Origin of the sequence: Zavarzinia sp. (genome assembly GCF_041650655.1) — a bacterium.
Lineage (GTDB): Bacteria > Pseudomonadota > Alphaproteobacteria > Zavarziniales > Zavarziniaceae > Zavarzinia.
In genome coordinates this window covers 1-57671 of record NZ_JBAZKR010000008.1, presented here as the reverse complement: position 1 = coordinate 57671, position 57671 = coordinate 1, and the positions used below count along the sequence as shown (strand labels likewise).

At 68.0% G+C, this 57671-nt stretch carries 49 protein-coding genes and 1 pseudogene (1 of these 50 running past the window's edge); 17 read left to right on the top strand and 33 right to left on the bottom strand.

The genetic code is table 11. From position 1 onward, the window contains the following. Both WC493_RS03130 and WC493_RS03125 read right to left on the bottom strand, forming a co-directional pair. Nucleotides 1-469 carry the beginning of a DUF3422 family protein gene (locus WC493_RS03130; RefSeq protein ID WP_373062420.1) on the bottom strand. It extends 830 nt beyond the left edge of the window, so only the first 469 of its 1299 coding nucleotides appear in the window; its start codon is at nt 467-469; its stop codon lies beyond the left edge, outside the window. Next, on the bottom strand, nt 466-900 hold the full coding sequence (locus WC493_RS03125; RefSeq protein WP_373062418.1) for an OsmC family protein: 435 nt from the start codon (nt 898-900) through the stop codon (nt 466-468). The genes WC493_RS03130 and WC493_RS03125 overlap by 4 nt, the downstream gene beginning before the upstream one ends. A 122-nt stretch (nt 901-1022) precedes the next feature. On the opposite strand from WC493_RS03125, the gene WC493_RS03120 reads away from it, so the two are divergent. Further along, on the top strand, nt 1023-2114 hold the full coding sequence (locus WC493_RS03120) for an NAD(P)/FAD-dependent oxidoreductase (RefSeq protein WP_373062416.1): 1092 nt from the start codon (nt 1023-1025) through the stop codon (nt 2112-2114). Nucleotides 2115-2117: 3 nt separating this feature from the next. Here WC493_RS03120 and WC493_RS03115 read toward each other — a convergent pair whose 3' ends face one another. From WC493_RS03115 to WC493_RS03100, 4 genes and pseudogenes are all read right to left on the bottom strand, one after another. Continuing rightward, complete coding sequence (locus WC493_RS03115; RefSeq protein WP_373062414.1) at nt 2118-2738, bottom strand: TetR/AcrR family transcriptional regulator; 621 nt, start codon at nt 2736-2738, stop codon at nt 2118-2120. Nucleotides 2739-2813: 75 nt separating this feature from the next. After that, a pseudogene (locus WC493_RS03110) lies at nt 2814-4435 on the bottom strand (fatty acid--CoA ligase). Between the two features lie 129 nt (nt 4436-4564). Beyond that, nucleotides 4565-5761, bottom strand: a complete 1197-nt coding sequence (locus tag WC493_RS03105) for a Fic family protein (protein ID WP_373062412.1) — start codon at nt 5759-5761, stop codon at nt 4565-4567. A 139-nt stretch (nt 5762-5900) separates the two neighbouring features. Beyond that, on the bottom strand, nt 5901-7484 hold the full coding sequence (locus tag WC493_RS03100; RefSeq protein ID WP_373062410.1) for a fatty acid--CoA ligase: 1584 nt from the start codon (nt 7482-7484) through the stop codon (nt 5901-5903). Nucleotides 7485-7633: 149 nt separating this feature from the next. Between WC493_RS03100 and WC493_RS03095 the strand changes: the two genes are divergently transcribed. Further along, nucleotides 7634-9352: a glycosyl hydrolase family 17 protein gene (locus tag WC493_RS03095; RefSeq protein ID WP_373062408.1), complete on the top strand. Its 1719-nt coding sequence runs from the start codon at nt 7634-7636 to the stop codon at nt 9350-9352. 19 nt (nt 9353-9371) lie between these two features. Here WC493_RS03095 and WC493_RS03090 read toward each other — a convergent pair whose 3' ends face one another. After that, entirely contained in the window at nt 9372-10727 is a 1356-nt protein-coding gene (locus WC493_RS03090) for an oxygenase MpaB family protein (RefSeq protein WP_373062406.1), read from the bottom strand. Between the two features lie 70 nt (nt 10728-10797). Here WC493_RS03090 and WC493_RS03085 point away from each other — a divergent pair, with 70 nt between their 5' ends. Then, on the top strand, nt 10798-11430 hold the full coding sequence (locus WC493_RS03085) for a TetR/AcrR family transcriptional regulator (protein ID WP_373062404.1): 633 nt from the start codon (nt 10798-10800) through the stop codon (nt 11428-11430). Here the strand turns inward: WC493_RS03085 and WC493_RS03080 are convergent. Continuing rightward, nucleotides 11427-11762: a DUF1491 family protein gene (locus tag WC493_RS03080; RefSeq protein ID WP_373062402.1), complete on the bottom strand. Its 336-nt coding sequence runs from the start codon at nt 11760-11762 to the stop codon at nt 11427-11429. The genes WC493_RS03085 and WC493_RS03080 overlap by 4 nt on opposite strands. A gap of 149 nt (nt 11763-11911) precedes the next feature. Beyond that, nucleotides 11912-12514 carry an NAD(P)H:quinone oxidoreductase gene (gene wrbA / locus WC493_RS03075; RefSeq protein WP_373062400.1) on the bottom strand — a complete coding sequence of 201 codons (603 nt, stop codon included), beginning with the start codon at nt 12512-12514 and terminating at the stop codon, nt 11912-11914. Nucleotides 12515-12629: 115 nt separating this feature from the next. Here wrbA and WC493_RS03070 point away from each other — a divergent pair, with 115 nt between their 5' ends. Continuing rightward, nucleotides 12630-13547, top strand: coding sequence for a LysR family transcriptional regulator (locus WC493_RS03070; RefSeq protein ID WP_373062398.1), 918 nt, complete (start codon nt 12630-12632; stop codon nt 13545-13547). Between the two features lie 13 nt (nt 13548-13560). On the opposite strand, the gene WC493_RS03065 is transcribed toward WC493_RS03070, so the two are convergent. The 6 genes from WC493_RS03065 to WC493_RS03040 form a co-directional block, all read right to left on the bottom strand. Further along, a complete protein-coding gene (locus WC493_RS03065) occupies nt 13561-14004 on the bottom strand; it encodes a carboxymuconolactone decarboxylase family protein (RefSeq protein WP_373062396.1) in 444 nt (147 codons plus the stop codon). A gap of 56 nt (nt 14005-14060) precedes the next feature. Then, nucleotides 14061-15071 (bottom strand): NADP-dependent oxidoreductase, encoded by a 1011-nt coding sequence (locus WC493_RS03060; RefSeq protein WP_373062394.1) that lies wholly within the window; start codon nt 15069-15071, stop codon nt 14061-14063. Between the two features lie 7 nt (nt 15072-15078). Continuing rightward, complete coding sequence (locus tag WC493_RS03055) at nt 15079-15348, bottom strand: transposase (protein WP_373062392.1); 270 nt, start codon at nt 15346-15348, stop codon at nt 15079-15081. Nucleotides 15349-15355: 7 nt separating this feature from the next. Then, nucleotides 15356-16141, bottom strand: a complete 786-nt coding sequence (locus WC493_RS03050) for an SDR family oxidoreductase (RefSeq protein ID WP_373062390.1) — start codon at nt 16139-16141, stop codon at nt 15356-15358. Nucleotides 16142-16155: 14 nt separating this feature from the next. Then, nucleotides 16156-17361: an acyl-CoA dehydrogenase gene (locus tag WC493_RS03045; protein ID WP_373062388.1), complete on the bottom strand. Its 1206-nt coding sequence runs from the start codon at nt 17359-17361 to the stop codon at nt 16156-16158. A gap of 73 nt (nt 17362-17434) precedes the next feature. Beyond that, nucleotides 17435-18277, bottom strand: a complete 843-nt coding sequence (locus tag WC493_RS03040) for an SDR family NAD(P)-dependent oxidoreductase (protein WP_373062386.1) — start codon at nt 18275-18277, stop codon at nt 17435-17437. Nucleotides 18278-18409: 132 nt separating this feature from the next. On the opposite strand from WC493_RS03040, the gene WC493_RS03035 reads away from it, so the two are divergent. From WC493_RS03035 to WC493_RS03000, 8 genes are all read left to right on the top strand, one after another. Then, on the top strand, nt 18410-19330 hold the full coding sequence (locus tag WC493_RS03035; RefSeq protein ID WP_373062384.1) for a LysR family transcriptional regulator: 921 nt from the start codon (nt 18410-18412) through the stop codon (nt 19328-19330). A gap of 262 nt (nt 19331-19592) precedes the next feature. After that, nucleotides 19593-20312 (top strand): 4'-phosphopantetheinyl transferase superfamily protein, encoded by a 720-nt coding sequence (locus tag WC493_RS03030; protein ID WP_373062382.1) that lies wholly within the window; start codon nt 19593-19595, stop codon nt 20310-20312. Between the two features lie 22 nt (nt 20313-20334). Continuing rightward, nucleotides 20335-24324, top strand: a complete 3990-nt coding sequence (locus WC493_RS03025) for an amino acid adenylation domain-containing protein (RefSeq protein WP_373062380.1) — start codon at nt 20335-20337, stop codon at nt 24322-24324. 4 nt (nt 24325-24328) lie between these two features. Beyond that, nucleotides 24329-25663 (top strand): glycosyltransferase, encoded by a 1335-nt coding sequence (locus WC493_RS03020; protein ID WP_373062378.1) that lies wholly within the window; start codon nt 24329-24331, stop codon nt 25661-25663. Beyond that, a complete protein-coding gene (locus tag WC493_RS03015) occupies nt 25656-26891 on the top strand; it encodes an efflux RND transporter periplasmic adaptor subunit (protein ID WP_373062376.1) in 1236 nt (411 codons plus the stop codon). The genes WC493_RS03020 and WC493_RS03015 overlap by 8 nt, the downstream gene beginning before the upstream one ends. Before the next feature lie 25 nt (nt 26892-26916). Beyond that, nucleotides 26917-30015 (top strand): multidrug efflux RND transporter permease subunit, encoded by a 3099-nt coding sequence (locus tag WC493_RS03010; protein WP_373062374.1) that lies wholly within the window; start codon nt 26917-26919, stop codon nt 30013-30015. Next, a complete protein-coding gene (locus WC493_RS03005; RefSeq protein WP_373062372.1) occupies nt 30015-33104 on the top strand; it encodes an efflux RND transporter permease subunit in 3090 nt (1029 codons plus the stop codon). Before WC493_RS03010 ends, WC493_RS03005 begins: the two co-directional genes overlap by 1 nt. Before the next feature lie 2 nt (nt 33105-33106). After that, on the top strand, nt 33107-34330 hold the full coding sequence (locus tag WC493_RS03000) for an MFS transporter (RefSeq protein WP_373062370.1): 1224 nt from the start codon (nt 33107-33109) through the stop codon (nt 34328-34330). On the opposite strand, the gene WC493_RS02995 is transcribed toward WC493_RS03000, so the two are convergent. Genes WC493_RS02995 through WC493_RS02965 form a run of 7 tightly spaced genes read right to left on the bottom strand, consistent with a single transcriptional unit; the run spans nt 34290 to nt 39929 of the window. Next, nucleotides 34290-35549: an MSMEG_0569 family flavin-dependent oxidoreductase gene (locus WC493_RS02995; protein WP_373062368.1), complete on the bottom strand. Its 1260-nt coding sequence runs from the start codon at nt 35547-35549 to the stop codon at nt 34290-34292. The genes WC493_RS03000 and WC493_RS02995 overlap by 41 nt on opposite strands. Nucleotides 35550-35563: 14 nt before the next feature. After that, nucleotides 35564-35851, bottom strand: coding sequence for an MSMEG_0570 family nitrogen starvation response protein (locus tag WC493_RS02990; RefSeq protein ID WP_373062366.1), 288 nt, complete (start codon nt 35849-35851; stop codon nt 35564-35566). Beyond that, a complete protein-coding gene (locus tag WC493_RS02985) occupies nt 35844-36827 on the bottom strand; it encodes a sll0787 family AIR synthase-like protein (RefSeq protein ID WP_373062364.1) in 984 nt (327 codons plus the stop codon). Before WC493_RS02985 ends, WC493_RS02990 begins: the two co-directional genes overlap by 8 nt. Next, entirely contained in the window at nt 36824-37366 is a 543-nt protein-coding gene (locus WC493_RS02980) for an MSMEG_0567/Sll0786 family nitrogen starvation N-acetyltransferase (protein ID WP_373062362.1), read from the bottom strand. The genes WC493_RS02985 and WC493_RS02980 overlap by 4 nt, the downstream gene beginning before the upstream one ends. A gap of 4 nt (nt 37367-37370) precedes the next feature. Next, complete coding sequence (locus tag WC493_RS02975) at nt 37371-38468, bottom strand: MSMEG_0568 family radical SAM protein (protein WP_373062360.1); 1098 nt, start codon at nt 38466-38468, stop codon at nt 37371-37373. Next, on the bottom strand, nt 38404-39444 hold the full coding sequence (locus WC493_RS02970) for a Nit6803 family nitrilase (protein WP_373062358.1): 1041 nt from the start codon (nt 39442-39444) through the stop codon (nt 38404-38406). The genes WC493_RS02975 and WC493_RS02970 overlap by 65 nt, the downstream gene beginning before the upstream one ends. A gap of 2 nt (nt 39445-39446) precedes the next feature. Beyond that, a complete protein-coding gene (locus WC493_RS02965) occupies nt 39447-39929 on the bottom strand; it encodes an MSMEG_0572/Sll0783 family nitrogen starvation response protein (RefSeq protein WP_373062356.1) in 483 nt (160 codons plus the stop codon). 491 nt (nt 39930-40420) lie between these two features. Here WC493_RS02965 and WC493_RS02960 point away from each other — a divergent pair, with 491 nt between their 5' ends. Continuing rightward, the gene (locus tag WC493_RS02960) at nt 40421-41818 is read left to right on the top strand and encodes a PLP-dependent aminotransferase family protein (RefSeq protein WP_373062354.1); all 1398 of its coding nucleotides are present in this window, start codon (nt 40421-40423) and stop codon (nt 41816-41818) included. Nucleotides 41819-41843: 25 nt separating this feature from the next. Here WC493_RS02960 and WC493_RS02955 read toward each other — a convergent pair whose 3' ends face one another. Continuing rightward, entirely contained in the window at nt 41844-42830 is a 987-nt protein-coding gene (locus tag WC493_RS02955) for a response regulator (RefSeq protein WP_373062352.1), read from the bottom strand. Between the two features lie 513 nt (nt 42831-43343). Between WC493_RS02955 and WC493_RS02950 the strand changes: the two genes are divergently transcribed. Then, complete coding sequence (locus tag WC493_RS02950; RefSeq protein WP_373062350.1) at nt 43344-45023, top strand: sensor histidine kinase; 1680 nt, start codon at nt 43344-43346, stop codon at nt 45021-45023. Next, the gene (locus WC493_RS02945; protein WP_373062348.1) at nt 45020-45418 is read left to right on the top strand and encodes a response regulator; all 399 of its coding nucleotides are present in this window, start codon (nt 45020-45022) and stop codon (nt 45416-45418) included. The genes WC493_RS02950 and WC493_RS02945 overlap by 4 nt, the downstream gene beginning before the upstream one ends. A 69-nt stretch (nt 45419-45487) precedes the next feature. On the opposite strand, the gene WC493_RS02940 is transcribed toward WC493_RS02945, so the two are convergent. The 10 genes from WC493_RS02940 to WC493_RS02895 form a co-directional block, all read right to left on the bottom strand. After that, entirely contained in the window at nt 45488-45799 is a 312-nt protein-coding gene (locus WC493_RS02940; RefSeq protein ID WP_373062346.1) for a hypothetical protein, read from the bottom strand. Beyond that, nucleotides 45796-46470, bottom strand: coding sequence for a tetratricopeptide repeat protein (locus tag WC493_RS02935; RefSeq protein WP_373062344.1), 675 nt, complete (start codon nt 46468-46470; stop codon nt 45796-45798). Before WC493_RS02935 ends, WC493_RS02940 begins: the two co-directional genes overlap by 4 nt. A 2-nt stretch (nt 46471-46472) precedes the next feature. After that, nucleotides 46473-47399 (bottom strand): type II secretion system F family protein, encoded by a 927-nt coding sequence (locus WC493_RS02930; protein ID WP_373062342.1) that lies wholly within the window; start codon nt 47397-47399, stop codon nt 46473-46475. Between the two features lie 19 nt (nt 47400-47418). Beyond that, a complete protein-coding gene (locus WC493_RS02925) occupies nt 47419-48342 on the bottom strand; it encodes a type II secretion system F family protein (RefSeq protein ID WP_373062340.1) in 924 nt (307 codons plus the stop codon). 22 nt (nt 48343-48364) lie between these two features. Then, nucleotides 48365-49741, bottom strand: coding sequence for a CpaF family protein (locus tag WC493_RS02920; RefSeq protein ID WP_373062338.1), 1377 nt, complete (start codon nt 49739-49741; stop codon nt 48365-48367). Between the two features lie 17 nt (nt 49742-49758). Beyond that, nucleotides 49759-51027, bottom strand: coding sequence for a CpaE family protein (locus WC493_RS02915; RefSeq protein WP_373062336.1), 1269 nt, complete (start codon nt 51025-51027; stop codon nt 49759-49761). Then, nucleotides 51024-52457 (bottom strand): type II and III secretion system protein family protein, encoded by a 1434-nt coding sequence (locus WC493_RS02910; protein ID WP_373062334.1) that lies wholly within the window; start codon nt 52455-52457, stop codon nt 51024-51026. Before WC493_RS02910 ends, WC493_RS02915 begins: the two co-directional genes overlap by 4 nt. Then, nucleotides 52454-53287, bottom strand: coding sequence for a Flp pilus assembly protein CpaB (gene cpaB / locus WC493_RS02905; protein ID WP_373062332.1), 834 nt, complete (start codon nt 53285-53287; stop codon nt 52454-52456). Before cpaB ends, WC493_RS02910 begins: the two co-directional genes overlap by 4 nt. Nucleotides 53288-53763: 476 nt before the next feature. Beyond that, entirely contained in the window at nt 53764-53919 is a 156-nt protein-coding gene (locus WC493_RS02900; protein ID WP_373062330.1) for a hypothetical protein, read from the bottom strand. Between the two features lie 85 nt (nt 53920-54004). Then, nucleotides 54005-56056: a hypothetical protein gene (locus WC493_RS02895; protein WP_373062328.1), complete on the bottom strand. Its 2052-nt coding sequence runs from the start codon at nt 56054-56056 to the stop codon at nt 54005-54007. Between the two features lie 388 nt (nt 56057-56444). Between WC493_RS02895 and WC493_RS02890 the strand changes: the two genes are divergently transcribed. Further along, nucleotides 56445-56882 carry a hypothetical protein gene (locus WC493_RS02890; RefSeq protein ID WP_373062326.1) on the top strand — a complete coding sequence of 146 codons (438 nt, stop codon included), beginning with the start codon at nt 56445-56447 and terminating at the stop codon, nt 56880-56882. A gap of 118 nt (nt 56883-57000) precedes the next feature. Then, a partial coding sequence (locus WC493_RS02885) for an ABC transporter ATP-binding protein (RefSeq protein ID WP_373062324.1) occupies nt 57001-57671 on the top strand: 671 nt, incomplete at its 3' end.

Below are 57671 nucleotides of genomic sequence, written 5' to 3'. Positions count from 1 at the left end.
GGTTGGAGGCGACCAGATTGGCCGGGTCGAAATAGGACATGGCCGCCGCCTCGGCCGCCACGGTGCCGAGGTGGAGCTGAAGGTCGACGACCACCAGGTTGAGGCCGGGCGCCTTCTCGATCTGGGCGCGCAGCCCGTCCGGCATCGGCCCCATCTCGGGGCCCGGCACGATCACGGTCCAGGCGCAGAATTCGGTGTAGCGCTCCCATTTCACCGTGGCGCCGTCGAGCGTGAAACGGAACTGGCGGGTGCGCGAGCGCGGCGGCTCGATCCCCAGGGCTTCGCAAAGAACGACCAGATAGCCGAGATCCTCGGCCGGATCGGCGGCGCCGTGGCGGGCGACATGGAAGATCCGCGCCGGTGCGGCGACCGGCAGGGTGGGCCTGGCGTGCAGCTCGTCCGACAGGCGCCGTTGGAGCGGATGCGCTTGGCCCAGGCTGCCCAGTTCGCCGCTCTCGTCCAGGGTCATGGCGCCTCGGGTACTTCGGCCGCCGTGACCTCGGCGCCGGCCTGCAGCATTTTGGAGACCGGGCAGGCGTCGGCGACCTGGATCAGGCGGGCGCGCTGCTCGGCATCGAGAGCGCCTTTCAGCACGATGCGGCGCTCGAACTTGTCGCGCTGGGTCTTGCCGTCGGCCGCCACCACCTTGAGCTGGCGCACGGTGACGTCGATATGCTCGAGCGGCCACTGCTTGCGCGCGGCATACATGCGGAGCGTCATGGCCGTGCAGGCGCCGAGCCCGGCCATCACCAGCTCGAAAGGATCGGGGCCGCTGTCCAACCCGCCCATGGCCTCCGGTTCGTCGGCGCCGAAGACATGGTGGCCGATGGTCACGATCTGGCCATATCGGCCGTTTCCGCTTTCCGCCACCCGTACCGCGTGCCGATTCTCTTCGCTCATCATGTCCTCGTCGATTCACACAGGAATGCAGGCATAATGCGGTTCTTTCCGGCTTTGGCGATAGGCTGCGGCGACAGGCCCGGTTCGATGTCTCTGCAATCCCGATGCCAAGGGGGGCGGCGATGGCGCGGGCATTGATCGCCGGTGCCGGCGTCATCGGCCTCGCCGTCGGCCGGGCGCTGGCGCGCCGCGGCCACGAGGTGATCCTGGCGGAGGCGGTGGGCGCCATCGGCACCGGCGTCTCGGCCCGCAACAGCGAAGTGATCCACGCCGGCCTCTATTACCCGACCGGCAGCCTGAAGCACCGCCTCTGCGTCGCCGGGCGGCACATGCTCTACGATTTCGCCGCGTCGCACGGCATCGCCCACCGACGCCTCGGCAAGCTGGTGGTGGCGACCGATGCGGGGGAAGAGGCGAAGCTCGAGCAGATCCTCACCCTCGGCCGGGCCAATGGCGTCGAGGGACTGGTGGCGCTCGATCGTGCCGCCGTCCGGGCATTGGAGCCGGAACTCGACTGCACCGCCGCCCTGCTGAGCCCGGAGACCGGCATCGTCGATGCCCATGGCCTGATGCTGGCGCTCCGGGGCGAGATCGAGGATGCGGGTGGCGCTGTCGCCCTGAACACGCCGGTCACCGGGGCCGAACGGCGGGACGGACGCTGGCAGATCCGTTTCGGCGGGGCGGAGCCGGGCATGATCGAGGCCGATTTCTTCGTGATTGCTGCCGGGCTCGGCGCCCAGGCGCTGGCCGGCGCGGTCGAGGGATTGGAGACGCCACCGCCCCTGGTGCTGGCGAAGGGCAACTATTTCGCCTTCACCGGGCGGCCGCCGTTTCGCCATCTGGTCTATCCGGCGCCGGTCGACGGCGGCCTCGGCGTCCATGTCACCCTCGACCTCGGCGGACGGATGCGCTTCGGGCCGGATGTCGAATGGATCGGGGCGGAGGATTACACCGTCTCGGCCGGGCGGATCGGGGAATTCGAGGAGCGCATCCGCCGCTTCTGGCCCGGCCTGCCGGCGGACCATCTGGCGCCGGATTATGCCGGGATCCGCCCGAAGCTGAGCGGACCGGGCGAAGCGGCCGCCGATTTCCGCCTGGACGGGCCGGCGCGTCATGGCTTGCCCGGTCTCGCCTGCCTCTATGGCATCGAGAGCCCGGGGCTCACCGCCAGCCTGGCGCTCGGCGAGGCGGTGGCGGATCTGCTGGGGGCTTGAGGATCAGGCCTTGGCGAGGCCGGCGGTGACGAAACCGGCCAGGGATTCGAGCACGGTCTCGTTCGACAGGCGGCTGCGTTCGGCGTGATAGGCGGCCTGTTCGACCATGCCGAGGATGGCATGGGCAATCAGTTCGGCATCGAGATCGGCGCGGATCTCGCCCCGGTCGATGCCGTCTTGCAGGGCCTTGGCGGTGATCCGGGCCAGGCGGTCGCGCGGGCGGACCGTCGGCTCGCCCGAGCCGGGGTCGATGATCGAGAGATCCATCAGCGCGGCGGCGATCACCTTGCGCTCGCTCTCCTCGAAGGCGAGGGAGGCCTTCAGCGCGTTCAGGATGCGCTGGTGCCAGGGCACGTCCTCGTTCAGGGGACCGAGGATGGCGGCTTCGATCTCGGCGCAGGCTTCCTCGGCGAAGGCGAGGAAGATGTCCCGCTTGTCGGCGAAATGGAGATAGAAGGTGCCGTTGCCGACTTCGGCTTCACGCGCGATGTCCTGCGGCCTCGTGGCGTGATAGCCCCGTTCGACGAACAGTTTGCGGGCCGCGGCCAGCAGGCGGCGGCGGCTTTCCTGGCGGCGGCGCGCGCCACGCGCGCCGGGCGCTTGATCTTCGGCAATAGCAACCATGGCGGCATTTGGGGCCAGACGTGACAGCGTGTCAATCTCGCCCCGGCCGCCCCCACGGTTTCTCCGACCTTTTGCTCAATTCACCTGACGGTCGCGCCCGGCCCAATAGGGTTTGCGCAGCTCCCGCTTCAGGAGCTTGCCGGAAGCGTTGCGCGGCAGGCTGTCGGCGAAGTCGATCGTCTTGGGCGCCTTGTAGGCGGCGATCCGCTGCTTGGCGAAGGCGATGATCTCGCTCTCGGTCGCATCCGCACCGGGCTTCAGCACGACGACGGCTTTCACGGCTTCGCCCCATTTGTCGTCCGGCACGCCGATCACCGCGACGTCGGCGATGGCGGGATGGCCGAACAGGGCGCTCTCCACTTCCGCCGGATAGATGTTCTCGGCGCCGGAGACGATCATATCCTTCACCCGGTCGTGGATATAGACGTAGCCGTCCGCATCCAGATAGCCGGCGTCGCCGGTGTGGAGCCAGCCCTCCGCATCGATCGTCTTCGCCGTGTCTTCGGGCCGGCGCCAATAGCCCAGCATGTTGACCCCGGCGCGCACCACGATCTCGCCCACGTCGCCCGTCGGAAGCTTCTGGCCGGCGGCATCGACGATCTGCACTTCGACGTCGGTCAGCGGCTTGCCGCAGCTCCGCATCCGCGGGCTGCCGGCGGGGTCGTGGTCGGCCGGCGGCAGCGAGGTGAGGGCGCCGCAGGTCTCGGTCAGGCCATAGGCCTGGACGAAATCGCAGTGGAAGGTCGCCATCGCGATGCGCAGGAGATCGAGCGGAATGGGTGCCGCGCCGTAGAGAATGGTCTTCAGGCTGGAGAAATCGGTCTCCTTCGCCTTCGGATGCTGGACCAGGATCAGGATCACCGCCGGCACGAAGAGGGCGCGGGTGATCTTCTCGCGCTCGATCACGGCGAGGATACGGGCCGGGTCGACCTCGCGCAGGATGTGGATGGTGGCGCCCACCGTGAGCCCGAACATGCCCCAGTTCGAGCCGGCGACATGGAAATTCGGCATGCACATGACGAGGGATTCGGCGCCCGGCGCCCAATCGCCATAGGTGCCGCGCTCGGCCGCCTTCATGGCTTCGAGGACATTGCCGTTGGTCAGCATGACGCCCTTGGGATGGCCCGTGGTGCCCGAGGTATAGAGCTGGATCGCCACGTCCTCCTTGGCGGTCGGCAGCTTCGGGTCGGTCTCCGGCGCATCGGCCAGCCAGTCCTCGAAGCCCGGCCACTCGCCCCGCGCCTCGCCCAGCACGACGATGCGGCGGACGGCCGGCATTTCCGGCAACAGGCTTTCGATCAGAGGGGCGAATTCCGGCCCGACCAGCAGGACCTCGGCCGCGGAATCATTGACGATATAGGCGACCTCCGGCCCGGCCAGGCGCCAGTTCACGGCGACCAGCACGGCGTTGGTCTTGCAGCGCCGATATAGGCTTCGTAGTACCAGTCCGAATTCTTGGCGAAGAAGACGACACGGGCGCCCGGCCCGGCGCCGTCGCGCCGCAGCGCGTTGGCGACCTTGGAGGCACGCTTGTCGAAACGCGCATAGGTCGAGCGCCGCCCCTCGAAATCGAGGGCGACCGCCTCGGGCCGCAGGGCGGCATTGTAGCGTATGATGTCGGCGACGGTCGTTACGATACCGTCGACCACGGCGGTCGACTTCAGACCGCCGGCCAGAACCCCCTCGGCCGCTTCCATTGCGCGTTTCCCCGTATCATTCGCTTGTCGTGGTTCGAGCCTCGGCGGCGATGATCGCCTCAATGTGGAGACGGTGGGCGGAATTGGCAAGGCGGTGGCGGCAAGTGACCGAGAACACTCTGTTCGCGCTCAGCTCTCGGCGAACAGGCGGGGGAACAGAAGATCCAGGGAATCGGCCGGAAAACGCAGGAAGAGCGGGCCCTTGGGCGTATCGGAGGCGAGCAGGCCGGCGTCGGCCAGCTGCGCCACCACACGCCTTGCGGAGCGTTCCGGCAGGCCGGTGATGCGGGTGGCGGCGCCGCGCTCCACCTCGCCGCGGATCAGTGCCTCCTCCAGCAGGGCCGCCGCCTCGGGCCGAAGCTCGGGCGAGCTCGCGACTAGGCGCCGGAAGCGATGGGCGAGGCCGTCGATCTCGAGTAATCCGGTCATGAACTGCACCTGATCGAGACAGACCCGGAGGAACCACAAGACGAAATCTCGAAGAGCGCGGAGCGAGAGATTGTCGCGGCCGTCGAGGTCGCCCTGCCGCGGCATGTCGGCATGGTCCATCATGCGGCGGTATTCGCCGCCCCCGGCAAGGCCATGCGACAGCCCGCGGGAGATCGACCATAGTCCATGCGCACCGATGCCGGCCGAAAGAGCCATGGCATGGCTCATCAGCCGGCTCACCCTGCCGTTGCCGTCGGGAAAGGGGTGGATGTAGTTGAAACGGTGGTGCGCGGCGGCCAGGGCCATGATCCGTCCGGCGGTGCCCAAGGGAGCCAAGCGGTAGCGTTCGGCGAAATAGGCCATGAAGGCAGGCACCCGTTCGCTGGAAGGCGGCAGGTGGCGGCCGACGGCGACGTCCTGTTCCGGCCCGAGGCGCCATTCGCCCGGGACGAGGACGAATGCGCGTCCACCGGCGCCTTCGAGGCGTAGCATCTCGGGTGTCGCATCGCGGTAGAATTCGCGATGGAGCCAGCACAGGAAATCCGGTGCCGCAGGTTCACCCAGCGCGGCCGCCGCGGCCAGGCGGTCGATCTCGGCCTGCAGGCGGACGTGGGCCGCGGCTTCGATCTGCAGGTTTCGGCGGGCGCCGTCCTCGTGGAACTGCCCGGCCAGGGCCCGCTCGATGTCCTTTGGACGGGTGTTATGACCTTCGATCAGGTTGCTGTAATAGGTGTTCACGATGCGGACGAGGCCGGCCAGATTGGCGGCCGTCCGTGGCGCCAGGGCACGGCCCAGCGCCGCCGCCGCGGCCGAAAGATCGGCGATGACGTCGGCGATCGCCGCATTGGCCTCTTCCAGAAGGGCCGGTTCGATCCGCTGGACGGATTCGAGAAGCATGTCGAGGGCTCCGTCTGGCCGATAATCACGCCGTACAGAGCCTTGAGCTTAATAGAAAAATCGGAAGATCGAGAAAATTCTGGCCGGTCTCTTGGCCGATCTTGCGCCGGGGCGGCCGCGGGCCGCCCCGGCGCCGGGATCAATTCACCCTTCGGCTGCGGCCGGCCCAATAAGGCTCGCGGAGTTCGCGCTTCAGGAGTTTGCCGGTGGCGTTGCGGGGCAGGTGTTCGACGAAATCGACCGAGCGGGGGATCTTGTAGCCGGCGATCCGGCTGCGGGCGAAATCGATGATCTCCTGCTCGCTCGGCCGGGTGTCGGGCTTCAGCACGACGACGGCCTTCACCGCTTCGCCCCATTTGTCGTCCGGCACGCCGATCACGGCGACATCGGCGATGGCGGGATGGCCGAACAGGGCGCTCTCCACTTCGGCCGGATAGATGTTCTCGCCGCCCGAGACGATCATGTCCTTCACCCGGTCGTGGATATAGACATAACCGTCTTCGTCGAGATAGCCGGCGTCGCCGGTGCGCAGCCAGCCGTCCTCGTCGATCGTCTTGGCGGTGTCGGCCGGCCGGCCCCAATAGCCCTTCATGACGCCGCTCGAGCGGGTACAGATCTCGCCCACCTGGCGCGGCGGCAGCGTGTTGCCCTCGGCGTCGATCACCTTGACCTCGATGCCGGGCAGCGGCTTGCCGGCGCTGCGCATGCGCTCGTTGCCGGCGGGATCGTGGTCCTCGGCCGGGAGGTAGGTGCACATGCCGGTCGTCTCGGTCATGCCATAGACCTGCACGAAGTCGCATTTGAAGACTGCGATCGCCTTCCGCAGGAGGTCGAGCGGAATGGGCGAGGCGCCGTAGAGGATATATTTGAACGACGAGAAATCGGTCGTCTGGCTGGCCGGGTGCTGCAGGAGGAAGAGCAGCACGGCGGGCACGTAGAAGACCTTGGAGATCCGGTGCTCCTCGATCTGTTTCAGGACCTGGCCCGGCTCGAAGTCGCGGGTGATGATCATCTTGGCGCCGTTGTAGACGCCCAGCATGGCGGAGCCGGTGCCGCCGATGTGGAACAGGGGCATGGCCACCTGGGCGACGTCTTCGGGCGTCCAGGTCGCCCAGCCTTCACCCGTGCTCTCGCGCATCGGGATATTGGCCAGGAAATTGTCGTGGGTCAGCATGACCCCCTTGGGATTGCCCGTGGTGCCCGAGGTATAGAGCTGCACGACCGATTGTTCGGGCGCCAGCTCGCGCTTCGGGTCGGCGGCATTGTCGTGCGAGGCCAGCCAGTCGTCGAAGGAGGGCCAGTCGCCGTCGGCCGGACCCATGACGACGATCTTCTTCACGGTCTTGAAATCGCCGTGGAAATAGCGGACCGCGGGCACGAAATCCGGCCCGACGAAGAGGATCTCGGCCTGGCAGTCGTCGAGGATATAGGTGATCTCGGGGGCCGCCAGGCGCCAATTGACCGGCACCAGCACGGCGCCCGCCTTGGCGGCACCGAAGAGCAGGGCGAAATAATCGGCCGCATTCTTGTCGAGCACGGCGATGCGCCCGTCCGGCCCGACGCCTTCGGCGATCAGGGCGGCGGCACAGGCGGTGCTGCGGCGGTCCAGCTCGGCATAGGCGAGCTGCTTGTCGCCCTCGACCAGGGCGATTGCCTCGGGACGCACCCGGGCATGGTGGCGCGGCACGTCGGCCAGGGTGCGGATTTCGGGATAATAGGCCATTCGCTTGCTCTCCCCGTCGGGCACTCTCTTTCCGGCGCCCTTGTACGGTCGGCAGTCTAGGGGGACGCCGGGTCGGCCTCAAGTCGCGAAATCGGCGTGCAGCCTGCGTTTCCCGCCCGCCGGCTTTGGTGTAAGCATGGCGGCCGTTCGTGAGTGAGATCCCGATGCGCCCCTCCGCCCTGAAGCCTGTCGCCGCCCTTCTCGTCGCCGTCCTGCTCGCATTTCTCGGCTGGTGGCTGCCCAACCGGCCGGTCCCGCTGAGCAATCCCTTCGAGGGGCCGATCGAGAGCGTGTCCTTCGCCCCCTACCGTGGCGACCAGAGCCCGCTGACCGGCAATTACCCGAGTGACAAGGACATCGCCGCCGCCCTCGACGCGCTCGCCGGCAAGGCCCAGGGCGTGCGTCTCTACACCGCCCGCGAGGGCATGGAGCAGGTGCCGGAAATGGCCAAGGCGCGCGGGCTCAAGGTCTTCGCCGGGGCCTGGCTCGGCACCGTGCCGCGCATCAATCAATCCGAAGTGGCGGGCCTGATCGACCTCGCCAACCGCTATCCCGACACGATCGACCGGGTCATCGTCGGCAATGAGGTCCTGTTGCGGAAGGACCTTTCGGCCGACCAGCTGATCGGCTTCATCCGCCAGGTCAAGGCCGGGGTGAAGCAGCCCGTCACCTATGCCGACGTCTGGGAATTCTGGCTGATGAACCCGCAGGTGGCGCAGGAGGTGGACTTCATCACCGTCCATATCCTGCCCTATTGGGAAGACAACCCGCTGCCGATCGAGCAGGGCAACGCCCATGTCGACGACATCCTGAACCAGGTCCATGCCGCCTTCCCGGGCAAGCCCGTGGTGATCGGCGAGATCGGCTGGCCGAGCCACGGCCGCCAGCGCGAGGCGGCGGTGGCAGGACGGGTGGAACTCGCCCGCTTCATCACCGAATTCCTGCACAAGGCCAAGGCCGAGGGCATCCACTACAATGTGATCGAAGCCTTCGACCAGCCGTGGAAGAGTGCCCAGGAAGGCACCGTGGGCGCCAATTGGGGCCTGTTCGACGCCGACTGGAAACCGAAATTCGACCCGCGCGGCCCGATCGTGGAAGAGCCGCGCTGGCTGGTCGGCTTTGCCGGGGCGGCCGTTCTCGCCTTCCTCCTGCTGCTGAGCCAGCGCCGGCGGGCGGCCGGCATGAGTTTCGGGCGCAGCCTGGTCGCCGGCGCCGTGCTCGGTCTGTCGGCCTATGCCGCCTCGCGTGCCGGTTTCGAAGCCTGGGCCTATGCCTATATGCCGGGGCCGGAGGCCTGGGCCTGGGTCAAGGCGGCGCTCTGCCTCGGTGTCGCCATGGCGCTGGTTTCCGCCATGTTCCGCATGCTGGCGGACGACCGGCGGGTCGCCATCGGCGGCTGGGTCGCGGCGGCGGGCGACATCGTGCTGACCCTGGCTTTCGCGCTCGCCTTCGCCCTCGGTTTCCTCATGGTCGCGGGGGTCACCGACAATGTGCTGATGCCGCTTCTGCCCGAGACGACGATTGCCCGGCTCTGGCCGATCCTGCCGGTCGACGGGCGTTACCGCGATTTCCCGACCGTCTACCTCGGCCTCGCCGCCGTGGCGCCGGTGATCGTCGCCCTGACCGCGGTGCTGACCGGGCGTGACCGGCTGCTCGATCGCCTGGCCTTCGGGCGCATCTTCGGCTCGGTCGAGCGGGCACGGCCGCGCGGCCGTTCCTGGTTCGCGGCTTTCGCGGCGCTCGCCTTCCTGGCGCTGGCGGCCGCGACCATGATCGAGGACGGGCCGCTCAATACCCAGGCCTGGGTCTGGAGCCTCTGCCTGATCCTGTTCAGCCTGCCCTTCGGCGCGCGGCTGGCGCCTCGGTAATCATTCGGGGGGGGGCTGATCATTCCGCCGCCTCGGCCTGGCGGCGGCGGATCGAGTCGTCCCGGTATTTGGCGGCGTCGGTCGTATATTCGGCGTGGCCATATTGGACCAGGAGGCGATCGAGCTTGGCGATCAGGCGGCGGTCGGCCAGCCCGGCCAGGCCCGGCAGGCGGAGTGCCAGCTTGTAGAGCCCTTCCCGGCCATAGATGAACAGGCCGAGGGCGACGAAGAGCGGCAGGTCGAGCGGCTTCAGCGCGACACCCATGAGCGCCGCCTTGCCCGTGGTATCGCCGGCCAGAAACGAGCGGTTGAAGAAGACGCGGGAGAAGCGCCGCTCCAGCCAGTCGAAGGCCCGGCTCTTCAGCCGGCGGTCGGAAGGGAAATAGGCCGCCATGGTGGCCCGCACCAGGGCGCCGCAGGTGGCGTCGTCATAACCGTCGCGCAGGGTGCCGCTGTACATCGTCATGGCGTCGTAGATGCCCTGGGGGGTGACCGGCAGCAGATCCTCCGGCAGGCCGAGCAGCCAGCAGCGATAGCGGTTGAATTCGACGAAGGCGCGTTCGGCCGGGGTGAACGCGCTGCGGCCCTGGCGGATCATCTTGAAGGCCAGGAGGAAGACGCCGATGGTGCCGGCCGGCATCTGGTCGACCTGGGGCACCGGCACGCCGTAAACCGAAAGATCCCAGCGGCTCGAGCCGCGCAAGATGTTGAAACGCACCATGGAATGCATCAGCCGCACCATGGCCGCCGCCTTGAAGCCGGAGCCGAAGCGGGTGAGGGCGCCGGGCAGCGCCGTCGTGGTGAAGAAGGCCGCGGTCTCCTTGATCCGGCGCACCGCCGTCTCCTGCGACAGGGTGCCGGTCAGGGCCATGGGCAGGGCGGAATATTTGTTGAGGAAGGTCGCGACGAAGGCGCCGCGCACCACGAAGGGCGCCAGGTTGGCGGTGCTGTTCCGGCTGAATCGGGCGCCATCCTCGATCAGGCTCATGTCGATCCAGCCGGGCGTCGCCTCCATCGCGCGGATGAAGGCGGTCAGTTCCGGCGGTGCGTCGGCGACCGCCTCCAGGCCGTGGTCGCAGGCCTGTGTCAACATGCCGATCAGGCGCTTGAAGCCGAACTGCGGCATCAGGGCGGCATAGGCGTCGGCGACATTGTCGCCCAGCATGGCATAGGCGCGGGCGCGGGCCACCGTCTCGGCATCGGCCAGCATGCGGCGGCGCTCCGTCTCCGCCTTCTTGCCGCGGAGAGTGCTGGGGATCTCCGGACTGCCGGCGAAACGCTCCGGCACGATCGAGAAATCGACCTTGCCGTACATGGCGGGCAGGTTCTCCCGCTGGGCGGCGACCCGGGCCTGCAATGCGTCGAGCGTTTCCATCTTTCCCCCAGAACTTACATTTAATAAGTTATGTCGTGTAAGTTACGGTGCGTTGGTAACGGGAGCAAGCATGAATCGATCGGCCCTGACCGCGCGCGGCACGCCGCGGCGGCGCATGAGCGTCGAGCAGCGGCGCGAGCAGATCATGGATGCGGCGCGCGACCTCGCGGTGACCGAAGGCTTCCATGCCGCCACGCTGGAGCGCATCGCCCAGGCCTGCGGCATCACCAAGACCCTGATCTACCAGCAGTTCGGCAATCTCTCCGGGCTGCTGCTGGCCATGGTGGAGCGGGAATTCGCCCGCGCCGCGGCCGGCTTCACGGCGGCCCGCCAGCGCCCGCCGCAGCCGGGGCAATCGGGTTTCGCGGCCGGCGTCGCGGGCGTACTCGAAGCGGTCGACGCGGCACCGGCGACCTGGCGCATGATCCTGCTGCCGAGCCAGGGCGGCCCGCCCGAACTCTACGAACGGCTGGACGAAGCCCGGCGCCTGACCCGGGAAGCCCTGGTCGCGGACCTGCTGGCGGCCGATCCGGCGCTGGCCAGCCTGACCAACCCGGACCACGAAGCGGCGATCGCCCTGCTCCATGCCATGTCGGAAGAATTGGTGCGCCTGCGCCTGAGCGATCCCGCCGCCTTCACGGTCGAGCGGCTGCTGGCCCAGGCAGAATGGCTGGCCAAGGCGATGTTCGGCCGGCGCGGCTAATCCGCGGCGGGATCGAAGAGGCCGCGCGGATCCTCGACCGTGACCAGCCAGAGGTCCGGATCGCGGCGGAGCGCCTTGTCGAGGCGGCTTTGCAGGGCTTCGGGATCGAGCAGGGTGCCGCCGTCGGCCGGCGTCCAGGCCAGGCGGCCGTCGCCGTCCCGCGCCCGGTCGTAGAGGCGGCTGCCGGCGGCGAAACGATCGACCACCAGCATGACGGCGCCGGCATCCTCGTCGCCCTTGCGGAGGACGAGGGCGGACAGGCCCGCGACTTCGGCCCTGCGGATCAGGGCCTGGACGGCGAGCTTGGATTTCAGGCGGGGTTCGGTCGGCATTTGGGGGAGCGGCAGGCTTCGGGGTGATGAGGGGGCAGGAATCACCCCGAAGCCTAATCCAGGTCGCCGCTGGGGGGAACGACGGCCGGCGCGCCCTTCGACGGCGGGGGAGACATACTCGGTTCCGCCCGCCGGGGAGAGGTGAAGGATCAGGCGGCGAGCTTGGCCGCGATCTTGGCGACATGGGCGCCCTGGAAGCGGGCGATCTGCAGCTCGTTGGCCGAGGGCTTGCGGCTGCCGTCGCCGCCGGCAATGGTCGAGGCGCCGTAGGGGCTGCCGCCGGTCACTTCGTCGAGCCTGGACAGGCCGGGTTCCGAGAAGGGCACGCCGACCACCACGAAACCGTGGTGCAGCAGGGTGGTGTGGAACGACAGGATGGTCGATTCCTGGCCGGCATGCTGGGTCGCCGACGAGGTGAAGACGCTGCCCACCTTGCCGATCAGGGCACCCTTGGCCCAGAGGCCGCCGGTCATGTCCAGGAAGTTGCGCATCTGGCTGGTCATCATGCCGAAGCGGGTCGGGGTGCCGAAGATGATGGCATCATAGTTCGGCAGCTCGTCGACCGTGGCGATCGGGGCCGCCTGGTCCGGCTTCATGCCGAATTTCGCCATCATCTCCGGGTCCATCAGTTCGGGCACCCGCTTCACGGTCACTTCCGTGCCGGCCACCGAGGCCGCACCCTCGGCCACCGCGCCGGCGAGGGTCTCGATGTGGCCATAGCTCGAATGATAGAGCACCAGAACCTTGGTCATGATTTCTGTCCTTCCAGGAAATCCGTGAGCTGGAAGGTAGACCCCGCCCGGCGCTTTGATAATCGGGCCTCCTCGAACATAATCGTTTCCGGATTGGAAACGATGCGGGGGTTCGATGGACCGGCTGGCCTCGATGACGGTGTTCCGCCGGGTGGTGGAACTGGGTTCTTTCGCCGCCGCGGCGCGCGACCTCAACCTGTCCAATGCCGCGACCAGCAAGCATGTCGCGGCGCTCGAAGCCCATCTGGGTGCCCAGCTCCTGAACCGCACGACCCGGCGCCTCGCCCTGACCGAGACCGGGCGGGCGGTGTTCGAGCGCTGCATCCGCGTGCTGGACGATGTTTCCGACCTCGAGGCGGCAGTCGGCCAGATGGTGGCACGGCCGCGCGGCAAGCTCCGCGTCAATGCGCCCATGAGCTTCGGCCTGACCGACCTCGGCCCGGTGCTGCCCCGCTTCATGGAACGCTATCCCGAGATCACGGTCGATCTCGTGATGAACGACCGCGTGGTCGACCTGGTCGAGGAAGGCTTCGACGTCGGCATCCGCATCCGTTCCGACCTCGGCGACACCAGCATGATCGGCCGGCGCATCGGCGGCGTGCAGCCCGTGGTCTGCGCCTCGCCCGACTATCTGACCAGGCGCGGCACGCCGGAAAAGCCGGAAGACCTGCTGCAGCACGATTGCCTGCACTACACGCTGGGCGCCACCGGCGACGAATGGATCTTCCGCAATGCCGCGGGCGAGGAACGCCGCGTGCGCACCCAGGGCCGGCTCTCGGCCAACAATGGCGACGTGCTGCGCCATGCCGCGGTGGCCGGCCTCGGCATCTGGCGGGCGCCGGACTTCCTGGCCGAACTCGACATGGCGGCCGGCGCCCTGGTGCCGATCGACCTCGGCGGCTTCCATCTCGCCGCCCATTCGATCCATGTCATCTATCCCCCCGGCCGCCATTTGAGCCCCAAGGTGCGCGCCTTCGTCGACTTCCTGGTCGAGACCGTGGGGGCCAAATGCCGGAGCCGGGGGGCGCCGTGAGGCCGCCGTTCGCTCAGGCGGCCGGGTGCAGGTAGCGGAAGCCGATGGCGATCCGGTTCCAGGTGTTGATGGTGCCGATCAGCAGGGTCAGCTCGACCAGTTCGGCCGGCGTGAATTCGGCGGCGGCGGCGGCGTAATCCGCGTCCGGGGCGCGGGTCTCGGCGATCAGGGTGAGGGACTCGGTCCAGGCCAGGGCCGCCCGTTCGCGCGGGCTGTAGAGGGGGGATTCACGCCAGGCGTCCAGGAGGTAGAGACGTTCCTCGGTCTCCCCGGCGGCGCGGGCGTCGCGCGTGTGCATGTGGAGGCAGAAGGCGCAGCCGTTGATCTGCGAGGCCCGGGTCTTGACCAGTTCGATCAGGCTCTTTTCCAAGCCCGACTGCTGGACATGGGCTTCCAGCGCCAGCATGGCCTTCATCGCGTCGGGGGCGGTCTCATAGGCGTTCAGGCGGGGGGTCATGGTCGTTTCTCCGTGGTGGACGGAAGATCGACGGCCGGCACCCCCGGCCTGTGACATCAACCGGCGACCTGGAGCACCAGCTTGCCGAAATTCTCGCCCTTGAAGAGTTTCAGCAGGGCCTCGGGGAAATGCTCCAGCCCCCGGACCACGTCTTCCTTGGCCGTGACCTTGCCGGCGGCGAGCCAGCCGGCGATCTCGCGCACCGCTTCGCCGTAGCGGGCGGCATAGTCGAAGACGACGAAACCTTCCATGCGCGCCCGGTTGACCAGCAGCGACATATAGTTGGCGGGGCCCTTCACCGCCGTCGTGTTGTTGTATTGCGAGATGGCGCCGCAGATCACCACCCTTGCATGGCGGGCGAGCTGGCTCAGCACGGCATCGAGAATGTCGCCGCCGACATTGTCGAAATAGATGTCGACCCCCTTGGGGGCGAGGGCGCGGAGCGCCTTCTTCACGTCCTCGGCCTTGTAGTCGATCGCACCGTCGAAGCCGAGTTGTTCGGTCAGGTAGCGGCATTTGTCGGCGCCGCCGGCAATGCCGATCACCCGGCAACCCTTGAGCTTGGCGATCTGGCCGACCAGGGCGCCGACGGCCCCGGCGGCACCGGAGACCACCACGGTCTCGCCCGGCTTCGGCTGGCCGACGTCGAGCAGGCCGAAATAGGCGGTCATCCCGGTCATGCCGAGAACGCCGAGGAAGGAGGGCAGGGGCGCCAGGGCGGGATCCACCTTGGTCGCCTCGGCCGCGGGCAGCAGGGCGTGGGACTGCACCCCGGTGATGCCCACCACCGTGTCGCCGACGGTGAAGCCGGGATCGCCCGAAGCGATCACCCGGCCAATGCCGAGGGCGCGCATGACGGCGCCGAGGGCGACCGGCGGGACATAGGACTTGCCCTCGTTCATCCAGCCGCGCATGGCCGGATCGAGCGAGAGATAGAGCACCTCGACCAGGATTTCACCGGCGCCGGCGGTCGGCAGGGCCTCGGTCGTCCATTGCCAGACGGAGGGTTCTGGCAGGCCGACCGGGCGGGCGGCGAGGCGCCACTGGCGGTTCATGGTCGAGGTCATGGCGTGTTCAGCTCCGCCGTTCGGGGGTGATGGCGTTCTGGATCAGCGGCCAGACGCCCTGTTTCCGCCAGCGGGCGTAGCGGTTGCAGACCGTGGCATAGGGGCCGTATTGGCCGACCGGCCAGTCGCGCCAGCGCCCGCCGGCATGCAGCATGTGCAGGATGCCGCTGATGATCCGCCGGTCGTCGGCGCGCGGCGCACCGCGCCCGCCGCTCGGCAGCAGGGGTTCGATCTGCTGCCAAGTGTCGTCGTCGAGCCAGTAGAGATGCTTGGTCATGCCGCCCTCACACCGCGGAAACGCCGCCGTCGACCGCGACCGCCTGGCCCGTGATGTGACGCGAGGCGTCGGACGCCAGGAAGACCGCGATGCCCATCATGTCCTCGTCGCCGCCGAGGCGGGCCAGCGGGGTCGCCGCCACCACCTGCTGCGAGAAGCGGTCGAGCAGGCCCTGGGACATTTTCGAGGGGAAGAAGCCCGGGCAGATCGCATTGACGTTGATGTTGTAGCGGCCCCATTCGGCGGCCAGCGCCCGGGTGAAATTGACCACCGCACCCTTCGAGGTGTTGTAGGCGATCGTATACATCGAAAGCTCGGGCGGATTGCCGCCGAGCCCGGCGATCGAGGCGATGTTGATGATCTTGCCGCCGCCCTGGGGGATCATGGCCCGCTTGCCGACTTCCTGCGAGAGCTGGAAGATGGCGTCGACATTGAGGGTCATCACCTTGTCCCAGGCGGACTGGGGATAATCCTCGGCCTTGGCGCCCCAGGTGGCGCCGGCATTGTTGATCAATATGTCGATCCGGCCGAAACGCGCCAGCACGGCCTCGACCAGGCGGGAGACGGCGCCCGAGGCGAGGTCGCCGAGATCGACCGGCACCGCCAGGGCCTCGATCCCCTTGGCCGCCAGGGCGGCTTCGGCGGCGGCGAGTTCAGCCGGCTTGCGGGCCGCGATCGCCACCTTGGCGCCCATTTCGCCCAGCGCCTCGGCCATCTGGAGGCCGAGCCCGCGGGAGCCGCCGGTGATCAGGGCGACCTTGCCGGTCAGGTCGAACAGGGATTTCACGCTCATCGCTGCAACTCCGCTCACTGGGTCCGCTTCAGTTCCATCTTGGCGATCTGGTTGCGGTGCACTTCGTCCGGCCCGTCGGCGAGGCGGAGCGTGCGGGCACCGGCATAGGCATAGGCGAGGCCGTAATCATTGGAGACGCCGCCGCCGCCATGGACCTGGATCGCCCAATCGATCACTTTGCAGGCCATGTTGGGGGCCGCGACCTTGATCATGGCGATTTCCTTGGCCGCCACCTTGTTGCCGTAGCGGTCCATCTTGTCGGCCGCGTTCAGCACCAGGAAACGGCACTGGTCGATCATGATGCGGGCTTCGGCGATGCGCTCGGCGGTGACGCCGTGGAGCGCGATCGGCCGGCCGAAGGCGGTGCGGCTCTTGGCCCGCTGGCACATCTTCTCGAGCGCGCGCTCGGCGACGCCGATCAGGCGCATGCAGTGATGGATGCGGCCGGGCCCGAGGCGCCCCTGCGCGATCTCGAAACCGCAGCCTTCGCCGAGCAGCATGTTGGAGACCGGCACGCGGACATTCTCGAACAGCACTTCGCCGTGGCCGTGGGGCGCGTCGTCATAGCCGAACACCGGCAGGTGGCGCAGCACGGTGACGCCGGGCACGTCGCGCGGCACGATGATCATCGACTGCTGGCGGTGGCGGTCCGGATTGTTCGGATCGGTCTTGCCCATGAAGATGAAAACCTTGCAGCGCGGATCATTGGCGCCCGACGACCACCACTTGCGGCCGTTGATGACGTAATGATCGCCCTCGCGCCGGATCGAGGCTTCGATATTGGTGGCGTCGGAGGAGGCGACGGCCGGCTCGGTCATGGCGAAACAGGAGCGGATCTTGCCGTCGAGCAGGGGCAGCAGCCATTCCTGCTTCTGCGCCTCGGTGCCGTAACGGGCCAGCACTTCCATGTTGCCGGTGTCCGGCGCCGAACAGTTGAACACTTCCGGCGCGAAATGGACGCGGCCCATGATCTCGCAGAGCGGCGCATATTCGAGGTTGGTGAGGCCGGCGCCCAGCTCGCTCTCCGGCAGGAAGAGGTTCCACAGGCCGGCCGCCTTGGCCTTTTCCTTCAGTTCCTCGACCACGCGGGTGGGCTGCCAGCGGTCGCCCTCGGCCACTTCCTCCTCGAAGCGGTGCTCGTTCGGATAGACATGCTCGTCCATGAAGGCCGAGACGCGCTCGCGCAGCTCCTGCACCTTCGGGGAATATTCGAAGTCCATGGTTCCGTCCTCGGCTCGGCGCGCCGAAGCGCGCGGGTTTCAGGTCAGCGCGCGGGAGCGCGCGGGTTTCTGGTCAGCGCGGGCTGGCGCGCAGGGTATTGGTGGGCAGGCGGTCGTCCAGGATGTCGCGGAAGCGGATCTCGACCGCGGCTTTGATCGCCTGATGGGGCAGGATGTAGAAGCGCCCGGCCCGCACCCCTTCGAGGGTGATGCGGGCGACGTCGGCGGCAGTCAGCTTGCCGGCGGCGATCGCCTTCCGCACCGCCTCGGCATAGGCCTCGCCGAGTGGATTGGCGTCGGCCAGGTCCGACGGGCGATTGCGTTCCGAATGGCCGATCCCGGTCGGCACGAAGGCCGGGCACAGGACCGAGACGCCGATCGCCGCCTTGTCGAGCTGCAACTCGTGGTGCAGGCATTCGGACAGGGTGACGACGCCGTGCTTCGAGACGCAATAGACGCTCGACCCCGGCGGCGACAGCAGCCCGGCGGCGGAGGCCGTATTGACCACATGGGCGGGCTGCCCCTGGGCCAGCATGCGCGGCACGAAGCTGCGGATGCCGTGCACGACGCCCATCAGGTTGACGTCCAGCACCCATTTCCAGTCGTCCAGCGTGGTGGTCCAGATCGGACCGGCCACGGCGACGCCGGCATTGTTGAAGAGAAGATGGGCGGCGCCGAAGCGGGCGTAGGTCGCCTCGGCCAGGGCTTCTATATCGTCGGGCTTGGCGACATCGACCTTCTGCGTGATCGCCTCGGTCCCGGCGGGCAGCAGGGCGACGGTGGCCGCGAGGCCGGCTTCGTCCCGGTCCGCCAAGGCCAGCTTCATGCCCAGTGCTGCGGTCTGCAGCGCCAATTCGCGGCCGAAGCCGCTGGCCGCGCCGGTGATCACGGCGACTTTTCCGGCCAGGTCTTGCACGTTGACTCTCCCCCGCTTGCCCTTCGGCGCTCGTCTTCTTGTCCCGCCGATCGATGCCGTCGGGTTGCGGGCAGAGTAGCCGGCCTATACCCTGCGTCTAATGAATGTTTTGGCGATGGAATCATAAAAATCATGCATATTAATCGCCTCGACCTGAATCTCCTGGTCGTGCTGGATGCGATCTTCTCCGAAGGCGGCATCACCCAGGCCGCGGCCAAGCTGAACCTCACCCAACCGGCGGTGAGCCATGCCCTGGCCCGGCTGCGCGACGTGCTGGGCGATCCGCTCTTCGTCCGGGCGGGGCGCGGCCTGGCCCCGACACCCTTCGCCCGCGGCCTGATCGAGCCGGTGCGCCAGGCTCTGCGCGGGCTCGAAATCGCCCTGGCGGAGGCAGAGCGCTTCGATCCGGCGACCACCAAGCGCCGCTTCACCCTCGGCATTCGCGACGTGCTGGAGGCGCGCATCCTGCCCGCCCTGCTGCACCGGATCTGCGAACAGGCGCCCGGCGTCGACCTCTCGGCGATCCATGTCGACCGCCGCGAGTTGGAGGCGGAACTGGCGTCCGGCCGGCTCGACGCGGCACTCGACATCTGGCTGGTGTTGCCGGAAGTGATCCGCCGCGTCCGGCTGATGGAAGATCGCTTCGTGGTGGTGGCGAGAAGCGGCCACCCGCGGGTGCGCGGGCGGATCGACCTCGACGGCTATCTGGCCGAACAGCATGTCCTGGTCAGCGCGCGCACCGCCGGTCCCGGGCTCGAAGACGTGGAGTTGGCCCGTCTCGGCCTCGGCCGCCACGTCCGCCTGCGCTGCCAGCACTATTTCGCCGGTTGCCGCGTGGTCAGCCAGACCGACCTGGTGCTGACCATGACCGAGCATTATGCCCGCATTACCAACCGCCCCTTCGCCAATCAGATCCTGCCCTTCCCGCTGCAGGGACCCGGATTGGATGCCTATCTCTATTGGCATGCCAATGTCGAAGCGGATCCGGCCAGCCGCTGGCTTCGCTCTATGATTGTGGAAACGATGCGCTCTCTGCCCTCGCGGGATCTCTAGCGCGCAGGCTTCATCGATCTGTTGTTAATCCCACCACGATAAAGGGGTTGTCCCGGAAATGGGCGTTATCGGAGGCACATGAACCCGAAATGGAATCGTTTCTGGTGCGGCTTTCGTCGTTTCTGTCACTACGCTGTTCATGACGCATTGCACAATATCAATGTCGTTCGCTTGTCGGTACAACCAGATGCGCTCAACACGGCCTGCTCATCGGCCCCTGCCCGGAAGCTCTGCGCTCGGGTATGGGGCACAAGCGCCGGACTTGGCCGATGCCGAAGTCCATGTCTGGCTGGTTGACCTGCAACTTACTGACAATATTGTCGAAGACTTTGATTTTGTTGCCAGTTCGGCCGAAAAATCGCGTGCGGCGCGGTTCCGCCGCGAGGACGACAGGCGGCGCTTCCGGCGCGCCCGCTCCGCCCTCCGCCGTATCTTGGCGTGTTACACCCGGCAGGCGCCCGAGAAAATTGACATCATGGCCGACGAGAACGGCCGTCCACGGCTTCGGCAAACCGGAGAAATTGACTTCAATTGTTCCCGAACTGGTGGTTTTGCGTTGATCGCCATCGGCCGGAATTGCCGTGTCGGCGTCGACGTCGAGCGCGTGCAAAGCGGCTTTCCGGCGATGGAACTCGCCCAGGTACACTTCTCGCGCGCAGAGGCGGAAGAACTGAGCAAACAATCGGAATTTCGGCGGATTCCTGCCTTCTTCCGCTGCTGGACCGCGAAGGAGGCCTGCGTCAAGGCCTGGGGCATGGGGCTCTCCCTGCCACTGGCGGATTTCGACGTCGCCGAGGATGCGGACGGCTCTCCGCGATTGGCGGCGCGGCGGGCGGCACTGTCACCGCTTTGGCTTCACCTGCTGCCGACTCCGGCGCGGCTGACGGCGGTACTGGCCGCCGATCGCCCGCTCGCGGCAGTGCAGACCACTTTCCACAGTTTCGCCCGGCTGGCCGCTCTCGGCCCGGCCGGCCGTGCATGAACCGACCGAGGAGGGGCTGGCCATGGGTATCATCGAACGGCCGGATGCAGCACAGATCCTGCCGCTGGCGATCGGCCAGCGTGGCCTTTGGGTGAGCAGCAAGATCGCGCCGACGGGTTCTGTCTTCAACATCTCGGAATATATCGAGATCCACGGCGCGCTGGATCCGAAGCTGTTCATCGCCGCCCTGCACCGTCTGGCCCAGGAGGCGGAGACGGCGCGCACCCATATCGTCGACACCGACGAAGGCCCCCGGCAGGAAATCAGCCCGCTGTTCGAGCGCGCCATTCCCTTCCTCGACGTCAGCGACGAGCCCGACCCGCGCGCCGCCGCCGAAGCCTGGATGATGGAAGAGCTGCAGCGCCCGGTCGATCTCGCCAAGGGCTTCCTGTGGTTCGTCGCCCTGTTCAAGGCGGGACCCGAGACCTGGTTCTGGTACCACCGGTGCCACCACATCATCCTCGACGGTTTCGGCGGCGGCCTGCTGGCCCGGCGCTGCGCCGAGATCTATTCCGCCATGGTCGAGGGGCGCGAGCCCGAGCCCTGCCCCTTCGGCCGCTTCGAGGCGATCCTCGATGCCGAGCAGAGCTACCGCGCCTCGCCCCGCTTCGGCCGCGACCGCGAATATTGGATGGAGCGCCTGGCCGGCCTGCCCGAGCCGATCTCGCTGGCGCGCCGCCGGGCCGAGCCGACCGGCGGCCTGCTGCGCTCGACCGCGCGCCTGTCGCCCGAGAAGACGGCGGTGCTGCACGACATCGCCAAGCGCTATGGCGGCAGCCTGCCGCAGGTGCTGATCTCGTTGATGGCGGCCTATATCTACCGCGTCACCGGGCAGGACGACCTGATCTTCGGGATGCCGGTGACCGGCCGCACCTCGGGGGCGCTGCGCCGCATTCCCGGCATGATGGCCAATGCCATCGCCGTCCGCCTGGCGCTCAGCCCGACCATCACGCTGGAAGACCTGGTCCAACAGGTCGCCAAGGCGGTGATGGGCGGGCTTCGCCACCAGCAGTACCGCTACGAGGACCTGCGCCGCGACTTGGGGCTGCTGCGCCAGGACCAGCAGATCTCCTGGGTCGGGGTCAATATCGAGCCCTTCGACTATGACCTCCGCTTCGGCGGCCTGCATTCGACCACCCATAATCTTTCGAACGGCTCGGTCGAAGACCTGACCATCTTCATCTACGACCGCGACGACGGCCGCGGGCTGCGCATCGATTTCGACGCCAATCCGGGCCTCTATACGGTCGACGAACTGGCCGAGCATCAGGCCCGCATGCTGCGCCTGATCGAAGCCGTGCTGGCCTCGCCCGACGGCCCGATCGGCGCCATCGACATCCTGAGCCCGCTCGAACGCGTCTGCATCGAGAAGACCTGGAACGATACGGCGCACGAGGTCGACCTGACGCCCTGGATCGCCCGCTTCGAGGCCCAGGTGGCGGCGACCCCGGACCGCCTCGCCGCGGTGGACGTGAATGCCGGCCTGAGCTATGCCGCCCTGAACGCGGAAGCCAACCGCCTGGCGCACACGCTGATCGCCCGCGGCATCGGTCCGGGCGACCTGATCGCCGTCGCCCTGCCGCGCAACCGCCACCTGCCGGCGGCCCTGATCGGCATCCACAAGGCGGGGGCGGCCTATCTGCCGCTCGACCCCGAGGCGCCGCCGGCCCGTCTGGCGCTGACCCTGGAGGACGCTGCGCCCGCCCTGGTGCTGACCACGACGGCGATCGCGGCGCGCCTGCCGGTCAACGGCCTGCCCCTGCTGCTGACCGACCGCAAGGAGACGGAAGGTGCGGCCGAGACCAATCCGACCGATGCCGAGCGGAAGGCGCCGCTGACCCCGGCGGATACCGCCTATGTCATCTATACCTCGGGCTCGACCGGGCGGCCCAAGGGCGTGGTGGTGCCGCACCGCGGCCTTTCCAACTTCCTCGCCTCGATGCGCGAGATCATCGGCATCGGGCCGACCGACCGTCTGATGGCGGTCACCACCATCGCCTTCGACATCGCCGCCCTCGAACTCTATCTGCCGCTGACCGTGGGCGCAGAAGTGATCGTGGTGACACGCGATACGGTGCGCGATCCGCAGGCGCTGGCCACCCTGGTGCGCGAGAACCGGGTCAGCCTGATGCAGGCGACGCCCTCGCTCTGGCAGGCGCTGGTGGCCGACCATGCGGCGGATTTCGCCGGCGTGCTGCCGCTGGTGGGCGGCGAGGCGCTGCCCGGCCCGCTGGCGCGCCGCCTCTATGACCTCTCCGGCCGGGTGATCAATCTCTACGGCCCGACCGAGACGACGATCTGGTCGACGGTGATGGAACTGGCCGGCCGCGATCTGGACGCGCCGCCCATCGGCCGGCCGATCTGGAACACCACGGTCCATGTCCTCGACCGCCACATGAATCCGGTGCCGGTCGGCATTCCGGGCGATCTCTATATCGGCGGCCTCGGCGTCGCGGACGGTTACCTGCGGCGGCCGGACCTGACCGCGGAACGCTTCATCGCCGATCCTTTCGCCGAATCCGTGGGGGGCCCCGGCGGGCGTCTCTACAAGACCGGCGACATCGCCCGCTGGCGCGAGGACGGCGCGCTCGAATTCCTCGGCCGCAGCGATTTCCAGATCAAGATCCGCGGCTTCCGCGTCGAGGCGGGCGAGATCGAGGCGGCGCTCACGGCCGAGCCCGGCGTCCGCCAGGCGGCGGTCATCCTGCGCGAAGACGCCGGCAACAAGCATCTCGTCGCCTATGTCGTGCCCGAGAAGGATGCCACGGTCGACGGCCACACGCTCCGCCTGGCGCTCGAGAAGAACCTGCCGGATTACATGATCCCGGCTGCCTTCGTTCCCCTCGAGGCACTGCCGGTCAACCCCAACGGCAAGCTCGACCGCGGCGCCCTGCCGGCGCCCCATTTCGAGCGGACCGAAGGCTATGTCGCGCCGCGCACGCCGATGGAGGAACGCCTGGCATCGCTCTGGGCCGAGAGCTTCGGGCTGGAGCGGGTCGGGGTGCACGACAATCTGTTCGAGCTGGGCGGCGACAGCCTGGCGGCGGCGCGCATGATCGCGGCGCTGCGCACGCGCTACGGCATCGAGGTGCCGCTGGGCGCCGTGTTCGGCACGCCGACCATCGCCGGCCTCTCCGAGCACCTGGAGCGTCACAGCGCCAACGATCCCTTCGCGGCCCTGCTCCCAGTGAAGACCGGCGGCGCTGCGGCACCCCTGTTCTGCCTGCATCCCGTGCTCGGCCTCGGCTGGGGTTATGCCGGGCTGCTGCGCCACATCGGTGCCGAGCGGCCGCTCTATGTCCTCCAGGCGCGCGGCATCACCAAGGCGGCGGCGCTGCCGGCCAGCATCGCCGAGATGGCGGCCGACTATCTGGCCGAGATCCGCGAAGTCCAGCCGAAGGGGCCTTACCACCTGCTGGGCTGGTCCTTCGGCGGGCTCTTGGCGCATGAGATCGCGCGTCAGCTCCGCGCCGAAGGCGAAGAGGTCGGCTTCCTCGGCCTGATGGACGCCTATCCCTTCGTGGTCGACAAGGGCCCGATGGACGAGGCGGCCGAAGTCGCCAGCGCCATGAGTTTCCTCGGCTATCCGAAGGACGCCTTGGGCGAGGTGCCGCAGACCATGCAGGCGCTGGCCGACTTCATCTGCGAGCGCTATGCCGTGCGTTCCATCCCGGCGGTACAGGACATGGAACGCAAGAACCCGGCCCTGTTCGACAATATCCGCAAGGTGATCGAGAACAACATGCGCCTCGCCCGCCGCTTCGAGCCCGGCGTGATCGATGTCGACATCACCTTCGTCAGGGCCGAGAAGGGCAAGGGCGCCGATCTCGACTCGATTCTGCACCACCAGGCCCATGCCTGGGAGGCCCATGTCGACGGGCTGATCGAGCTCCATGCCGTCGCCTGCCACCACCAGGACATGCTGGATGTCGCCGTGCTGGCGGAAATCGGCCCGGTGCTGGCGGCCGCCCTGGCGGCGCGGGTGCCGGTCCCCAGGCTGGCGATGGCGTGACGCGATGCGGATCACCATCTTCGCCGTCGGCACCATGGGCGACATCCGCCCCTTCCTGGCGCTCGCCCACGGGCTCCAGGCCAAGGGTCATGTCGTCACCCTGGCGACCAGCCAGAATTTCGAGGGCCTGATCACCCGCTTCGGGGTCAAATATGCGCCGCTCACCGCGGACTACGAGACCTTGATGCACAAGGCGCCCGAGATGATCGAGAACGGCATGAATGTCGTGAAGGTGGGGCGCATCATGCGCGGCCATCTCTCGGAAATGGCGTCGAACTGGGGGCGCGAGGGCAGGGCGGCGGCCGAAGGGGCGGAACTGCTGATCGGCCAGGGGCCGGCCACCATCCTGGTCGCCTCGCTCTCGGACGCCACGGGGATTCCCTGCGTCCAGGCCCAGCTCCAGCCGATGACGCCCTGCCGCGACATCCAGCCCATGATGCTGCCGCCGAGCCGGATTCCGCTGCCGGGCTTCCTCAACCTCGGCCTCTATCATGCGCTGCGCTTCTTCACCTGGCAGATGTTCGCCCCGGCGATCAACGAGATGCTGCGCAAGGACCTGGGCCTGAAGCCCTATAATTGGCTCGGCCCCTATTACGGCGGGCCGCGCAGCCGGCGCCGCGTCCTCTATGCCTATTCGCCGGAGATCCTGCCCAAGTCGCGCGACTGGAACGAGGACCAGGTGGTGACCGGCTTCTGGTACCTGGACGAGGGCGAGAACTATACCCCGCCGCGGGACCTGGCCGATTTCCTGGCCGCGGGCGAAAAGCCCGTTTATGTCGGCTTCGGCTCGATCTTCGGGCGCGACACCGAACGGATCACGCGGATCGTCATCGCCGCCCTGAAGCAGGTCGGCTGCCGCGCCATCCTGGCGACCGGCTGGGGCGGCATCGCGGCGGACGAGAGCCTGCGGGACGACAAGATCTTCGTCCTCCAGGCGGCCCCGCACGACTGGCTCTTCCCGCGCATGGCCGTCGCCGTACACCACGGCGGCGCCGGCACCACGGCAGCGGCGGCGCGCGCCGGCATCCCCTCGGTCATCATGCCCTTCATCACCGAACAGGCCTTCTGGTCCGACCGGCTGGAGAAGCTGGGGGCGGCACCGAAGCACCTGAACCGGAAGACGGTGACGGTGGAGGCGCTCGCCGCCGCCATCGAGCGCGCCCGGAAGCCCGACATGATCGCGGCGGCCGCGGCCCTCGGCGAGCGGATGCAGCGGGAGACCGGTGTCGCCACCGCGGTCGCCCAGCTCGAGGAATGGGATCTCCTGCACTCGACCGCGCGGCCCGAACATGGCACAACCGGGCCGGTTCACCCTGCCGCCGAGGCTGCAATTGGCTGATGTCGCCGCCGTCCGTGCCACTATCGTCGCCCGTGCCAATGCGCTGGGCGGACGGGCGCGTGCGGCCTGGGCCGGCTTCGGCCTGATCCAGCGGGGCGTCGCCCTCGGCCTCGGGGCCGGGCTTCTGCTGGCGCTCGGCAGCCTGGTGGTGGGCGGCCGCGGCACCGTGGGCCTCGGCGCGGAGGGAGAGGCGGTGCCCGTCGTCCTCGGCACCGTGGCCAAGGATCCCCTCCCGGTTTATCTCGACGGCATCGGCACCGTGCAGGCGTCGAACACCGTCCAGGTGCGCGCCCGGATCGACGGAGAGATTATCGAAATCGGCTTCAAGGAAGGCCAGGCGGTAAAGGCCGGCGACATCCTGGTCCGCATCGATCCCCGACCCTTCGAGGCCAATTGGAAGCAGATGCAGGCCAATCTGGCGCGCGACCAGTCCCAGCTCTCGGATGCCCGCGCCAATCTGACCCGCCTGATCGGCATCGGCGAATTCGCCGCCAAGAAACAGGTCGACGGCCAGCGTGCCCTGGTCGCCCAGATGGAAGCCCTGGTCGCCGCCGACCAGGCCCAGGTCGACTATGCCAAGGCACAGCTCGACTATACCGTGATCCGCTCGCCGTTCGACGGGCGCACCGGGCTCCGCCAGGTCGACATCGGCAATATCGTCCATGCCGGGGACCAGACCCCCCTGGTGACCGTGACTCAGGTCGACCCGATCGCCGTGCTCTTCACCCTGAACGCCGACGACCTGCCGATGATCGTCGACGGCATGAAGGCGGGCACGCTCGCCGTCTATGCCTTCGCCAAGGACAACAAGACGAAGCTCGCCGAAGGCAATCTGGACCTGGTCGACAATCAGATCGACCAGGCGACCGGCACGGTGAAGCTGAAGGCGACTTTCCCCAATCCCGACAGCCGGCTGTGGCCCGGGCAATTCGTCAATGCCCGACTCCGCGTCACGCTCTATGACGGGCTCTCGGTCTCGGCCAATGCGATCCAGCAGGGGCCGAACGGCGCTTATCTCTGGATCGTGGACGGCGAGGGCAAGGCTTCCATGCGCTCGGTCGTGGTGACCCGGCTGCAGGACGGCCGCGCCCTGATCGATTCGAGCCTGACGCCCGGCCAGAAGGTCGTCGTCGACGGCCAGTACAAGCTCCAGCCGGGTGCTGCCACCGTGCCGGCCCCGCCCCAGCCCGAAGCCCCGGTCGCGGGTTCGACCGCCGCCGGCAGCTAGCCGCAGGCGCCTCGGTGCAGCCCCGATGAACATCGCCAGCCCCTTCATCCTGCGGCCGGTGGCGACAACGCTGCTCACCATCGGGATCGTGCTGCTCGGCCTGATCGGCTACCGGATGCTGCCGGTCACTTCGCTGCCGACGGTGGATTTCCCGACGATCCAGGTCACCTCGCGCCTGCCCGGCGGCTCGCCCGACGTCATGGCTTCGCTGGTGACGACACCGCTCGAACATCAGCTCGGCCAGATTTCCGGCCTGGTCACCATGCGTTCGGTCTCTTCCTTCGGGACGAGCCAGATTACGCTGCAATTCGACCTCGGCCGCGATGTCGATGCCGCGGCGCAGGATGTGCAGGCACAGATCAACGGCGCTTCGGGCCTCTTGCCGCTGGCGCTCATGCCGTCCCGGCCGACCTATTCCAAGGTCAATCCGGCCGATACGCCGGTGCTGATCCTGGCCATGACCTCGAACGAGCTGCCGCTCCGCATGGTGAATGATTTCGCCGACACGGTGGTGGCGCAGAAACTCTCCCAGGTGCCGGGCGTCGGCCTGGTGACCATCGAGGGCGGGCAGAAGGCGGCGGTACGCATCCAGGTCAATCCGGTGGCGTTGGCCGGCCTCGGCCTTTCGCTCGACGACGTCAGGGCCGCGATCAAGGGCGCCACGGTCGACAGTCCCAAGGGCGGTATCGACGGGCCGCGGCAATCGTTCCAGATCAGCGCCGACGACCAGTTGCTCGACGCCGAAGCCTATCGCCGCCAGATCATCGCCCAGAAAGACGGCGCGCCGGTCCGCCTGGGCGACATCGCCACGGTGAGCGAGAGCGTCGAGAACGACCGCATGGCCGGCTGGTACGACGGCAAGCCCGCCGTGCTCCTGAATATCCAGCGCCAGCCCGGCGCCAATATCATCGAGGTGGTGGACGCCATCCACCGCCTGCTGCCCGGCTTGCGCGCGACCGTGCCGCCCGCGGTGAAGCTCGACGTGCTGAGCGACCGGACCGAGACGATCCGGGCCGCCATCGCCGACGTGCAGTTCACCCTGCTGCTGTCGATCGCTCTCGTCGTCCTGGTGATGTTCCTGTTCCTGCGCCGGCTGTGGGCGACGGTGATCCCCAGCGTGACCCTGCCGGTTTCGCTGGTCGCCACGTTCGGCATCATGGCGCTGGCCGGCTTCAGCCTGGACAACCTCTCCCTGATGGCGCTCACCATCGCGACCGGCTTCGTGGTCGACGACGCCATCGTGATGATCGAGAACATCGTGCGTCACATGGAGGCGGGGGAGCGGCCGCTCCAGGCGGCGCTGAAGGGGGCGAAGCAGATCGGCTTCACCATCGTCTCGCTCACCGTCTCGCTGATCGCGGTGTTCATCCCGCTCCTCCTGATGGAGGGCGTGGTCGGGCGGCTGTTCCGGGAATTCGCCATCACGCTCTCGGCGGCGGTGGTCATCTCGGCCCTGGTCTCGCTCACCCTGACGCCGATGATGTGCGCCCATCTCCTGCCGCGCGACGAAAAGAAGAAGAAACAGGGCCGTATCGCCGACTGGTCGGAACGGGTGCTGGACCGGAGCCTCGCCCTCTACGAGAAGAGCCTCGGCTTCGTCATGGTGCATCAGCGGGAGACCCTGCTGGTCGCCATCGCCACGCTGGTCGCCACCATCGGCCTCTATATCGTGGTGCCCAAGGGCTTCCTGCCGCAGCAGGACACCGGCCTCATCGTCGGCGTGACCGATGCGGCGCCCGATATTTCCTTCGCCGCCATGGCCGCCAAGCAGCAGCAGGTGGCCGACATCGTGCGCCGCGACCCGGATGTCGCCGCGGTTTCCGCCTTCGTCGGCACCGGCACGATCAATTCGACGGGTAATGCCGGCCGTCTCTATATCTCCCTGAAGCCGCGGGCCGATCGGGGCGAGACGGCGGACCGGGTGATGCGCCGCCTGAAGCTGGCGACGCAGGGCATCCAGGGTATCAGCCTGTTCATGCAGTCGGCCCAGGAACTGACCGTCGGCACCGTCCATGCCCGGACGCAATACCAATATCTGCTCCAGGGCGCTTCGGCCGCCGAATTGACGCTGTGGTCCGGCCGGCTGCTCGACGAATTGCGCCGCAGGCCCGAGGTGGCGGACGTCGCCTCCGACGCCCAGGCGGGCGGCCAGCAGGCCATGCTGACCATCGACCGCGACGCGGCGGCCCGCCTCGGCATTTCGGTCGGGACGATCAACGACGCCCTCTACAATGCCTTCGGCCAGCGCCAGATCGCCACCCTCTACACCCAGACCAACCAGTATCATGTGATCCTGGAGGTGGCGCCCGACTTCCGTGCCGATACCGGCGCCTTCCGCTTCGCCTATGTGAAGTCGGACCAGGGCGAGATGGTGCCGCTGGCGAGCTTCACCAAGGTCGAGCTGCAGGCGGCGCCGCTCGCCATCATGCACCAGGGCCTGTTCCCGGCCGTCACCCTGTCCTTCAACCTGGCCGAGGGAGCATCGCTCGGCAGCGCCACCGGGGCGATCCACGAGGCGGAGGCGGCGATCGGCATGCCCTCCTCGATCAGCGCCAGTTTCGTCGGCAGTGCGGCGGAATTCGGCCGTTCGCGCGCCGCCGAAGTGCTGCTGATCCTGGCCGCGGTGGTCACCGTCTATATCGTCCTCGGCATCCTCTACGAGAGCTATATCCACCCGATCACGATCCTCTCGACCCTGCCTTCGGCCGGCGTCGGCGCCCTGCTCGGCCTCATGCTGACGGGCAAGGAGCTCGACGTGATTTCGCTGATCGGCATCATCCTGCTGATCGGCATCGTGAAGAAGAATGCGATCATGATGATCGACTTCGCCCTCGATGCGCAGCGAAACGGCGGCATGAAGCCGGAAGCCGCGATCGTACAGGCCTGCCTGCTGCGCTTCCGCCCGATCATGATGACCACCATGGCGGCCCTGCTCGGCGCCCTGCCGCTGGCGTTGGGCACCGGCACGGGGTCGGAGATCCGCTCGCCCCTCGGTATTTCGATCGTCGGCGGCCTGCTGCTCTCGCAGGCCCTGAGCCTCTATACGACGCCGGTGATCTATCTCGCCTTCGATCGCCTGCAGCGGCGGCTCGGCCTCGGCGCGGTGCCGCAGGCGGCCGAGTGATGGATTCCAACGTCTTCATCCGCCGGCCGGTCGCGACCACGCTGGTGATGATCGGTGTGCTGCTGCTCGGCTTCACCGCCTATTTCCATCTGGCCGTCTCCTCGACCCCGATCGTCGACCTGCCGACCGTGGTGGTGCGCGCCAGCCTGCCGGGGGCGAGTGCCGAGACCATGGCCGCCTCGGTCGCGACGCCGCTGGAACGCCAGATGGGCACGATCGCCGGCCTGACCGAACTCACCTCGATCAATTCGATCGGCGGCACCACGATCGTCGCCCAGTTCGACATCGGGCGGAACATCGACGCGGTGGCGCGCGACGTGCAGGCGGCGATCAATGCCGCGGCGGCGGTGCTGCCTTCCGACATGCCGGCGCCGCCTTTCTATATCAAGGCCAATCCCAACGTCTTCCCGGTCATCACGCTGGCGCTGGCGAGCGACATCCTGCCCGCCTCGCAGGTCTACGACCTCGCGGACAAGCTGCTGTCGCAGCGCCTTTCCCAGGTGCCGGGGGTTTCCCAGGTGTCGCTCTCGGGCGCCGATGCGACCGCGGTGCGGGTCCAGGCCGATCCGGGCGCGCTCGCCTCCCTCGGCCTGTCGCTCGAAGATTTGCGGGCGGCGCTGGGGGCGATTTCCACCCTCGGCCCCAAGGGCAGTTTCGACGGGCCGGACAAGACCGTGGCGATCGCCGCCAACGACCAGCTCCACAGTGCCGAGGACTTCCGCACCCAGGTGATCGCCTGGCGGAACGGCGCCGCCATCCGCCTGGGCCAGGTCGCCACGGTGAGCGACGACGTTTCCAACACCAAGGTCGGCTCCTGGCTGAACGGCAAGCGCGCGGTCCTGGTCGAGGTGCGGAAACAGCCGGGCGCCAATACGATCCAGGTGGTGGACGGCGTGCGCGCAGCGCTGGCCGAATTGCGCGGCTGGCTGCCCCCGGCGGTCGGTGTCCAGGTGGTGGCGGACCGGACCCGGGTGCTGCGCGCCGGCATCGCCGACGTGCAATTGACCATGGCGCTGTCGACCGCGCTGGTCGTCATGGTGATCGCGCTCTTCCTGCGCCGTTTCTGGGCCACCGTGATCCCGGCCGTGTCGATCCCCGTGGTGGTGGCCGGCACTTTCGCGGTGATGTATCTGCTCGACTACAGTCTCGACAATCTCTCGATCATGGCGCTGATCATCGCGATCGGCTTCATCGTCGACGATACGATCGTGATGATCGAGAACGTCTTCCGCCTGATCGAGAAGGGCGAGACGCCGATGCGGGCGGCGGCGAAGGGCACCCGGCAGATCGCCTTCACGGTGATCTCCCTGACCGTCTCGCTGCTCGCCGCCCTGATCCCGATCCTCTTCATGCCCGATGTGCTGGGCCGCTTCTTCCGCGAATTCGGCGTGACGCTGGCGGTCGCCATCGTCCTTTCCGCCCTGGTCTCGCTCAGCCTGACGCCGATGATGTGCGCCCATCTGCTGGGCCGGGAGAAGGTGGCGGAGGGGCGGCTCTCCAACAAGGTGGAGCGCGCGATCCAGGGCCTGACCGATCTCTATGCCGGCAGTCTCGAGCGGGCGCTGCGCCGGCCTTGGCTCATGCTCGGCCTGGTCGGGCTGTTCATGGTCGGCGCGATGGCGCTCTTCGTCGTAGTGCCCAAGGGTTTCCTGCCCAAGCAGGACACCGGCGTGATCCGCGGCGTGACCGATGCGCCGGCCGACATTTCCTTCGAGGCGATGCGCGAGCGCCAGGCGGCAGCGGTCAGGATCATCCTGTCCGATCCGGCGGTCGACAATGTTTCCTCCTTCGTCGGCACCGGGCTCTGGAACGCGCTGAAGAACGGCAATCTCACGGTCAACCTGAAGCCCTTCGGCCAGCGCGACGTGACCGCGGCGCAGGTGGTCGAACGGCTGCGGCCCAAGCTCGCGGCGCTGCCGGGAATCGATACCTATCTCTCGCCGGTCGACGATTTCGGCACCGGCGGGCGAGCCGGGCGGGCGGCCTATCAATATACGCTCTCCGGCCCAGACCTCGCCCGACTGGAGAAATCGGTCGCCCTGGTGCGCGACGCCCTGAAGACGGTGCCAGAGGTGACCGATGTTTCGACCGACCAGGATGCCGGCGCCCTGCAAGCCCATCTGACGATCGACCGCGATGCGGCGGCCCGCCTCGGCGTCTCCTCGGCGGCGATCGACGCCGCGCTCTACAATGCCTTCGGTCAGCGGCAGGTCTCGACCATCTACAACGAGTTCGACCAGAACAAGGTGGTGCTCGAAGTGCGCGCGGCCGACCGGGCCGATCTCACCGCCCTCGACCGGCTCTATGTCACCGGCACGGGGGGCAAGCAGGTGCCGCTCTCGGTCGTGACCACGCTCGATCCCGGGCAGACGCCGGTGCAGATCAACCACCAGGGCGAGCTGCCGGCGATCACCATCGGTTTCAACCTGGGTGCAGGCGTGGCCCTCTCCTCCGCCATGGCGGCGGTCGAGGCCAAGGTGAAGAGCCTGAACCTGCCGGCCGATGTGACCGGCTTCTTCGCGGGCGATGCCAAGACGGCGCGGCGGGCCAATAGCGCCCAGGGCTGGATGCTGCTCGGCGCCATCGTGGCGATCTATATCGTGCTCGGCATGCTCTACGAGAGCTATGCCCATCCGCTGACGATCCTTTCGACCATTCCCTCGTCCGGCGTCGGCGCGCTGCTCGCCCTGCTGATCACCGGGGTCGAATTCTCGGTCATCGCGGCGATCGCCCTCGTGCTGCTGATCGGCATCGTGATGAAGAATGCGATCATGATGGTCGACTTCGCCCTGGTGGCGGAGCGGGAGGCCGGCCTCACCCCGCGCGAGGCGATCCTGCGCGCCGCCCGGCTGCGCTTCCGGCCGATCACCATGACCACGCTGGCCGCGGTCTTCGGTGCCTTGCCGCTGGCGATCGGCTTCGGGGTCGGGGCGGAGATGCGCCAGCCCCTCGGCATTTCGATCGTGGGCGGGCTGATCGCGGCGCAATTCGTCACGATCTATACGACGCCCGTGGTCTATCTCGCGGTCGACCGGATGCGCGGCCGGCGGCGCGCGCGCTTCCTGCCGTCGGAAATGCCGGCGGAGTGATCATGCCCAACAGTGCCGTCCGCTTCATCCTGGTCACCATCTTCCTCGACGCCATGGGCTTCGGGATGCTGGCGCCCGTGCTGCCGCATCTGGTGGCCGAGCTTTCGGGCGGCGATGCCGCGGCGGGGGCGGCGGCCTTCGGCACGATCCAGGCCGCCTATGCGGCTTGCCTGTTCCTCTTCTCGCCCCTGATCGGCCGGCTGTCGGACCGTTTCGGGCGCCGGCCGGTGATCCTGGTGGCGCTGGCCGGCGCCGCCGTCGACCAAGTGGTAGCGGCGCTGGCGGGCAGCCTGTGGCTGCTCCTCGCGGCGCGGGCGGTGGCCGGGCTGTGCGGCGGCAGTGCTGCGACGGCGGCGGCCTATGTCGCCGACGTCACGCCGGCCGAGAAGCGCGGCACCGCCTTCGCCGTGGCGGGTGCCGTCTTCGGCATCGGCTTCGTCTCGGGGCCGGCGATCGGCGGCCTGCTCGGCGATCTCGGGCCGCGGGTGCCTTTCTGGGCGGCGGCCGGGCTGACCGCGGCCAATTTCCTCTATGGTCTGTTCGTCTTGCCGGAGAGCCTGGGCCGCGACCGGCGGAAAGCGCTGGATATTCACGCCCTCAATCCCTTCGCCGGGCTCATGGCCTGGCGCCGTTCGCGCGTGGTGGCCGGGCTGTTCGGCGCGGTCTTCCTGTTCATGCTGGCGCAATCGGGGTTGCAGGCGACTTGGGTGCTGTTCACCGACGTGGCGCTGGGCTGGGGTCCGCGGGAAGTCGGCGTCTCGCTCGGCGCCCTCGGCATCGTCGCCATCCTGGCCCAGGCGCTGGTCGGGCCGAAGCTGATCGGCCGTTTCGGGCCGCGCAAGACCCTGCTCGCCGGGCTCGCCGCCACCGTCTTCTTCTGCCTGGCGCTGGCCTTCGTCAGGGCGGATTGGCAGCTCTATGCCACCCTGGTCTTCGTGCCCCTCGCCATGGCGAGCGGGCCGGCGGCCCAGGCCGTGCTCTCGACCGGGGTCGAGGCGACGGAACAGGGCCTGCTCCAGGGCACGATATCGGGCGTGACCGGGCTCGCCTCGGTCTTCGGGCCACCGATCGGGGCCTGGACCTTCGGCCATTTCGCGAGCCCGGGGCCGCTGCAGTTTCCCGGCGCCGCCTTCCTGCTGGCCGCGCTGCTGGCGCTCGCCGCCCTGGGTGCCGCCGCCCGGGCGGTCAGCCCGCCTGGCGAAGCGGCGCGCCGAGACGTTCCGTGATGCGGTCGGCGACGAAGCCGGCATCGCGGGCGATGCCCGAGAAACGCCCCGAACCCCAGGTGTAGAGCCAGGGCAGGCCGAGGAAATAGAGCCCCGGCACGGCGCTCACCCCGCGCTTGTGGGTGGGATAGCCGCGGCCGTCGAAACAGGGCACGCCGAGCCACGAGAAATCCGAGCGGAAGCCGGTCGCCCAGATCACGCTGGTGACATTCTCGGCCGCGAGGTCGAGGTCGAGGCCCGGATCGTCCGGCTGCCAGCAGGGAACATAGGGCGGCTCCACCGGCGCCTCGATACCCTTGGCGGCGATATAGGCGTCCACGCCTTCGCGGATGCGGACATAGGTGGCATCGGCCGCATCGAGATTGGCGGCGAGATCGTCGGCGAAGCTGACGTGGGCACCGTCGATCCCTTTCAGGCGGCCGTGCAGCTTCATGCCCTGAAGAGCGAATTTGCGGAGGTCGATCTCGCGCCCGCCGTCGCGCCCGGTCATATAGTGATTGGCCTTGCCGCGCACCTTCTCGCCCTGGGGGTGCTGGTCGACGGGCATATCGTAATGGCCCATGTCGTGCTGCCATTCGACGACGTCGCGGCCGCGATATTTGCGCGGCGCGCGCGGGGCGGAGCCGGTGGCGAGATGGACCTGGCGGCCTTCGAGGTGCAGGTCCTCGGCGATCTGGCAGCCCGACTGGCCGGAACCGACGACGAGCACGGCGCCGGGCGGCAGGGCGGCGGCGCTGCGGTAGCGCGAGGAATGGACCTGCACGATCGGTGATGGCAGGCGTTCCGCGGCGCGCGGGATATTGGGAATGTGATAGCCACCGACCGCGACCACCACCTGGTCGGCCGTGTAAGCGCCGTCGGTCGTCTCGACCAGGAAACGCCCATCGTCCCGCCGGGTCAGCGCGGTGACCGCGACACCTTCCTTGAGCGGCGGCTGCACGAGGTCGATATAGGCGTTCAGATAGCCGAGAATCTCGTCCTTCTTCATGAAGCCGAAGGGATCGTTGCCGGGATAGGGAAAGCCCGGGAGCTGGCACTGCCAATTGGGCGTGACCAGGCAGAAATTGTCCCAGCGTTCGGTCGCCCAGGCGTGACCCCGGCGGTTCTTTTCGAACAGCAGATGGTCGATGCCGCGGGCCTTCAGATAATAGGAGATCGAGAGGGCGGCCTGGCCGCCGCCGACGACGAGGACGGGATAATGGGTCAGGGGGGCGTTCATGGTGTCTCGGTCCTTCAGGGCTCGATGCCTTCGACCGTGACCACGGCCTCCGGCGCGTCGGTGTAACGTTTGGCGGCTTCTTCGATGCGGGCGAGCTGGCCCAGCGCCCGCGAGCACGGCATGCCGTAGCGGGCGCGCACGCGCTCGCTGGCGGCCCCCAGGCCGGCGCGGCTGCGCTCCAGGAATTCGGCCAGGGGATAGCGGGCGCCGGGTTCGAAATAGTCGGCGATCGCGGTCGAGGGCGAATAGCAGGTCTCCTGCCGGCCGTCGGGCCAGCGGAGCCTGAACCACATCTCAGGCATGGGTGCGGCCTCCCGGGCCGGTCGAAGGGCCGCAGCCGATCAGCGGCTGGTCGGCGAAATCCCAGAAGGTGACGGACTGGCGCCCGTCGGCGAGGGTGAGGCGGCGGCTGGCGTCGGCTGTGCCGATCGCGGCGCAGGCGATGCCGCGGGCGGCGAAGGCGGCGATGGTCGCATCCGCCTTGTCGGGCTTGGCGGCGAGGATGAAGCCGTAGCTCGGGAAGGCGGTGAACCAGCGGTCGAGCGCCATACCCTCGGGACGGGGCACCTTGGTGACGTCGAGGGTCGCCCCGATGCCCGAACATTCGAGCAGCATGAGGGCGGTGCCCACGGTGCCGGCCATGGAAATATCCTTGGCGGCATGGGCGAGGCCGGATTCGGCGAGTTGGGGCAGGATCTCGATATCGGCGCGGAGCCGGGCGGGCGGGCTGCCGCTCGAGGCATCCCAGAAGGGATGGGGGTCGCGGAAGCCGCCGCGCAGGTCGATCGCCGCCAGCAGCACGTCGCCCGGCTCGGCATCGAAGGAGGTCAGCAATGTCCTGGCCCGGCCGAGCACGGCGACCGAGAGCTGTTCGCCGCCAGGGTTCCGGGTGTTGGAATGGCCGCCCACGATGGGCACGCCATAGGCGGCACTGCCGGCGGCGAGCCCGTTCAGGATCGGCCCGGCCGAGGCGGCAGCCCGGCTCCACAGGGCGTCGACCACGGCGATCGGCCGGCCGCCCATGGCCGCGATGTCCGAGACATTGACCATGACGCCGCAATAGCCGGCGAACCAGGGCAGGGCGGCGACGAAATCGGCCATGAAGCCTTCGATGGCGAAAAGCAGGTAACCGTCGCCGTCCGGGATGGCGGCGCAATCGTCGCCCACCGCGACCGGGGCGGCGCCGAGCCCGAGGCCGGCCACCACCGCGTCGATGTCGCGCTTGTGGCCGAGGCCGCGGGCGGTGGCCAGGTGGCGGGCGAGATCGGGGAGATTCACCGCTCCCTCCGGATCAGCACGGTGAAGCCGCGCGGGCCCTCGGCGAAGGGCGGGTAGTGGGCGAGGTCGGCTTCCATGAAATGATGCGGCAGGCCGTGGCAGGTCTCTTCCGCCAGGGTCGCCCAATGCAGGCGGTGGAACAGGGTCGCGTTCTGGGCCTGGACATGGGCGGTGAAGCGGTTGCAGCCGCGCGCCGTCGCCGAGGAGACGGCGAGGCGGATCAAGGCGGTGCCGAGGGCGCCGAGCCGGCGCCAGGCGGGTTCGACGGCGAGGCGCGAACCGGCCCAGTGCCCCGGCGCATCCTCGTGGATGCGGACGGTGCCGACCACCTGGTCGGCGACACCGAAGATCGGCGCCAGCGCCACCAGGGTGATGGCGCGGGCATCCGTCTCGTCCCGGTCGTGGCCTGCGAAGACCTTCTGCTCGCGACAGAAGACCTGGCGGCGCAGCGCCATGGCATCCTCCACCTCCCAGGCTTCGGTGGCGAATTTCACCCGCGCCTCGCCGGCGACATAGGGCAGGACCGGTTCGAGCAGCATGGGCTCACTCCTCGAAGGCGGAGAGGGCGGAACAGGCGCCGCATTTGCCGCAGCCCGCCTTGATCTCGGAGGAACGGAGACCGCCCGCCTTCAGCATGGCGCCGAGGGGGGCCAGCAGTTCGCGCATGAAGGCGGGCGAGGGGGCCGGATGGTCTTCGAGCGGCGTGCCCGAGATCGGCACGAAGGGCACCACGAAGGGGTAGACGCCGATCTCGATCAGCCGGGCCGAAAGCTCCAGGATCTCTTCCTTGCTGTCGCCGAGCCCGGCCAGGATATAGGTCGAGACCTGGCCCCGGCCGAATACCGGCACGGCGGCCCGGAAGGCGTCGAGATAGCGCGATACGGGAACCTGCGCCTTGCCCGGCATGATCTGGCGGCGCAGATCCTCGCCGACCACTTCGAGATGCATGCCGAGGGCGTCGACCCCGGCGGCCTTCATGCGGGCGAACCAGGCATCGTCGTCCGGCGGCTCGCATTGGGCCTGGATCGGCAGCTCGACGGCGGCTTTCACCGCAAAGGCGCAATCGGCCAGCACGGCGGCACCGCGGTCGCTGCCGGCGGGCGTGCCCGTGGTCATGACCATGTGCTTGACCCCGTCCAGCAACACGGCGGCGCGGGCCACTTCGGCCAGTTGCGCCGGGCTCTTTTCCGCGATGGTGCGGCCGGCGGCGAGGGATTGGCCGATCGAGCAGAACTGGCAGGACTTGGTCCGGCTCTGATAGCGGATGCAGGTCTGCAACACGGTGGTCGCCAGCACGTCGCGGCCGTGCAGGGTGGCGATCTTGGAATAGGGTATGCCGTCCAGCGTCTGCAAGGCATAGAAGCGCGGCTGGAAGGGGAAGCTGACCTCGCCCACGGCGATGCCGTCCCGCGTGATCACCGACGTCCCATCAGCGCCCGGCCGTTCGGCGACATAGGGCGAGGCGAAGGCGGCGGCGGTATGGACCGGCACCATGACGGTGCGGCCGTCCACGGTCATGGCCTTGTGGTCCGAAGGCCCGGCGCCGCCACGTCTCGACGGCGCACCGGCGATCGGGTCAGCCAGCCGCACCCCGAAAGACTGCAACTCGGTAATCAGCGTTTGCGACGTCGTCGGTTTCATCGGTGCTGCTCCCAGGCAGGAGGGAACCCGGAACGGGGGCGGAGAGGGCCGGCACCACCATGCGGGCCGGCCGGTTGTCGACATGAAGCGAGAGGAGATCGGGCCTGGCGTAATGGCCGACCGAGTCCATCATCCGCTTGCGCTTCAGAATGAGGCCCATGTCGAGGTCGGCGATCAGGATGCCCTCACCCTCGGTCAGCGGCGGCGCCAAGTGCTTGCCCTCGGGCGAGACGATCGCCGTGCAGCAGCCCCCGCGCAGCCCCTTCTGAAGGGCGGGCTCGGCTGCGATCTTGGCGATCTGCTCATCGCTCAGCCAGCCGGTGGCATTGACCACGAAACAGCCGGATTCGAGGGCGTGATGGCGGATCGTCACCTCCATCTGCTCGCCGAAGACGGGGCCGACCATGGAGCCCGGAAACTGGCTCGCATGGATCTCCTCGTGCTGGGCCATCAGGGCGTAGCGGGCCAGCGGGTTGTAATGCTCCCAGCAGGCGAGCGCGCCGACCCGGCCGACCGCGGTCTGCACCACCGCGAGACCGGCGCCGTCGCCCTGACCCCAGATCATGCGCTCGTGATAGGTCGGCGTGATCTTGCGGCGCTTCAGCACCATCTCGCCGTCGGCGTCGAAGATCAGTTGCGCGTTGTAGAGCGAGCCGTGGTCGCGCTCGTTGATGCCCAGCACGACCACGATGCGATGGGCGGCGGCGGTGGCCGCCACCGCCTGGGTCACCGGGCCGGGCACCTGTACCGCGTGATGATACAGGCGCAGGTGCTCCGGCCCCGTGGTCATGGGCGGATGGACGAAGGAGAAATAGGGGTAATAGGGCACGAAGGTTTCGGGGAAGACGACGAATTGCGCCCCCTTGCCCGCGGCCTCGGCGATCGCGTTGCAGACCCTTTCGACCGTCCGCTCGGGCCGGTCGAGATCGGGTGCGATCTGCACCGCCGCCGCCCGCACCTGTCCATCCGCGGCCATGGTCAGAGCGTCCAGGTATTGACGATGAAGGCGTTGTCGCGGCGATGGAGCAGGATCAGATCCATCACGTCGAGCGGGTTGATCGGCCGGATGCCGGGGATCAGCGACGGTTCGCCGTGGCCGTAGAGCGCCTGGAGCGCGAAGCGGCAGGCATAGACCTTGCCGCCCTCGCCCATGAATTTGACGAGCTGGTTGTTCATCGCCAGATGGCCGGGGAAGGCTTCGTCGCCCAGCGTGGGGAAGCCGCGCTGGATGCCCAGCGTCACGCCCGGGCCATAGAGCAGGACCGAGGTCTCGAAACCCTTGCGCAGGAGGCGGGTCGCCTGCAGCAGGTTGACGAGGCCGATCGAGCCTTCGAAGGCGACGGTGTGGAAGGTGACCAGGGCTTTCTCCCCGGGCTTGGCCTTCACGTCCTCGAATACCTTCTCTTCGTAGTCGACGAAGAAGTCGCCCTTGGCATGGGCCGGCGTGGATACTTGAGGCATTACATCTCTCCCGTTTGCCGTGGTCGATCACCGCTTGGTGTCGGGTCTGGAATTGCAAACGGCGTGCCAGTCAAGTTTCTGCACAATCGCCAGTCAGATTCGTCGCGATGCAGTCAATGAATCCGGTCAATGACGCAAGTTCACGGCAATGCATCCTGCTCGCTCTTTGGGCGCTGCTTCACGCTTGGGCAGCATTTTGCATTGTTTTTCATCATTCTTGAAAGCATTCGAGAAGCGGCCACGAGGCCCGCGGGCACCCTGAAATTGGCCGCGGCAACGGAAAACCCGGGCGCTGCCTGGGGAATTCCCGCCTGCCGCGATGCAGCGCCGTCCGCTTGCACAGACCGGGGACCGGGCGTTTAATAGAAAGGACAGGACACCGTGCCGCCGGTTGCCACCGGACGGGCTGGGGCTCTTGCACTGACTCTCGCATGCAGTCAATCAATGGCAAATCGCAAGATTGACTGCATTCAATCGCAACAGGTCGAGGAATGCCCCGCAAGCTGGTCGGCTGGATCCCGCATATCGGCAAGACGACGCGCCCGCACTACATCGCCATCGCCGATGCGATCGAGACGGACATGCGGGCGGGCAGGCTGGCACCCAACGACCGTCTGCCGCCGCAGCGCGTGCTGGCGGCCCAGCTCGGGCTCAATTTCACCACTGTCGCCCGCGCCTATGTCGAGGCCCAGCGCCGCGGCCTGATCGAATCCAAGGTCGGCGCCGGTTCCTATGTGCGCACCATCGTGCCGGTGGCGGCGCCCCGGCCGGCGCGCCCGATCGACATCGTCGATCTGACCATGAATCTGCCGCCCGATCCGGAGGACCCCGCCCTGGTCGAGCGCATGCGCCGGGGCCTGGCCGAGGTCGGCGCCGACCTGACCGCGCTCCTGCGCTACCAGGGCTTCGGCGGCACGCCGCAGGACAAGGAGGCGGCGGTCGCCTGGCTGGCGCGCCATCGGCTCGAGGTGACGCCGGATCGCCTGTTGATCTGCCCCGGCGCCCATTCGGCGCTGCTGGCGATCCTGTCGACCATTGCGCGGGCCGGCGACACGATCGCCTGCGAGGATCTGACCTATCCCGGCGCGCGGGCGATCTCGGCCCAGCTCGGACTCAATCTGGTCGGCCTGCCGATGGACGGCGAGGGCATTTCGGCCGAAGCCTTCGAGGACCTGTGCCGGCGCCAGCCGCCCAAGGCGCTCTACTGCAATCCGACCCTGCTCAATCCGACTTCGGCGACCATTTCGCTGCGTCGGCGCCATGCCTTGATCGCGATCGCGCGGCGTTTCGGCGTCAAGATCGTCGAGGACGATGCCTATGGCTGCGTGCCGGTCTCGCCGCCGCCCGCCTTCGCCGCCTTGGCGCCCGAGATCACCTATTATGTCCAGGGCTTGGCCAAGAGCCTGGGGGCCGGGCTTCGCGTCGCCTATCTGGTGGCGCCGGACGTGCGCAGTGTGTGGCCGCTCGCCTCGGCGCTGCGGGCGGCGACGGTGATGGCCTCGCCGATCACGGTGGCGCTCGCCACCCATTGGATCGGCAACGGCACGGCCGAGGACATGCTGAACGCGGTGCGCGCCGAATCACGCGCGCGGCAGGCCCTGGCCCGCGAAATCCTGCCCGCCGGCAGCTATCTGGCCGACCCCGAGGGTTTCCATGTCTGGGTCGAACTGCCGCCGCCCTGGAGCCGGGCGGCCTTCGCCGGTCAGATGCGGAATTCCGGGATCGGCGTGGTCGGCTCCGACGCTTTCGCGGTGTCGCGGACGGCGCCGGAGGCGGTACGCATCTGCCTGGGCGGCACGGTCGACCGGGAGGGCGTGCGCCGGGCGCTCGAATTCGTCGCCGACGCCATGAATCACCCGGCGCCGGCGGCGACCGCCAGCGTCATCTGAGGGCGGTCGGTCAGGCCCGGGTCGGTCAGGCCAGGGCGGGGACGGGTGATTCGAAGCCCGGTGTGCCGATGTTGACCGGCAGGCCCAGCAGGTAGTTGCGCATACGGTCGCGGCAGAGGTCGGTCGGTGCGATCAGGGTGCGGCGGCGGTCCGACGGATCGGGCCGCTTCTGCAGCCAGCCGGTCGAGACCAGCTCGTCGATCTTGCGCATCGCCGTGGTCGAAGGCAGCGTCGTCGCGTGGCAGGCGCTGGTCACCGAGACGACCCGGTGCAGCAGCGACTGTTCGATCAGATAGAGCAGGATTTCCCAGTTGGCGTCGCCGTCGACGCAGCTCGGCAGCAGCTTGTCGCGGAACCGGCGGGCGGCCTGCAGCGCCTTGATCCGGTGCAGCATCTCGCTCTCTTCCGGGGCCTGGCCGGGCAGAGCGCGCGGCGGATTGACCACCAGGCGATGGACCGGCTGGGGCGCGGGCTGGATCGGGGGCGGTACGACGGAGGGGCGCACGCCCGGGGCCGTCGGCGTCGGCACTGCCTCACGCGACAACCGTACGGCGGCGTTTTCGATCGTCGAGGTCAGTTCCTTGGCCTTGGCCAGGGTCTCGGCCAATTGCGCGGAGAGATCGCGGTCGTTCGGCTTCACGTCGCGGCGCTGGTCGAGCGCATCGGACGCGCGGTGAATCGCGGCGACGAGCTGGTCGAGATCGACCGGCTTTACCAGAAAGTCGAGCACGCCGAGCTTCAGCGCATTGATGGCGCGGTCGAGGTCGGCGAAGGCAGAAAACAGGATCGTCTCGAACACGCGCGGGGCGCCGCCGAAATGGCGCAGCTCGCGCACGAGGTCGAGGCCGGAAAGGCCCGGCATCTGCATGTCGGTGACCAGCAGGAAGGGCTCGGTCTCGCCCAACATGGTCTGCAGCGCGTCTTCGGGAATGGAGAAGGCATGGACCACGAAGCCCTTGAGCTTCAGGAAATCCCCCACTTCCTCGACAATCGAGGCATCGTCGTCGATCACGTAAATTGGCGTTGCAATCGCCTGCGAACGATTCTGACTCGGAGTCATCGGCAAACCCACCTCCCCCAACTGGGCGGACATGCAACCTTTATGCTCGAATACAAGCGGAATGGAAGCGAATTCAACCACCCTCGCTATACCGGCGCACCGCCTGGCGCCAATGGGTCTGGTTTATCCCATCTACCGTAAACAAATAGCAAATTGAACCGATCCAGAGTGATTCGCGCGACAGGCCGTTGCAGACACTGTAATTTCATGAAGCGCCGTTGCGGGAGAAATTTACGCCGCATTCACCAACTTTCAATAACCTGCGGCAGAGCATGAGAATGCCCGCCGATGGCAGATCGCCACCGGTGAGGATGTCGTGCCTCGCAGTTTGGCGGAATGGTGAGGTGGCGACGTCGTGGGGTGACCAACGAGCGCAAAAAGGGGCAGTGCAGTGTACCAATCGACACGAGGCCAAGCTCGGGTGAATTCGCCGGTCGTCAACTGCTCCACGGTGGAGCTTTGACCATGGCCAATGCTGCGGATGTCGTGCCGCTTCCCGATCTTCTCAGCCTCGCCGCGGATTTCACCTGGCGTGCCGGTCCCGACCTTCGGGTCGACGAGATTTCGCCGCTCGACGTCGGATGCGATCCGGCGGTGATCCAATTGCTGCGCGGGGCCCGCCTGGACCGCCTGGCGCAGCGCACGCTCTATCCCGCCCAGGGGGTGGCGATCAGCGCCCTCCTGAATCGCAAGGCGCCGATGCGCGACGTCGCGCTGAGCTTTTCCCAGCGCGACGGTGCGGTGGTCAATTTCACCCTCACCGGCAGCCCGGGCGGCGACGGCGGTTATGTCGGCGTCGGCAAGGTTTGGAGCGGCCGGCCCTTCGACGAGCAGCACCGCGGCGAACTGGTCGAGCTGCTGGAGCGGGCGGAAGCCAACCGCAACCGCGAAATGCGCCTGCGCGAGGAGGCGGACGTCCTGCTCGCCTCGCTGCGCGCCCTGATCCAGCCGAGCCCGCTGGCCGACAAATGCGCTGACCTGTTCAATCTGTTCTCGCGTCTGTTGCGTTTCGACGAGGCGCTGGTGGTGCGCCGGCGCACGCGCGACGAATTGCTCACCGTGGTCGCCACCGATCCGGCTCTGACCGGCCTGCGCTGGCCCCTCGGCGAGGTGATCGACGCCGCCCTGATGGGCGAGGCCCTGGTGGTCGCCGACCTCGCCGCCACGCGTGAGTGGCCTGACTTCCCGGACATCATCCGCGAACGTTTCCGCACCGCCCTGGTGGCGCCGCTGACGATCGGCAGCGAAGCCGCCATGCTGGTCGCCCTGCACCGGACGCCGGGCTATTTCGAGCCGTCCCAGCTCGCCCTGATGCAGCGCCTGTCGCTGATCGCGACCCAGGCGTTCCAGGTCGACGAGCAGAAGAACGTGCTGATCAACACCGCCAAGCTGGCCACGCTCGGCGAGCTGATGACCGTGATCGCCCATGAGATCAGCCAGCCGCTCTCGGTCATCGCCATGGCGGTGAAGAACGCCAAACTGGCGATCGAGACCGAGAACGAGCGCAACAATTCCGTCGGCACCGCGGAACAGGCGATCGTGATCAGCAAACTCGACCGCATCCATGACCAGGCGCTCCGGGCCGGCGAGATCATCGGCGCCATCCGCACGCTCGCCCATCCCGACCGCCGCACCCTGGGGCTCCGCCCGGTCTCGGTCATCGAGATCATGGACAATATCCGCCACCTGACGGAAGGCAGCCTGCGCAACCGGGGCATCGCCCTCTATTGCCATGCACCGTCCTATTGCCGGCCGCTCCGGGCCAATCCGGTCTCCCTGCAGCAGGTCTTCCTCAACCTCGTGGTCAACGCCCGGGACGCCATCGCCGACGCGGCCAAGAGCCGCAACGAGCCGACCCGGGGCGAGATCCATATTTCCGTCTATGACGACGGCACCTCGGACCGGATCCAGGTCGAAGTGTCGGATACCGGCGGCGGCATTCCGCCCGACGTCATGAATCGTATCTTCGACGCCTTCTTCACCCTGAAGGAAGTCGGCTCCGGCACCGGCCTCGGGCTTTCGATCTGTCGGACGCTGATGATCGACATGGGCGGCAGCATCAGTGCGCGCAACGAATCGGCAGGGGCCGTGTTCCGGCTCGAGATTCCGGCCTATGTGGAAGAAGCGCCGGTCGGTGCGCCATGAGTGCAAGCCAGCCGTTACCCGAGCCTAGGCGGCCGACCCTTCTGGTCGTCGACGACGACTATGATTTGCGGAGCGAGCTCGCCGAGCTGTTCGAGCGGGTGGGTTATCGCGTGCTGCAGGCCGCGAACGGCATCGAAGCGGTCGAAATGGCACGCGAGCAGCGGCCGGACGTCGTTCTGATGGACGTCGGAATGCCGCAGCTGGGCGGCGTGCGCGCTGCCGAGATCATGACCCTGCTGCGCCATACCGAACAAGTGGTCCTGATGAGCGGAAATCCGGAACTGGTGGCCGAGGCAGCCTCGCACCGGGGTCTCGCCCCGATCGTGCTGAACAAGCCGCTCAGCTTCGACATCTGCCGCCGGGTGATCGACAGCTTGGCCAAGCCGGGCCACTGAGCAGGGACAGGGTCGGCCATCGAGGCCGAGCACCCGTGGGCGCTCGGCCGCAAGATGATCGACGAGAATTCACTTCGAGGTCGTGCCCGACGAAGTCATGTCGCTGAGCTTGCCGATCGCGGGACCGGCGCCGCCCTTGCCGATCGAGGCCAGGTAGCCTTCGTACATCTTCTGGGACTCGTCGCCATTTGCCGTGGTGCGCGACGGGGTCGCGGCGTATTGGGCCTGCAGCATGGCGCGGACGCGGGCGAAGGGCGGTTGGGCCGGCGCGGCGCCGGGCTGGCCGTAGCTGTTGAGGGTCTGCTGCGCCAGGGCGGCATCGGCGGCGGCGACGGCCAGCGCCAAGCCGAGGGCGGCGAGGACGGATCGTTTCAGGGTCATGGCTTCCAACTCCGGGCAAAGGCCAGGGCGGCATCGCGTTCGCCGGCCGGCAAGGGACTGAGGATGGCGGTGACCTTGTCGTCGTGCCCGCTGTTCAGGGCGGCTATGGCAAGGTTGGTTCGGACCTGGGAATTCTCCCCGGCAAGCTGGGCCGCGCGCGACAGCACGTCGTAGGCGGTGGCGAAATCGCCGGTCTTCAGCAAGGCGAAACCGTAATTGTTCAGGACCCGCGGGTCGGTCGGCGCGGTCTGGGCGGCGCGGGCATATTGCGGCGCGGCCCCCTTCCAATCGTTGTATTGCGCCCGCACCTGGCCCAGGCCGAAGGCGGCGGCGGGCTGGATCCGGCGCCGGTCGAGGGCCAGATAGACCTGCTCGGCCTTGTCGAGCTGGTTGGTGCGCAGAAGGGCTTCGCCCTGCAGGGTCAGCGCTTCGGCGTTGCCGGGATGGCGCTTCAGATAGTCGTCGAGGAAGGCGAGGGCGGCCTGCGACTGGCCCTTCTCGTTCATGCCCCGGATCAGGGCGAGAAAGACCTGATCCTCCTGGGCGGTCGGCGTCTGCGCCTGTTCGCCCGAGACATTCATGGCGGGACCCGACATCGATTTGCAGCCGGAAGCCCCGAGGGCGGCGGCGAGGCCGACGAGAAGGCCGGCCATGCGGCGCGACACGATCATGATCAACCGCCCCCGACCCGGCTCAGCCCTTCGATCAGGCGCGACACCGCGGGACCGGCGATGACGATGAGCAGCGGCGGCAGCATGAAGATCATCATGACCACGGTCAGCTGCGTCATCTTCATGCCGATGGCGGCGCGGGCACCGTTCATGCGCCGCTCGATCAGGGTTTCGGAAAAGACCTTCAGGGCGGCGGTCAATTCGGTACCATAGGCCAGCGATTGGATCAGCAGGGCGGAGAATTCCCGCCCCTCGTCGATCGCCAGGCGCGCGCCCCAACGCTGCAACGAAACCTCGTAACCCTTGCCCTGGTCGATGTCGGCGACCAGACGATCGATCGTCGTCTTGATGGTGCCGAGGCCGTCCGCCTCTTCCTGAGTCAGGTGGCGGAAGGACTGTTCGATCGAGGCGCCGGACCGGACCAGCAGCAGCAGCATGTCGATCAGGAAGGGCAGTTCGCGCTCCATGCGCTTGCGCCGCGCCTTGGCGATCGTGCTCATATAGTAGCGCGGGCCGAAATAGCCGAGGGCGAAACCGACCAGCGCCGCGATCAGGGCGTCGTTCGGCGTCCGCAGGACATAGCCGGCGGCCAGCCCGATCACGCCGAGCACGATGCCGCCGATCAGGCGCATGCCGGCCAGCCAATAGGGCGCCCCGGGGTCGTAACGCCCGGTTGAACGCATGATCCGTTCGAATTCGGCGATGGTCGCGGGGCTGTGGGTGGTCGCCCGGCCCACCGTCTCGAAGAAACCACCTTGTGATTCCTCGTCCTCGATCAGGCTGTCGTGGCGGCTGAAGTCGGTCAGGCGGGCGCGCAGGCGGCGCGTCTCGCCGATACGCCGCGCCTCTTCGACCAGCACGTTGCCGCCGATGAAGAGCAGCAGCAGCGCACCGACGATCTCGAGCGTGGTGGACAGAGTATAGGGCATCACGATTTCCCCCGGCCGCTCAGTAATCGACCCGCATCAGGCGGCGCATGACGACGATGCCGAGCACTTCGAGCCCCAGAGCGATACCGAGCAAATATTGACCTTCCTTGGCGAAATAGTCGAGGTAGGTAGGATTGAGCAGCATGATGGCGAGGCCGACCAGGGGTGGGATCGACACCATGACGAAGGCGGTCGAGCGCAGCTCCGACGACAGGGCGCGGAATTCGCCGCGCACCCGGATGCGGTCACGCAACACGCGCGCCAGATGCTCGAGGATATAGCCGAGATTGCCGCCATAGCGGAGATTGGTGCGCACCACCATGGCCAGCATGCCGAGTTCGGCGATCGCGAGGCGCTGCGACTGGACGCGCAGCGCATCGGGCAGCGGCACGCCGATCTTGAGGCGGAGCGCCACGGGATCGAGATAGCAGCGCACGGCGTCACCCGAATAGACCAGGGCCTTGTCGAAGGCCTGGGCCTGGCTGTTGCCGGTGGTGATGAGCTGGCGCAGGCGTTCCAGGAAATTCGGCAGTTCCTCGAGGAAGGAGTTCACCTTGTGGTCGGCCGCGGACGACAGGCGCTGATAGGCGACGCCGACGTAGCCGAGGCCGGCGGCGAAGCCCCCGAACAGGCCGAGAAAGAAGATCGCCGCGACCACGACGACGAAGAGGCCGGCCAGAAAAGCGACGAAGCGCTGCGGCGTCACGTGCCAGTCGGCCTGGAGCAGGCGCCGGGTGATGCCCGAGGAGGACATCATCAGGCGCCCCATCAGGCGTTCCGTCTCGGGCAGGTCGAAGTCGATGTCGGTGGCGACGCCGACCGAGCGGCCGAGTTCGGCCAGGCGCTTGTGATAGTCCTGGTCGGTCCGCCAGTCCTCGACATAGCGGTCGATGACGTAGCCCGCCGCGACGGCAAAGAGAAGCGCGAAGCCGATGGCGATCATGGCATGCGGTCCCCGCTCTGGCTCACGACCGCGGCTCGAAGCGGACGCCGGAGCCGCCGCCCGCGCGCACCACGCCGCCGACCGAGGCCAGGCGCTCCGCGAAGGCGGAATGGCGGGTCACCATGGAGAAAGTGCCCTGGCCCGGCGCCGTGGGATTGTCGCGGTAGCGGAAACGTTCGTTCTGCACGATCGTCTCGCCTTCCATGCCCACCACCTCGGCGATCGAGATCACCTTGCGGGCGCCCATGGACAGGCGTTGGACCTGCACGATGACCTGCACGGCCGAAGTGATCTGGCGCCGCACCGTGCCGACGTCGGCCTTCATGCCGCCGAAGCTGAGCAGCAGCTCCAGGCGGCCCATGGCGTCCTGCGGCGAGTTGGCGTGCAGCGTCGCCATCGAACCATCGTGGCCGGTGGTCATGGCCTGGACCATTTCGACCGCCTCGCCGCCGCGGATTTCGCCGAGGATGATGCGGTCCGGCCGCATACGCAGCGCGTTGCGCACCAGGTCGCGCGCCGTGATCTCGGGCGTACCGTCCGCCGAGGGGGGCCGGGTTTCCAGGCGGACAACGTGGGACTGGCGGAGCTGCAGCTCGGCCGCGTCTTCGATCGTGACGATGCGCTCGGTCGGCGAAATATAGCCCGACAGGATGTTGAGCAGGGTGGTCTTGCCCGAGCCGGTACCGCCCGAGATCAGGATGTTCAGGCGCGCCCGGACGCAGGCCGCCAGATAGTCCACCATCTCCTCGCTGATCGCACCCGAGCGGATCAGGTCGTGGATCTTGAGCGGGATGCGCTTGAACTTACGGATCGAGACCGTGGCGCCGTCGAGGGCGATCGGCGGGATCACGATGTTGACGCGGCTGCCGTCCTTCAGGCGGGCGTCGACGAAGGGCGAGGCCTCGTCCACGCGGCGGCCGATCGGGCTGACGATGCGCTGGATGATGTTCATCAGGTGGGCGTCGTCGCGGAAGCGGGTGGTCACCCGTTCCAGCACGCCGCCGCGCTCGACATAGACGCGGTTCGGGCCGTTGACGATGATGTCGTCCACCGTGGTGTCGGCCAGCAGGGGCTCGAGCGGGCCGAGGCCGACGATCTCGAAGAAGACGTCGTCGAGCAGGCGTTCGCGCTCGGCCGCGTTGAGGGCCACGCCGGCACCGGCGACGACCACCGAGATGGCGCGCGAAATCTCGCTGCGCACCACTTCGGCATTCGCCTTGTCGGGCGTGAAGCCGCGCTTTTCCAGATAGTCGTGAACGATGGTGAGGGCCCGGAACTTCAGTTCCTGGTAGAGCGGCGAGGTGTAGATCTCGCCCTCCGCCCGGGCACCCGGCAGGTTGGTCGGGAAGGCGGCAGTGCCGAGCGGCGATCCGATGCCAGGTCCGGCCGTTTCACGCATCACTCAACTCCTCGGGTTCAACGGGAACCGGCCCGGCCGATGCCGAGGCGCGAAAGAATGCCGCCGGCCCCACCGCTCGCCAGGCGCGCCGCATTGGCGGCGACCGACGACGCCGCACCGGCCGGAACCGCGCCGGTACCGCCGCCGCCCGCTATGGTGGAGTCCACGATGGCGCGCACGGCGCGGGCATAGGGATTGCCGGCGTCGGCCGTCAACGCGGTGCCGAGATTGCGCTGGCCGTCGACATAGAGACGATCTTCGGGGACGACCAGCGGCCGGCCCTTGGCGCGCAGGGCGCTCGTCACTTCTTCGACCGTCGGGCGCAGGCGCGGCACGTGACGCGAAACGACCAGGGTGAACTCCGGGTCCTTGTTGATGGCGCGGCGCATGCGGTCCAGCATGGTGGCGGCGGCATGGACCGTGGTCATCGACTGGTCGACCACGAGGATCGAGGCATTGGCGTCGAGGAACAGGCGGTCGGCCACGCGCGGCGCCAGCGGCCGGTTCACGTCGATCACGATGGCGGTGAAATAGGAGCGCAGCACGTCGACGAGCTGGGACAGATCGCCCGCCGCCGCGACCTGGGCGTTCTCGTCGTCGACCGCGAGCGGCAGCACGAAGAGGCGCGGCGACTTCACCTGGGCGAAGGCACCCTCGATCAGCGTCTGGTCGAGCCGGCCGAGGTCACCCAGGGCGTCGGTCATGAAATAGGACGCCTTGATGCCGAGAAGGTCGACCGACTCCGAGGGCGGATAGCCGAGGTCGAGCAGCAGCACGCGCTCGCTCGCCCCGGAACGCCTGGCCAGTTCGACCGCCATGGCGACCGCGATCGAGGTGGCGCCGGCGCCCGGCCGGGGCGCCATCACCGCGACGATGCGCGCCGAATGGCTGCCCCGCTTGGCCGGCCTGGACTGCAGCAGCCAGTCCATCTGGGCGATCAGGTCGTCGGCCGCGAAATCCTTGTCGATCACGTCGTTGGCGCCGGCGCGCATGGCCGGGATCAGCGAGGTCGCCGAGATGTTGTAGCTGGCGACCACGATCGGCATGGCCGGCTGCTCGGCCTTCAGGGCGACGATCAGCTCGGTGATGTTGCGGCCGTCCCAGGCGACGTCGTCGAGATCGACGATGATCGCCTCGACACCGGTCGTCTCGATCAGACCGCGCAGAGTCTCGAGCTGCGGCAGGCCGCGGACGATGGTGCAACGCGAGAACAGCGCGGAGGTGACCCGTTCCGCAAAGTCTTCGTCGCTGGAAACAACGAGTATGGCGCGACGTTCGGAGGTCATGGCATCAACCCATATTGCGGCAGCACATCACGCAGGCGGTTGCGGCCGACCAGCATGTCCCCCGTCGAGGGGCTGTAATTCTCGAGATCGTCGCCGGGCAGCGGCGGGAGCGAGCGCGAGTCCATCGGCGAGACCAGGCGCGGCGTCGCCACGATGATCAGCTCCTGCTGTTCGTGGGTGGCCAACTGGCGCTTGAAGAAGGCGCCCAGGATCGGAATGTCGCCCAGCACCGGCACCGCCGAGTCCGAGTCCGACTTGTTCGACGACATCAGGCCGGCGAGCACGAAGCTCTGGCCGTTGCCGAGCTCGAGCGTGGTCGAGGCGCCCCGCCGCGTGATGCCCGGCACTTCCGTGCCCTGGATGGTCACGGCCTTGCCGTAGTCGAGGTCGGAGACTTCGGGCGCAAGGTTGAGCAGGATCCGGCTCGGGCTCAGCACGGTGGCCGAGACCTTCAGGCGGATACCGAATTCCTTGTACTCGATGGTCACCGTGCCCGAATTGTCCTGCGGCACGGGGATCGGGATTTCGCCGCCGGCGATGAATTCGGCGGTTTCGCCCGAACGCACCAGGAGGGTCGGCTCGGCCAGGATCTGGGCCAGCTTCACGCCGTCCAGGATGCCCAGCACCGCGGTCAGGTCCGAGCCCGGCAGGCGCAGCAGCACGTTGAGCGCATCCGACACGGCCGAGACGCCGGCGATGTCGCCGGTCAGCTCGGCACCCGGGCCGGCCACGGCATATTCGAAGCTGGTGCCCGAGCCCGAGCGGAAGTCGAAGCCGAGACGCTTCAGCGTGGTCGCCGAGAGGGCGGCGAACTTGATCTCGACGCTGACCATCTGCTGCTGGAGGACGCGCACCTGATCGTTCACGCCGTCGGGGAAATAGCGCGAGACGATGTGCAGCAGGCGGGCATGGGCCTCGTTCGAGGGCACCGTGCCCTTGAGCGCCACCTTGCCGCCGGACGAGTCGATCTTGACGCCGGAGAGTTCGGGATCGTCGTGCAGGTCGCGGGCCACGTCCGCGGTCGAGAGCGGCACCACGACGGGGTAGATATAGGCGTGTTCGCCGCCCACTTCCCAGACGATCAGATTGGTGCGGCCGGGTTTAAGGCCGAGCAGCAGGATGTCGGTCGGGCCGACCACGCGGCCGGTCAGCGTGGCGGGATCGCCGATCGCCACCCGCTCGATCGGGGCCGACAGGGAGAGCGGAGTCTGCACCCCTTCCTGGACCGTGATCGCCGGCTTGTTGACATAGTCCGCGGCGGCGGCCGGGGTCGGGCCGACGCCCTCCGTGCCGGGGCCGACCAGGACGAGGGCGCTGGCGGCCACGCTCGCCAGGGCGAAGCGCCGGGCGGCGCGCAGGGCGCTCCTGCGCGGGGAGCAATCGGGGATGGGCATGGTTTCGGGCCCCTGGAACGTCGTCGTCTTACTCATGGCACCGCCTGCTTGCCCGTGTTGGCCCCAAGAATGACTTCAATCTGCCGCGGCGCGACCACCGCCGGCGCCGGCAGCGTTCCGCCGCTGGCCGAAGTGGTCGTCTCCGGGCGTACGGCGCCCACCAGATCCTCGAGACGGACCGGCTTCACTTCGTCTTCCTTCGTGTCGACCGGATTGCGCAGCGCGATGTAGAAGGAGCCCGAATTCTTGGCCACGGCCAGGACCAGGGCCTGCTCCGGCGTCACGGCGACGGTCAGGTTCTGCATCCGGATCGCCTTGTCGCCCTGTTCTTCGGTCAGCGCCTCGCCGACCGAAAGGACGCGCAGGGCCTGCAGCACGACACGGGATTCGCGCCGCTCTCCGCCGTTCGCATCTTCGGCCGGGCCGAGGGCGGTATTGGCGAGCACGAGCTGGATGTCCACGAGGTCGTCGGCCCGGAGGAAATTGCCGACCGCGATCTCGTCGTTGACGCGGAGCGCCACCGCCCGCATCCCGTCCGGGATCAGCACCGAGAGGCCGGGCTTGGTCTTGTCGCCCGGGGCGAGGATCACGCTCTGCAGCACGATCTGGCCGGCCGGCATCGCGCTCAGCGCCACCGCGTCGACCGCCGAGCGCGGATCGGAGAGGGAGCCGACCGGGGCCGGGCCTTCGATCTTCAGCGTGGCGAGCTTGGTCGCGTCGATCTTCTCGCCGCGGCCGATGTCCTTGGCGGCGACGACGATCGAGATCAGGTCGTGCCGCTCGGCAGCCGGCTGACCGGGTGCGGGCGGCGGCGGCCTGCGCATCGACACGACGCCGAACACGATGAGGCCGACGGCGATCGCCACGAGCACCACACCGAGAACCAAACGAAACTTAGATCGTCCCATCGGACTGCGCCCCTGACTCAGAAATCTGCGATCGGCAGGACAACCTGCGTTCCCCTGGCCGGCCCGCCCATGTCACGCCAATCTGGCGCAATTTGGTAAAGGCTTCGTTTGCGAAACCGTCAGGCGCGAAACTTTTGCAGAAATGTCATGGTCTCGCCCCCTGCCGTGTTTCTTGGCCAACTATAATCGAAGTGGCGCGAGACAGAACCGAATATCGCCCTCGCCGGGGGAAAATTCCCAACGAATTGGTAGGTTTAGCGAGGGCTGCAAATACCGCCGACGGGCGGCGGTGACTCGTCTGTGCGGGGGGCGCCGCCCGGGAGAGGCATCCGGGCGGCCGGGACCTTCTGGCTCGCGGAACGCGAGGTTCCGGGCAATCCGGGTGTCGGAGCGACGGGCACCCGGCGGGACGAAGAAAAGGCTCGGGGGCCGGATCAGGGGAAGGGGATCGAAAGGCCGCCGGTCGCGGTCGTGCCGCGGCCGCTGCTGCCGCTGGCGCTGCCGCCGAAGCGTGCGCCGCAGGCTCCGAGCCCGGCGACGAGGGCGACCACCGCGACCAGGGAGAGGATTCGGTTGAGACGGGGGGCCATGGTTTCGTTCCATGCGTTCGGTGGATTTTCTCCACCTTAGACGAAAGGCCGCGGCCTGGCAAAGCCGGCCGCGGCCCGTTGGGGATCAGGCCCCGGCGATGCCGCCGAGCAGGCCTTGCAGCAGATTGCCCAGGACCGGGATGTCACCCACGGCCGCGAGCGCGTCCGGGTTGCTGTTGCCGATCGTGGTCAGGCCCGAGAGCAGGTCGTTCACGCCGTCCAGCACCGGGTCGAGAGCGCCGTTCTGGGCGCCGACCAGGCCGTCGACCAGGGCGGTCACCGGCGCCAGCGGGCCGGTCGACGAGGTGACGTCGTTCAGCGGGCTGGTCAGGGCGGCGAGCGCACCCGTCGTCGGGTCGACCAGGGTGTTGACGAGCTGGCCGACGCCGGCCAGCGCGGTATTGCCCAGCAGGTTGTCGACCGTGCCCTGGACGGTGTCGATCAGGCCGCCGGTGGCCGACGCCGAGGCGCTGGCGCCGCCGCCGATGCTGGTCAAGCCGCCCAGCAGGCCGCTCAGCAGGTCGCCCACTACCGGAATGTCGGCCAGTGCCGCGGCCGGATTGGTGGTGCCGGCGGTGCCGCCGAGCAGGCCGTTCACGGCGTCGAGCACCGGGTCCAGCACGCCGTTCTGGGCACCAGCCAGGCCATCGACCAGCTGGGTCACCGGGCCGAGCGGGCCGGTGCTCACGGTGGTGACGTCATTGAGCGGGCCGGTCAGGGCCGAGAGGGCGCCGGTGGTCGGGTTGACCAAGCCGTTCACCAGATCGGCGACGCCCGAGAGCGGCGTGCCGCCCAGCAGGTTGTTCACCGTGCCCTGCACCGTGTCGATCAGGCCGTTGCCGGTGATCGAGCTCGTGCTGTTGCCGGTCAGGCCGCCCAGCAGGCCGCCGGCGATGTCGCTGTTGGTGAGCCCGCCGGTCAGGCCGGACAGGATCTGGTTGAGCGACGAGATCAGCGGCTCGAGCGCCTGGTTCTGCGTGTTGACCAGGCCGTTCACCAGGTCGGTCAGGGGCCCGAGGGCGCCGCCGGTGCTGGAGGTGAGCTGGTCGAGGGCGCCGGTCAGCGCGCTCAGGGCACCGTCGTTCGGGTTCAGCAGGGCGTCGACCAGGTCGGTGACCGGCTGCAGGATGGTGTTGTCCGTCAGGTTGTTCAGGACGTCCTCGACCGAGCAGATCAGGCCGTTGCTGCCGCACTGGCTGGTCGGGTTGTTGGGGTTGTTGGGGTTGTTGGGGTTGTTGGGATTGTTCGGGTTGCGCGGATCGGACGGGCCGCCGATCACGTCGCCGAAACCGTCCCGCCCATTGAGCGCGCCGCCGATCAGGCTGATCTGCCGGATGCCGAAGCCCGAGCCCGCCGAGAACAGGAAGTTCGGCCGGTTCAGGTGGCGATGCATGTCGATCAGGGTCGGCTCCGACTGCTGCTTGGTGCGGTCGGTGGTCAGCAGGTTGGTGCCGGAATTCATGTAGAAGCGCACGCCGGCCAGGCCCATGGTGCCCTGCTGGTCGAAGATGCCGGTGGCGAACAGCGCCATGCCCGGGATGTCGGTCAGCAGCGCTTCGACCTGAACGTCGCCGCCCAGCTCGTTGCCGCGCGAGTAGCTGACACCGCCGCCGAGGCGGAGATTGGGATTGGCGTAGACCGACAGGCCGGCGCGGCCGTAGATGCCTTCGATCGCATCGCCCGTCTCGTAGCCGACCAGGCCTTCGAGGGTGATGTTGTCGAGATAATATTCGGCGATCGCCGCGACGCCGTATTGCGCCACGCTGTCGACATAGACGCCACCAGCGGCGACACCGACCATGAACTTCTGCGGGTCACGGTAGAACAGCTGGGCGGCACCACCGGCGAAGCCGGTCTCGTCCGCGGTCACGCCGGCCACGCCGTCGACCTGCAGGCCGAGCTGGTCGCCCAGCGGAATGGTCAGGCTGGGTGCGCCGCCATAGGTGCCACCGTTCTCGTCCGCGCCACCGAAGAGGTCGAGGCGGAAGTTGGATTCCGCAACCGCCCGATTGCCGAGGCCGAACTGATCACTCGAGACCGGGACGGCATCCTGGGCCGACCCCAGGCCAGCAACGGAGAGTACAGTTGCAGCAGTTGTGGTGAAGAGAAACGCTTTAATTGCGGCACTTCTGTTCATTTCGGTCGAGCCCCTTAAGCCAAGACAGTGTCTACGCAGATATCACAAACCGTTGCTCTTCCTATTCTGTCCCCAGGCTGGCCGGCCTCTCTCGGCGCCCGGAGGGCAATGGTTTCTCTGCTTGCGAAGACCCTCTTACACGCTAGTCGCATCCACTTCGATGCGAGTTAGATCCTTTTTGCGAGACAACTGTGTTTATGAGCCCAAATCGGAGATAACCCCGGGAGCCACGAAATCGGGGGAAAATTGGCTCCTTTGTTCCTTGACCCTGCCCCCCCGATCCCCAAAGTTGCACTCGGAGCGCAGGCTCGGCGCAGCACCGGCGAACGCCCGGTGGCGTGTCCGGCGGTAGGGACCGGGGCCGACCAGGCCGACGGAAAGCATCGTGATGATGGGGCATTCAGTGGCAGGCAGCGGACATCAAGGACCCCAGGTCCTGCTGGTCGACAGCAACATCGAACGCAGCCGCCACCTGCGTGAGCATCTGACCTCGTGGGGCTTCAACGTCACTGTTGCGCACGACGGCTATTCGGGCCTGCGCCACATCATGGGCATCTGGCCGGAACTGATCGTGGTCGATTCCGAGCTGAAGGGCTGGTCGTCCTCGGTGGTGATCGACGGGGCCGTGCGCCTCGGCTCGCGCGCGCCGGTCATCATGCTGAACGAGCAGGGCCAGGGCGTCGCCTCGCGTTCCTCGCGCCGGCGCGTCGTCGGCATCATCGAGAATCCGAATTCGGTGAGCGAATTGCGCGCCGTGATGATGAATGCGATGTCCAAGGTTTCGACCGACACCGCCTCCGCGGGCGAGAATTTCGACCTCTCCTGAGGCTTCCGATCCGGCGCCATTCGGACCCGGCGGTCCCGCAACGCAACCGAATTGGCTTTGCGCCGCCGCTCAAGCATCCTAACGTCAACAAAGGACGGTTGAGGGGATTGCGCGGGGCATGGACGGTGCGACGCTGACCGTGGACAAGGTCCACAAGCGCTTCGGCGCGCTGGAAGTGCTGAAGGGTATCTCGCTGACCGCCGTCAAGGGCGACGTGATTTCGCTGATCGGCGCCTCGGGCTCGGGCAAGAGCACCTTCCTTCGCTGCATCAACCTGCTGGAAACCCCTGACTCGGGCGAGATCCGTGTCGAAGGCGAATTGATCCGCATGAAGAAGGACCGCGCCGGCAACGCCGTGCCGGCCGACAGCCGCCAGGTCGACCGCATCCGCACCAAGCTCGGCATGGTGTTCCAGAGCTTCAATCTGTGGTCCCACATGACCGTGCTGCAGAATGTGATCGAGGCGCCGGTCCACGTCCTCGGCAAGCCCAAGGCGGAGGCGATCGCCGAGGCGGAGGCGCTGCTGGCCAAGGTCGGCCTCGCCGAACGGCGCGACTATTACCCCGCCCACCTCTCGGGCGGGCAGCAGCAGCGGGTCGCCATCGCCCGGGCGCTGGCCATGAATCCGGCCGTCATGCTGTTCGACGAACCGACCTCGGCGCTCGATCCCGAACTGGTCGGCGAAGTCCTCAAGGTGATGCAGGACTTGGCGGCCGAGGGCCGCACCATGGTCGTCGTCACCCACGAAATGGCCTTCGCCAGGGACGTTTCCTCCCGCGTCATGTTCCT

Coding starts and splice junctions, on each gene's coding strand:
- WC493_RS03065 (WP_373062396.1), bottom strand. CDS start 14,004: ATGACCCCCCGCCTGAACGCCTATGAGACCGCCCCCGACGCGATGAAG.
- WC493_RS02930 (WP_373062342.1), bottom strand. CDS start 47,399: ATGCCCTATACTCTGTCCACCACGCTCGAGATCGTCGGTGCGCTGCTG.
- WC493_RS03100 (WP_373062410.1), bottom strand. CDS start 7,484: ATGGCCTATTATCCCGAAATCCGCACCCTGGCCGACGTGCCGCGCCAC.
- WC493_RS03085 (WP_373062404.1), top strand. CDS start 10,798: ATGAATCGATCGGCCCTGACCGCGCGCGGCACGCCGCGGCGGCGCATG.
- WC493_RS02920 (WP_373062338.1), bottom strand. CDS start 49,741: ATGCGTGAAACGGCCGGACCTGGCATCGGATCGCCGCTCGGCACTGCC.
- WC493_RS03025 (WP_373062380.1), top strand. CDS start 20,335: ATGGGTATCATCGAACGGCCGGATGCAGCACAGATCCTGCCGCTGGCG.
- WC493_RS03090 (WP_373062406.1), bottom strand. CDS start 10,727: ATGGAAACGCTCGACGCATTGCAGGCCCGGGTCGCCGCCCAGCGGGAG.
- WC493_RS02940 (WP_373062346.1), bottom strand. CDS start 45,799: ATGACCCTGAAACGATCCGTCCTCGCCGCCCTCGGCTTGGCGCTGGCC.
- WC493_RS03000 (WP_373062370.1), top strand. CDS start 33,107: ATGCCCAACAGTGCCGTCCGCTTCATCCTGGTCACCATCTTCCTCGAC.
- WC493_RS03005 (WP_373062372.1), top strand. CDS start 30,015: ATGGATTCCAACGTCTTCATCCGCCGGCCGGTCGCGACCACGCTGGTG.
- WC493_RS02960 (WP_373062354.1), top strand. CDS start 40,421: ATGCCCCGCAAGCTGGTCGGCTGGATCCCGCATATCGGCAAGACGACG.
- WC493_RS03020 (WP_373062378.1), top strand. CDS start 24,329: ATGCGGATCACCATCTTCGCCGTCGGCACCATGGGCGACATCCGCCCC.
- WC493_RS02900 (WP_373062330.1), bottom strand. CDS start 53,919: ATGGCCCCCCGTCTCAACCGAATCCTCTCCCTGGTCGCGGTGGTCGCC.
- WC493_RS03035 (WP_373062384.1), top strand. CDS start 18,410: ATGCATATTAATCGCCTCGACCTGAATCTCCTGGTCGTGCTGGATGCG.
- WC493_RS02980 (WP_373062362.1), bottom strand. CDS start 37,366: ATGCTGCTCGAACCGGTCCTGCCCTATGTCGCCGGCGAGGCGCGGGTG.
- WC493_RS03050 (WP_373062390.1), bottom strand. CDS start 16,141: ATGAGCGTGAAATCCCTGTTCGACCTGACCGGCAAGGTCGCCCTGATC.
- WC493_RS02945 (WP_373062348.1), top strand. CDS start 45,020: ATGAGTGCAAGCCAGCCGTTACCCGAGCCTAGGCGGCCGACCCTTCTG.
- WC493_RS03055 (WP_373062392.1), bottom strand. CDS start 15,348: ATGACCAAGCATCTCTACTGGCTCGACGACGACACTTGGCAGCAGATC.
- WC493_RS03060 (WP_373062394.1), bottom strand. CDS start 15,071: ATGACCTCGACCATGAACCGCCAGTGGCGCCTCGCCGCCCGCCCGGTC.
- WC493_RS02925 (WP_373062340.1), bottom strand. CDS start 48,342: ATGATCGCCATCGGCTTCGCGCTTCTCTTTGCCGTCGCGGCGGGCTAC.
- WC493_RS03120 (WP_373062416.1), top strand. CDS start 1,023: ATGGCGCGGGCATTGATCGCCGGTGCCGGCGTCATCGGCCTCGCCGTC.
- WC493_RS02970 (WP_373062358.1), bottom strand. CDS start 39,444: ATGGCCGCGGATGGACAGGTGCGGGCGGCGGCGGTGCAGATCGCACCC.
- WC493_RS02950 (WP_373062350.1), top strand. CDS start 43,344: ATGGCCAATGCTGCGGATGTCGTGCCGCTTCCCGATCTTCTCAGCCTC.
- WC493_RS02910 (WP_373062334.1), bottom strand. CDS start 52,457: ATGAGTAAGACGACGACGTTCCAGGGGCCCGAAACCATGCCCATCCCC.
- WC493_RS02965 (WP_373062356.1), bottom strand. CDS start 39,929: ATGCCTCAAGTATCCACGCCGGCCCATGCCAAGGGCGACTTCTTCGTC.
- WC493_RS02895 (WP_373062328.1), bottom strand. CDS start 56,056: ATGAACAGAAGTGCCGCAATTAAAGCGTTTCTCTTCACCACAACTGCT.
- WC493_RS02915 (WP_373062336.1), bottom strand. CDS start 51,027: ATGACCTCCGAACGTCGCGCCATACTCGTTGTTTCCAGCGACGAAGAC.
- WC493_RS03045 (WP_373062388.1), bottom strand. CDS start 17,361: ATGGACTTCGAATATTCCCCGAAGGTGCAGGAGCTGCGCGAGCGCGTC.
- WC493_RS02975 (WP_373062360.1), bottom strand. CDS start 38,468: ATGAAACCGACGACGTCGCAAACGCTGATTACCGAGTTGCAGTCTTTC.
- WC493_RS03070 (WP_373062398.1), top strand. CDS start 12,630: ATGGACCGGCTGGCCTCGATGACGGTGTTCCGCCGGGTGGTGGAACTG.
- WC493_RS03010 (WP_373062374.1), top strand. CDS start 26,917: ATGAACATCGCCAGCCCCTTCATCCTGCGGCCGGTGGCGACAACGCTG.
- WC493_RS03125 (WP_373062418.1), bottom strand. CDS start 900: ATGAGCGAAGAGAATCGGCACGCGGTACGGGTGGCGGAAAGCGGAAAC.
- WC493_RS02995 (WP_373062368.1), bottom strand. CDS start 35,549: ATGAACGCCCCCCTGACCCATTATCCCGTCCTCGTCGTCGGCGGCGGC.
- wrbA (WP_373062400.1), bottom strand. CDS start 12,514: ATGACCAAGGTTCTGGTGCTCTATCATTCGAGCTATGGCCACATCGAG.
- WC493_RS03105 (WP_373062412.1), bottom strand. CDS start 5,761: ATGCTTCTCGAATCCGTCCAGCGGATCGAACCGGCCCTTCTGGAAGAG.
- WC493_RS02890 (WP_373062326.1), top strand. CDS start 56,445: ATGATGGGGCATTCAGTGGCAGGCAGCGGACATCAAGGACCCCAGGTC.
- WC493_RS03115 (WP_373062414.1), bottom strand. CDS start 2,738: ATGGTTGCTATTGCCGAAGATCAAGCGCCCGGCGCGCGTGGCGCGCGC.
- WC493_RS02990 (WP_373062366.1), bottom strand. CDS start 35,851: ATGCCTGAGATGTGGTTCAGGCTCCGCTGGCCCGACGGCCGGCAGGAG.
- WC493_RS03080 (WP_373062402.1), bottom strand. CDS start 11,762: ATGCCGACCGAACCCCGCCTGAAATCCAAGCTCGCCGTCCAGGCCCTG.
- WC493_RS02935 (WP_373062344.1), bottom strand. CDS start 46,470: ATGATCGTGTCGCGCCGCATGGCCGGCCTTCTCGTCGGCCTCGCCGCC.